The 56,954-nt window shown below is 66.8% G+C and carries 49 protein-coding genes and 2 riboswitches (1 of these 51 running past the window's edge); of the genes, 25 read left to right on the top strand and 24 right to left on the bottom strand.

Annotated elements, in window-relative coordinates; all coding sequences use genetic code 11:
* Window positions 1-136 precede the first annotated feature (136 nt).
* The gene (locus IQ458_RS15785; RefSeq protein ID WP_203323418.1) at window positions 137-982 is read right to left on the bottom strand and encodes an amidohydrolase family protein; all 846 of its coding nucleotides are present in this window, start codon (window positions 980-982) and stop codon (window positions 137-139) included.
* 289 nt (window positions 983-1,271) lie between these two features.
* On the opposite strand from IQ458_RS15785, the gene IQ458_RS15790 reads away from it, so the two are divergent.
* The gene (locus IQ458_RS15790; protein ID WP_203323419.1) at window positions 1,272-1,706 is read left to right on the top strand and encodes a GNAT family N-acetyltransferase; all 435 of its coding nucleotides are present in this window, start codon (window positions 1,272-1,274) and stop codon (window positions 1,704-1,706) included.
* A gap of 715 nt (window positions 1,707-2,421) precedes the next feature.
* On the opposite strand, the gene IQ458_RS15795 is transcribed toward IQ458_RS15790, so the two are convergent.
* From IQ458_RS15795 to IQ458_RS15810, 4 genes are all read right to left on the bottom strand, one after another.
* Entirely contained in the window at window positions 2,422-4,605 is a 2,184-nt protein-coding gene (locus IQ458_RS15795; protein ID WP_203323420.1) for a GNAT family N-acetyltransferase, read from the bottom strand.
* A gap of 133 nt (window positions 4,606-4,738) precedes the next feature.
* The gene (locus IQ458_RS15800) at window positions 4,739-5,602 is read right to left on the bottom strand and encodes a TSCPD domain-containing protein (RefSeq protein ID WP_203323421.1); all 864 of its coding nucleotides are present in this window, start codon (window positions 5,600-5,602) and stop codon (window positions 4,739-4,741) included.
* Window positions 5,603-5,720: 118 nt separating this feature from the next.
* Window positions 5,721-6,320, bottom strand: coding sequence for a hypothetical protein (locus tag IQ458_RS15805; RefSeq protein ID WP_203323422.1), 600 nt, complete (start codon window positions 6,318-6,320; stop codon window positions 5,721-5,723).
* A 443-nt stretch (window positions 6,321-6,763) separates the two neighbouring features.
* Window positions 6,764-8,917, bottom strand: a complete 2,154-nt coding sequence (locus IQ458_RS15810; protein WP_183644968.1) for an adenosylcobalamin-dependent ribonucleoside-diphosphate reductase — start codon at window positions 8,915-8,917, stop codon at window positions 6,764-6,766.
* A gap of 534 nt (window positions 8,918-9,451) precedes the next feature.
* Between IQ458_RS15810 and IQ458_RS15815 the strand changes: the two genes are divergently transcribed.
* The 7 genes from IQ458_RS15815 (at window position 9,452) to IQ458_RS15845 (ending at window position 16,746) form a co-directional block, all read left to right on the top strand.
* A complete protein-coding gene (locus tag IQ458_RS15815; protein ID WP_192199234.1) occupies window positions 9,452-10,909 on the top strand; it encodes a Do family serine endopeptidase in 1,458 nt (485 codons plus the stop codon).
* Window positions 10,910-11,147: 238 nt separating this feature from the next.
* The gene (locus tag IQ458_RS15820) at window positions 11,148-11,513 is read left to right on the top strand and encodes a hypothetical protein (protein ID WP_141454151.1); all 366 of its coding nucleotides are present in this window, start codon (window positions 11,148-11,150) and stop codon (window positions 11,511-11,513) included.
* A gap of 9 nt (window positions 11,514-11,522) precedes the next feature.
* A complete protein-coding gene (locus IQ458_RS15825; protein WP_203323423.1) occupies window positions 11,523-11,999 on the top strand; it encodes a phage holin family protein in 477 nt (158 codons plus the stop codon).
* Complete coding sequence (locus IQ458_RS15830) at window positions 11,996-12,433, top strand: protein sip-5 (RefSeq protein WP_203323424.1); 438 nt, start codon at window positions 11,996-11,998, stop codon at window positions 12,431-12,433. Before IQ458_RS15825 ends, IQ458_RS15830 begins: the two co-directional genes overlap by 4 nt.
* 928 nt (window positions 12,434-13,361) lie before the next feature.
* A complete protein-coding gene (locus IQ458_RS15835; RefSeq protein ID WP_183644960.1) occupies window positions 13,362-14,462 on the top strand; it encodes an AI-2E family transporter in 1,101 nt (366 codons plus the stop codon).
* 182 nt (window positions 14,463-14,644) lie between these two features.
* Window positions 14,645-15,382 (top strand): HAD family hydrolase, encoded by a 738-nt coding sequence (locus IQ458_RS15840; protein WP_183644957.1) that lies wholly within the window; start codon window positions 14,645-14,647, stop codon window positions 15,380-15,382.
* Entirely contained in the window at window positions 15,379-16,746 is a 1,368-nt protein-coding gene (locus tag IQ458_RS15845; protein WP_203323425.1) for a leucyl aminopeptidase family protein, read from the top strand. The genes IQ458_RS15840 and IQ458_RS15845 overlap by 4 nt, the downstream gene beginning before the upstream one ends.
* Here the strand turns inward: IQ458_RS15845 and IQ458_RS15850 are convergent.
* From IQ458_RS15850 to IQ458_RS15870, 5 genes are all read right to left on the bottom strand, one after another.
* Entirely contained in the window at window positions 16,737-18,443 is a 1,707-nt protein-coding gene (locus tag IQ458_RS15850; RefSeq protein WP_328805202.1) for a sensor domain-containing diguanylate cyclase, read from the bottom strand. The two genes, IQ458_RS15845 and IQ458_RS15850, sit on opposite strands and share 10 nt — an antisense overlap.
* A 243-nt stretch (window positions 18,444-18,686) precedes the next feature.
* Complete coding sequence (locus IQ458_RS15855) at window positions 18,687-19,289, bottom strand: response regulator transcription factor (protein ID WP_183644951.1); 603 nt, start codon at window positions 19,287-19,289, stop codon at window positions 18,687-18,689.
* A gap of 47 nt (window positions 19,290-19,336) precedes the next feature.
* Complete coding sequence (locus tag IQ458_RS15860; RefSeq protein WP_203323445.1) at window positions 19,337-20,512, bottom strand: sensor histidine kinase; 1,176 nt, start codon at window positions 20,510-20,512, stop codon at window positions 19,337-19,339.
* A gap of 33 nt (window positions 20,513-20,545) precedes the next feature.
* Complete coding sequence (locus IQ458_RS15865; protein WP_203323426.1) at window positions 20,546-21,313, bottom strand: ABC transporter permease; 768 nt, start codon at window positions 21,311-21,313, stop codon at window positions 20,546-20,548.
* Window positions 21,313-22,230, bottom strand: coding sequence for an ABC transporter ATP-binding protein (locus IQ458_RS15870; protein ID WP_203323427.1), 918 nt, complete (start codon window positions 22,228-22,230; stop codon window positions 21,313-21,315). Before IQ458_RS15870 ends, IQ458_RS15865 begins: the two co-directional genes overlap by 1 nt.
* 246 nt (window positions 22,231-22,476) lie before the next feature.
* Between IQ458_RS15870 and IQ458_RS15875 the strand changes: the two genes are divergently transcribed.
* The 4 genes from IQ458_RS15875 to IQ458_RS15890 all read left to right on the top strand — a co-directional run bounded on the left by IQ458_RS15875 (window position 22,477) and on the right by IQ458_RS15890 (window position 27,145).
* Entirely contained in the window at window positions 22,477-23,724 is a 1,248-nt protein-coding gene (locus IQ458_RS15875) for an efflux RND transporter periplasmic adaptor subunit (protein ID WP_183644942.1), read from the top strand.
* A gap of 240 nt (window positions 23,725-23,964) precedes the next feature.
* Window positions 23,965-24,657: an ABC transporter ATP-binding protein gene (locus IQ458_RS15880; RefSeq protein ID WP_183644939.1), complete on the top strand. Its 693-nt coding sequence runs from the start codon at window positions 23,965-23,967 to the stop codon at window positions 24,655-24,657.
* A gap of 12 nt (window positions 24,658-24,669) precedes the next feature.
* On the top strand, window positions 24,670-25,827 hold the full coding sequence (locus IQ458_RS15885; protein ID WP_183644936.1) for an ABC transporter permease: 1,158 nt from the start codon (window positions 24,670-24,672) through the stop codon (window positions 25,825-25,827).
* Between the two features lie 10 nt (window positions 25,828-25,837).
* Complete coding sequence (locus tag IQ458_RS15890; protein WP_141454165.1) at window positions 25,838-27,145, top strand: ABC transporter permease; 1,308 nt, start codon at window positions 25,838-25,840, stop codon at window positions 27,143-27,145.
* Window positions 27,146-27,196: 51 nt separating this feature from the next.
* Here IQ458_RS15890 and IQ458_RS15895 read toward each other — a convergent pair whose 3' ends face one another.
* Complete coding sequence (locus IQ458_RS15895) at window positions 27,197-27,835, bottom strand: nucleotidyltransferase family protein (RefSeq protein WP_203323428.1); 639 nt, start codon at window positions 27,833-27,835, stop codon at window positions 27,197-27,199.
* Window positions 27,832-28,797: an XdhC family protein gene (locus tag IQ458_RS15900; RefSeq protein WP_203323429.1), complete on the bottom strand. Its 966-nt coding sequence runs from the start codon at window positions 28,795-28,797 to the stop codon at window positions 27,832-27,834. Before IQ458_RS15900 ends, IQ458_RS15895 begins: the two co-directional genes overlap by 4 nt.
* 90 nt (window positions 28,798-28,887) lie before the next feature.
* Between IQ458_RS15900 and IQ458_RS15905 the strand changes: the two genes are divergently transcribed.
* The 4 genes from IQ458_RS15905 to IQ458_RS15920 all read left to right on the top strand — a co-directional run bounded on the left by IQ458_RS15905 (window position 28,888) and on the right by IQ458_RS15920 (window position 33,476).
* On the top strand, window positions 28,888-29,343 hold the full coding sequence (locus tag IQ458_RS15905) for a (2Fe-2S)-binding protein (RefSeq protein ID WP_183644927.1): 456 nt from the start codon (window positions 28,888-28,890) through the stop codon (window positions 29,341-29,343).
* 56 nt (window positions 29,344-29,399) lie between these two features.
* Window positions 29,400-31,604 (top strand): xanthine dehydrogenase family protein molybdopterin-binding subunit, encoded by a 2,205-nt coding sequence (locus IQ458_RS15910; RefSeq protein WP_328805203.1) that lies wholly within the window; start codon window positions 29,400-29,402, stop codon window positions 31,602-31,604.
* A gap of 10 nt (window positions 31,605-31,614) precedes the next feature.
* Entirely contained in the window at window positions 31,615-32,193 is a 579-nt protein-coding gene (locus IQ458_RS15915; protein WP_203323431.1) for a hypothetical protein, read from the top strand.
* A gap of 203 nt (window positions 32,194-32,396) precedes the next feature.
* Window positions 32,397-33,476, top strand: coding sequence for an alpha/beta hydrolase family protein (locus tag IQ458_RS15920; RefSeq protein ID WP_203323446.1), 1,080 nt, complete (start codon window positions 32,397-32,399; stop codon window positions 33,474-33,476).
* A gap of 24 nt (window positions 33,477-33,500) precedes the next feature.
* On the opposite strand, the gene rarD is transcribed toward IQ458_RS15920, so the two are convergent.
* The 5 genes from rarD to IQ458_RS15945 form a co-directional block, all read right to left on the bottom strand.
* Entirely contained in the window at window positions 33,501-34,418 is a 918-nt protein-coding gene (rarD, locus tag IQ458_RS15925; RefSeq protein WP_203323432.1) for an EamA family transporter RarD, read from the bottom strand.
* A complete protein-coding gene (yedA, locus tag IQ458_RS15930) occupies window positions 34,415-35,317 on the bottom strand; it encodes a drug/metabolite exporter YedA (protein WP_183644921.1) in 903 nt (300 codons plus the stop codon). Before yedA ends, rarD begins: the two co-directional genes overlap by 4 nt.
* A 267-nt stretch (window positions 35,318-35,584) precedes the next feature.
* Window positions 35,585-37,783, bottom strand: coding sequence for a carboxy terminal-processing peptidase (locus IQ458_RS15935; protein WP_203323433.1), 2,199 nt, complete (start codon window positions 37,781-37,783; stop codon window positions 35,585-35,587).
* Between the two features lie 193 nt (window positions 37,784-37,976).
* Complete coding sequence (gene lipA, locus IQ458_RS15940; protein ID WP_203323434.1) at window positions 37,977-39,011, bottom strand: lipoyl synthase; 1,035 nt, start codon at window positions 39,009-39,011, stop codon at window positions 37,977-37,979.
* A 407-nt stretch (window positions 39,012-39,418) separates the two neighbouring features.
* Window positions 39,419-41,614 (bottom strand): AsmA family protein, encoded by a 2,196-nt coding sequence (locus tag IQ458_RS15945; protein WP_203323435.1) that lies wholly within the window; start codon window positions 41,612-41,614, stop codon window positions 39,419-39,421.
* 128 nt (window positions 41,615-41,742) lie between these two features.
* Here IQ458_RS15945 and scpC point away from each other — a divergent pair, with 128 nt between their 5' ends.
* Entirely contained in the window at window positions 41,743-43,257 is a 1,515-nt protein-coding gene (scpC, locus tag IQ458_RS15950) for a succinyl-CoA:acetate CoA-transferase ScpC (RefSeq protein ID WP_203323436.1), read from the top strand.
* 609 nt (window positions 43,258-43,866) lie between these two features.
* Here the strand turns inward: scpC and IQ458_RS15955 are convergent.
* Window positions 43,867-44,388 carry a GNAT family N-acetyltransferase gene (locus IQ458_RS15955; protein ID WP_203323437.1) on the bottom strand — a complete coding sequence of 174 codons (522 nt, stop codon included), beginning with the start codon at window positions 44,386-44,388 and terminating at the stop codon, window positions 43,867-43,869.
* 55 nt (window positions 44,389-44,443) lie between these two features.
* Window positions 44,444-44,535, top strand: a riboswitch (glycine riboswitch).
* Window positions 44,536-44,545: 10 nt separating this feature from the next.
* Window positions 44,546-44,637, top strand: a riboswitch (glycine riboswitch).
* Window positions 44,638-44,747: 110 nt separating this feature from the next.
* Between IQ458_RS15955 and IQ458_RS15960 the strand changes: the two genes are divergently transcribed.
* Window positions 44,748-45,365: a trimeric intracellular cation channel family protein gene (locus IQ458_RS15960; protein ID WP_183644903.1), complete on the top strand. Its 618-nt coding sequence runs from the start codon at window positions 44,748-44,750 to the stop codon at window positions 45,363-45,365.
* Window positions 45,366-45,500: 135 nt separating this feature from the next.
* Here IQ458_RS15960 and IQ458_RS15965 read toward each other — a convergent pair whose 3' ends face one another.
* The 3 genes from IQ458_RS15965 to groES form a co-directional block, all read right to left on the bottom strand.
* Window positions 45,501-46,574 carry a 3-deoxy-7-phosphoheptulonate synthase gene (locus IQ458_RS15965; protein ID WP_203323438.1) on the bottom strand — a complete coding sequence of 358 codons (1,074 nt, stop codon included), beginning with the start codon at window positions 46,572-46,574 and terminating at the stop codon, window positions 45,501-45,503.
* A 435-nt stretch (window positions 46,575-47,009) separates the two neighbouring features.
* Window positions 47,010-48,650, bottom strand: a complete 1,641-nt coding sequence (groL, locus tag IQ458_RS15970) for a chaperonin GroEL (protein ID WP_183641000.1) — start codon at window positions 48,648-48,650, stop codon at window positions 47,010-47,012.
* A gap of 140 nt (window positions 48,651-48,790) precedes the next feature.
* Window positions 48,791-49,081 carry a co-chaperone GroES gene (groES, locus tag IQ458_RS15975; RefSeq protein WP_183640997.1) on the bottom strand — a complete coding sequence of 97 codons (291 nt, stop codon included), beginning with the start codon at window positions 49,079-49,081 and terminating at the stop codon, window positions 48,791-48,793.
* Window positions 49,082-49,275: 194 nt separating this feature from the next.
* On the opposite strand from groES, the gene IQ458_RS15980 reads away from it, so the two are divergent.
* The 5 genes from IQ458_RS15980 to IQ458_RS16000 are packed head-to-tail and all read left to right on the top strand — an operon-like array spanning window position 49,276 to window position 53,187.
* Window positions 49,276-49,500 carry an AbrB/MazE/SpoVT family DNA-binding domain-containing protein gene (locus tag IQ458_RS15980; RefSeq protein ID WP_141454182.1) on the top strand — a complete coding sequence of 75 codons (225 nt, stop codon included), beginning with the start codon at window positions 49,276-49,278 and terminating at the stop codon, window positions 49,498-49,500.
* Window positions 49,501-49,502: 2 nt separating this feature from the next.
* Complete coding sequence (locus IQ458_RS15985) at window positions 49,503-49,901, top strand: type II toxin-antitoxin system death-on-curing family toxin (RefSeq protein ID WP_183640993.1); 399 nt, start codon at window positions 49,503-49,505, stop codon at window positions 49,899-49,901.
* 32 nt (window positions 49,902-49,933) lie between these two features.
* Window positions 49,934-50,266, top strand: coding sequence for a divalent-cation tolerance protein CutA (gene cutA, locus IQ458_RS15990; RefSeq protein WP_183640990.1), 333 nt, complete (start codon window positions 49,934-49,936; stop codon window positions 50,264-50,266).
* A gap of 3 nt (window positions 50,267-50,269) precedes the next feature.
* Window positions 50,270-52,594, top strand: coding sequence for a protein-disulfide reductase DsbD family protein (locus IQ458_RS15995; protein WP_203323439.1), 2,325 nt, complete (start codon window positions 50,270-50,272; stop codon window positions 52,592-52,594).
* Window positions 52,591-53,187 carry a TlpA family protein disulfide reductase gene (locus IQ458_RS16000; RefSeq protein WP_203323440.1) on the top strand — a complete coding sequence of 199 codons (597 nt, stop codon included), beginning with the start codon at window positions 52,591-52,593 and terminating at the stop codon, window positions 53,185-53,187. The genes IQ458_RS15995 and IQ458_RS16000 overlap by 4 nt, the downstream gene beginning before the upstream one ends.
* Before the next feature lie 358 nt (window positions 53,188-53,545).
* On the opposite strand, the gene IQ458_RS16005 is transcribed toward IQ458_RS16000, so the two are convergent.
* From IQ458_RS16005 to IQ458_RS16015, 3 genes are all read right to left on the bottom strand, one after another.
* Window positions 53,546-54,580, bottom strand: a complete 1,035-nt coding sequence (locus IQ458_RS16005; RefSeq protein ID WP_203323447.1) for a DUF5694 domain-containing protein — start codon at window positions 54,578-54,580, stop codon at window positions 53,546-53,548.
* Between the two features lie 178 nt (window positions 54,581-54,758).
* Window positions 54,759-55,064, bottom strand: coding sequence for an XAC0095 family protein (locus IQ458_RS16010; RefSeq protein WP_203323441.1), 306 nt, complete (start codon window positions 55,062-55,064; stop codon window positions 54,759-54,761).
* A 269-nt stretch (window positions 55,065-55,333) separates the two neighbouring features.
* Window positions 55,334-56,014, bottom strand: a complete 681-nt coding sequence (locus IQ458_RS16015; RefSeq protein WP_203323442.1) for a phytanoyl-CoA dioxygenase family protein — start codon at window positions 56,012-56,014, stop codon at window positions 55,334-55,336.
* Between the two features lie 422 nt (window positions 56,015-56,436).
* Here IQ458_RS16015 and IQ458_RS16020 point away from each other — a divergent pair, with 422 nt between their 5' ends.
* The gene (locus IQ458_RS16020; RefSeq protein ID WP_141454201.1) at window positions 56,437-56,616 is read left to right on the top strand and encodes a hypothetical protein; all 180 of its coding nucleotides are present in this window, start codon (window positions 56,437-56,439) and stop codon (window positions 56,614-56,616) included.
* 303 nt (window positions 56,617-56,919) lie between these two features.
* A protein-coding gene (gene aroQ, locus IQ458_RS16025) for a type II 3-dehydroquinate dehydratase (RefSeq protein ID WP_192199156.1) crosses the window boundary here: on the top strand, window positions 56,920-56,954 show its 5' portion. Its footprint extends 406 nt past the window's final position; only the first 35 of its 441 coding nucleotides appear in the window; it begins with the start codon at window positions 56,920-56,922; the stop codon falls past the right edge of the window.

A 56,954-nucleotide genomic window follows, 5' to 3' on the forward strand; every position in this document is an offset into this window, starting at 1 on the left:
GGTGTCTACGGAATCGGGGGCGTACCAGTCCCGAATACAGTTCTTCGCGCAATTTCTCATCCCGCAGGACTATGATCGCTAGTACTAGAGCAGACCTCCTGCATTGGCCACCACGCACTCGCTCGGCGTGGACTATTCAATCAACGTTGTCAAGCAGGGCATTTGCATTCTGATAGCGCACCTTGGCCAGCTCCTGCTCGTCCAGGCCCAAACGGTTGAGCGCGTCGGCGTTCTGCTCAAGCGAGAACTGCGGATAGTCGGACCCCAGCAGAATATGGTCGATGCCGACATTGCGCATGGTCCAGACGAACTCCTGCTCCACCGGCGAATCCGCCACCAGCGCCACGATGGCCGAGACATCGAAATAGATGTTGTCGCCCAGCAGGCCCTCGGCGGTGCGCGCCGCCTTGAGGGTATTCCAGAAGCGGAAGTTCATCCCGCCCATGTGCGCGAAGATGATCTTCGTCCCCGGCGCGTGCAGCGCCAGATTGAACATCTTCTCGCTGTCGCCCGGCAGGATGTTGGCGTTGTCGATCAGCACGATGACGCCGAGTTCGCCGGCACGCTGGACCAGGGCCAGCACCCGCGGGTCATCGGCCTCGAACTTCTGGGTGTGCGGATGAATCTTGAGGATGCGCGCGCCCCGCTTGGCCACCCGCGCCAGCTCGTCCAGCGCCGCCCGGCCATCATAGGGGTGCACGGTCACCACCGCCGTCATCCGGGGATGCCTGGCCGCCAGGGCCAGGATGCCGTCATTGCCGGCGCGGATGGCCGCCGTGTCCCCGGCCAGCGCCTGGTTGGGGCCGCCAAACCACATCCCGGCGAAATCGGCCGGCCCCAGCTTCTGCGCTTCCAACTGCGCCTCGTAGGCCTGGAGCGACTTCTCTCCCTCCCACAGGTGGACGTGCGAATCAAACAGCGTGGATTGCGCGGCGGCGGCCGGCGCGAGGGCGGCCAGGACCAGCGCCAGGACGGCGCGCATGCGGTATGCCCGTGCGGCGACGGCGGGTTGAGCAGAATGACAGCGGGTGCCTCTGAAGCTCATTGCGCTTCTCCAGGGTGTTTAACGCGGACAGCCTTTCATACGAGCGACGCCCGACAGCAGATCGCCGATGGTATGGCTGCATACGGCCGGGCTGAATAGGTCATAGGTTGGGAGCCAATCTGCCCATGGCCGGAACGACTAGCGGCCCGGTTGGCACTGATTGACGGCCTGCCGGTGCCTGCCCAGAATCGCGGCATCCCAGTCGTGTATCGCCAACACCACGTCGATGACCCTTCATATCGAGCATGCCGTTTCGGACGAGCAGATAGCCGCGACGTTCGACGTCATGCGCCAACTGCGGCCCCAGATCGAAAGAGCCAGCTATGTTTCCCTCATCCGCAATCTGATGGCCAGCGACAACCTCAAGTTGCTGGCGCTCACGGATGACAACGTGGTGCGGGCCGTGGCCAGCTACCGCATCATGAACATGATCTATTGCGGTCGCCTGCTCTATATCGACGACCTGGTAACGGACGAGCGCGTCCGCTCCAAAGGCTACGGATCAAGAATCCTCGCCAGACTACGCGCCGAGGCCGAAGCCCTGGACTGCTCCGAGATTCAACTGATCTCCCGAACCATCCGCGAACAGGCCCATCGCTTTTATTTCCGCGAAGGGTTTGGGATCGAGTGTTTTCAGTTTCGGATGCGGTTGAAGGAGTAGGTGGATTGAGATTGGGCCGGGGAGCCTAATCAGGCCCTGGCTCATCCAGGCTTCCACTTGGATGAAACCCTCTGCCTGCCGATTTCCTTGTAGGTCCTGAGCGACTGCTTCGCCTGCATGGCTGAGGACGTCAGCGGCATGCTGTCCGCCCCGGGCTATCACTAGGCAAGCACGAAACAGACGCCGCGAACGACGCGTAACAAAAACGCGATCAGCCGATCGCCGGCGTTCCATTTTTTGCGCTATCGTAATATAAAAATATACTCACTTTCCAATCAATAGGTCCTGCTATACAGACAACGTAACTGCATCATGCAGTGGGTGCTCCGACCCAAGCCGTGCAAAAAATTGCGGCGGCTGAAATCCGCCATCCAATTGCCTTAGGCTCTCGAGAGACAACGTGCTACGCAGACGCGTCGAATCCTCAAGAACTAATGCAACACCTCGTTCGGCACCACAAAAATAATCAAAAAATTCAGCCTTCGACAGTCCAGAAACCTTCCCGTAGTGTCGCCATAGTGACGCTGGTGAGGACGAATGGATCCTCCCTATCTTTGCGCGACCAACAATAGAACCTACTGGAACCTTCACATAAATCCATACAGTTGCACCGGCAGAGACATTCATACTTCTCCGCCTCAACTCAACAAGCTTTTGTCCGGAAAAAATGTTTTCTGCATGTCGAGACTCCAGCGAAATCAGGATGTGTTCGCTATTAGCCACAACCAAATCCCTCTGCCAGAATCGCCCGCATCTGCTCGTCCGTCAGCCTGCTCGTCGTGATCAATTTGTTCGGATCTCCACAGCCGATCCGCTTCAGAAAATGCAATCCAACTGGGTTCGGTAAGACAAAAATATTGTCAAACACCGTGACTGTCTTCATCTGAGATTTCCCAATATCGTTCAAACTTGCCTTGCTCAGCACCGATTGCTTGAGATCAAATACATCGATTGCGTCGCACGCCTTGAGATGGGCTTCTCGAACTCTAGCCAGCGCAACAACCTGCCTTCGCCCGCCGTCCCGACTGGATTCATAAAAGAACATCAAGCTCCCGCGCTTGAAGTGCTTCAACGTATTAGGGTCGCTTAAGTATAGTCTGTCAGCATAGGATGATGCAGACGCTTGTGGCAGCAATGTTCCCTGAGCAGAATGCCCAAGCAAAGGCTCAGCATAGCTCCGCCTTACTGGACTGATGACCGCTGGGCGACCTGGCAAGCAGAAGAGGGCTGGTGTCAACAACGATTCCAGCCGGTCCAAAGTGACGTGGACACGGTTTCCGTCTGGCGTATGAATGACCAGATGCTTATCCGGCCCTTCATAAATAGGGGACGTATCTGGCAGCCTAGGACCGCCTTTAGCAGCAAGATCTAACTGAGCCTGCTTCCAAGTTGTCGGAACCACTATCTTGCCAAGTATTGATTTTATTAGAAAGCTGGCTTGCGGAGAACCAACAAATCCTAGTACCACTCCGACTTCTCGGAGATACGACTGACGCTGAGGTAGCTCAACCTTTATCTGGCACGCGCCATTCTTCGCCAATTTCTCTGTTAGATGAAGCAGCAAAATTCGAGCGGCTTCTAGTGCCTGCGGATCCGACTCATCAACTGCGGCTCTCGCCGTTGCCCTACCATCATTCGCTGTCAGCGCAGACCATGTCACGTATCCAACACATTGACTATTGCTGAAAACAGCAAAGCGGAATGCACTACGGCCTTGCCCACCTACTGGTAGCCAGCCGGATGCAATTGCCGACCCAGAAAGCCCTAATTTCTTAAGAAGAACCCGAATAGAATCTTCTGTGTCTGGCGATACGGACAAGAGCCGAAGCGTACTCTTTTCGCTTGTTTCGAAAGTTTCGTCGCTATAATTTGACGCTTCGTCTATTTCAAATGCTTGCGACGAAACAACTTGAATTCCGAAGCGCCTCTCTATTTTAGGAGAAGCCTGAAGCAAAGCCTCGTCGTTTGTCACAAGGCCTGACAAGTCGTGCTGTATAGCCGTGATGATATGACGGAGATCGGAGCGTTCGTTCGCGTTTAATGCCCTCTCTTTGGCTGCTTTAGGAAAAACAATTTCGGCCAACTCGCGCAAGACGGGATCTGATTCATCTATCTTTTTAAGCGGAAGGCACGAGAAGGTCTCGGTATAGGCCTCCATTGGATCTGTGTTCCTCTCTCCAAGATTCCGTTTTAGCTCGTCACGAACTTCACTACTGATTGCAAGCCGGCAGAAATTCAGTCTTTCTGATTGAAACAACGCCACGACGCTATTTCGTCTCAATCGGCGTGGTTGAACATCGAACAGCACGTTCATATCCAGCAAGTACATCGGCTGCTCGTTTGCCAGCGGCAACTGAATTCCAAGTGGATTGTGTTCATCCAGGCCGCTCGTAGGGAAGAGCTGTGGCGAATCAAGCTCATGACATCTAACAAGAATTTGTCTGTTTCTCGTTACACCACCTTTAACCGATCGCTGTATATAGAACCGCTGCTTTTGCCAAAACCCATTCGCCGCGACAAGATCTTCCGCGACCCTTGCATAGATGGAAATGAAAGAGCTCTGAGTTAGTGACGCACGAAGATGATCAAGCAATAAAGACGCCGCCCCCAATCGCCTGTATGGCCTTAGCGTAAACATCTGTCGAACGTTCGCGCGCGGGAAATTTCTATCAAAAAGCAGATGTCCCGCGTACTGCACGCCATCTTTCGATTTTTCAACGAGCACGTACAGGCCGTCACGTCGAGCAAACTGCTCGAACACACTCTTGGGCGTAAACCCGAGTTCATTTCTATGAGCGTCGGAGGCGTTACTCACCTCATCAAGCCATCGCTCAGTAGTCTGAAATCCTTCCAAAATTTCGAAGGACGGATCTCGTACATATTGCTTGCTTCGCGTCATGATCCTTCACGCCATTACTGTGTCCCCAGCCGAATGCTAACACCTGGAACTAATGGCGCGCCCAATGTGAGTGGCGCCCAGGACATAAGCCCTGAGTTCTCACACTCAATGACGCGGTACTCGGAGTACTACGTCACCCGCACTTCGAATACCCACAGTTCAAGCACGTCGCGCAGCCGTCCATGATGACGAGCGCCTTGGTGCTGCACTTGTGGCAGAGGGTGGCGGAGGGCGGGAAGCTGGCGCCGTCGCCGGTGACGGCGATGTCTTCGGAGGCGCCTGGGGTGTTGGTGGTGCTTGAAGGGCCTGCGCCAGGAGCGCCCCCTTCTGCCCTTCGGGCATCTTCCCCCGCTTGGGCGGGGGAAGGGATGGGCGGGGGGGTTATTTCAGAGTTTTTTTTTGCGCGGTCTTCGTACTGCTTGCGCTTTTCGGCCAGGATGGCGCGCTGGTGGTCGCTCATTTCCGGGTCGTGGATGAGGCCGATCGACTTCATGTGCTCTTCGACGATGGCGCCCAGTTCGGCGACCAGGGACGGCATGTAGACGCCGCCGGCCTTGAAGTAGCCGCCGCGCGGGTCGAACACGGCCTTCATTTCATCGACCAGGAAGGTGACGTCGCCGCCCTTGCGGAACACGGCGGACATGATTCGGGTGAGCGCGACGATCCACTGGAAATGCTCCATCGACTTGCTGTTGATGAAGATTTCGAAGGGACGGCGCAGTTCGTGCTCGGTGCCGGCGTTGAGCACGATGTCGTTGATGGTCACGTACATGGCGTGTTCCACCAGCGGCGACTTGATCTTGTAGGTGCTGCCGACCAGCACTTCCGGGCGCTCGATGCGCTCGTGCATGTGGATGATGTCGGCCTTGGGCAGTTCGGCTTCGGCCTTGGCGCGGGTGATCGACTCGGCCTGCACCGGGGGCGCCGCTTCGCGCGCCTTGTCTTCCGGGGTGAGGACGCTGTAACCCTTGATTTTCTTGTCGATCTTGACGGCCATGGCGGGAAATCCTGTTGTGTCGTTGTGCGAGGTGATGAGGGGACCGCCTTCCGGGCGGTGGTGCCCTTAAAGCCTGTCCCCTCTCCCGGTCAGGGAGAGGGGAAGGCGGTGTTGCGGGTTACTTCCTGGCCGCCTTTTTGGCGGCTTTCTTCACGGTCTTTCTCGGGGCTGCTTTGCGGACGGCTTTCTTGGCCGCCTTCTTGGGTGCTGCTTTCTTCGGTGCTGCCTTCTTGGCCGTGGCTTTCTTCACGGCTTTCTTCACCGCCTTGCGGGCGGTCGTCGCCTTCTTGGCGACCTTGCGCTTGGCCGTGGCCACGTCACGCTTCACCGTGCCCTTGGCCTTGGCGACATCCTTCTTGGCGGTGCGGCGCGCGGCCGACACCTTCTTGGCCGCCTTCTTCTTGGCGCCGGTGGCCTTGCGCTTGAGCGCGGCGGCTTCCTTCTTGGCGTTGGCGCTGGCGGCGGCCAGTTTCTTCTTGGCCTTGTCGACGGTCTTCTTCACCGCCTTGCTGGCCTTGCTGGTGCGCTTGGCGACGGCCTTCTTGGCCTTGGCGAGGTCGGCCTTGACGGTCTTTTCCGCCTTCTTGGCGGCCTTCTTCGCCTTGGCGACGGTGGCGCTGGCGGAGGAGGCGACCGCGCCGCCGATTTCCATCGCCTTTTCCTTCACAGTCTCGGCGGCGTCGGAGAGCGTCGCCGTGACACCATTACCGTTGCTCATGTGCCCTCCTGTGGGCGTTCTGTCGGATTACGTCACCGATGCTATACCCAGCTTCGCGGTTTTGCAGCGGGGCTGGGGGTTGTGGGTTTTTGCCTTGCTGGCGGATGGTTGAAAGCAAGAGCAACTCGCTGCGCTCGCCCCCCTCACCTGCCCTTCGGGCATCCTCTCCCGCACGCGGGAGAGGAGACTTTCGGGTTGTTTCCTGGGCAAGAGCAACTCGCTGCGCTCGCCCCCCTCACCTGCCCTTCGGGCATCCTCTCCCGCAAGCGGGAGAGGGGACTTTCGGGTTGTTTCCTGGGCAAGAGCAGCTCGCTGCGCTCGCCCCCCTCACCTGCCCTTCGGGCATCCTCTCCCGCACGCGGGAGAGGAAGCTTCGTTCGGTTTTCTACTTGGGCGTCGCTCTTTCGGGTTTGGTGCGGCTGCTTGGCAGCGCGCGCCGGCCATCAGAACTTGCCGTAGTAGCCTTCCTTGAGCGCGTCGAACAGGTTGGCGGCGGTGTGCATTTCGCCGTCGTATTCGATCTGCTCGTTGCCCTTGACCTCCACCACGCTGCCGTCGTCCAGTTCGAAGCGGTAGGTGGTGTTTTCCAGGTCCGCTTCCTTGACCAGCACGCCCTGGAAGGCGGCGGGGTTGAAGCGGAACGTGGTGCAGCCCTTCAGGCCCTGCTGGTGGGCGTAGCGGTAGATGTCCTTGAACTCCTCGTAGGGGTAGTCCGTGGGGACGTTGGCGGTCTTGGAGATGGAGCTGTCCACCCACTTCTGCGCCGCGGCCTGCACGTCCACGTGTTCCTTGGGCGAGATGTCGTCGGCGGCGATGAAGTACTCCGGCAGCTTGGCGTCGGCTTCGTCGCTGAACGGCATGGCCTTAGGGTTGACCAGTTCGCGGTAGGCCAGCAGCTCGTAGGAGTAGACGTCCACCTTTTCCTTGGACTTCTTGCCTTCACGGATCACGTTGCGGCTGTAGTGGTGCGCGAACGAGGGCTCGATGCCGTTGGAGGCGTTGTTGGCCAGCGACAGGCTGATGGTACCGGTGGGGGCGATGGAGCTGTGGTGGGTGAAGCGGCTGCCCACCTCGGCCATTTCATCGACCAGATCCGGCGCGACCGAGGCCACGCGCTGCATGTAGCGGCTGTACTTGGCGTGCAGGACCTTGCCGGGGATTTCCTGGCCGACCTTCCAGCCGTCCTTCGCCATTTCCGGACGCTTGCGCAGCATCTCGGCGGTGACAGTGAACAGCTCTTCCATGATCGGGGCGGCGCCCTTTTCCTTCGCCAGCGCCAGGCCCATTTCCCAGCCGGCCACGGCCATTTCGCGGGCGATGGACTCGGTGAACTCGCACGATTCCGGGCTGCCGTACTTGTGCTTGAGCATGGTCAGGGTGGAGCCCAGGCCCAGGAAGCCCATGCCGTGGCGGCGCTTGCGCAGGATTTCGGCGCGTTGCTGTTCCAGCGGCAGGCCGTTCACTTCCACCACGTTGTCGAGCATGCGGGTGAACACGCGCACGACCTCCTTGTATTCCTCCCAGTCGAAACGGGCCTGGTCGGTGAAGGGGTCGCGCACGAACTTGGTCAGGTTGACCGAGCCCAGCAGGCAGGCGCCATAGGGCGGCAGCGGCTGCTCGCCGCACGGGTTGGTGGCGCGGATGGTCTCGCACCACCAGTTGTTGTTCATCTCGTTGACGCGGTCGATCAGGATGAAACCCGGCTCGGCGTAGTCGTACGTCGAGACCATGATCATGTCCCACAGGTGGCGGGCGCGGATGTGGCCGTAGATCTTGCAGGCGACCAGGCCGTCGTCGCGGACCACGTAGTTCTTGTGGGTCGGCCAGTCGCGCCAGACCACCTGGTTGGCGTCTTCCAGGTCCAGGTCGCCCTTTTCCTTGATGTTGACCGGGAACACCAGCGGCCAGTCGCCGTCGTTGTTGACCGCGTCCATGAAGCCGTCGGTGATCAGCAGCGACAGGTTGAACTGGCGCAGGCGGCCGTCTTCGCGCTTGGCGCGGATGAAGTCCTTCACGTCCGGGTGGGAGACGTCGAAGGTGCCCATCTGGGCGCCGCGACGGCCGCCGGCCGAGGACACGGTGAAGCACATCTTGTCGTAGATATCCATGAAGGACATCGGGCCGGAGGTGTAGGCGCCGGCGCCGGCCACGAACGCGCCGCGCGGGCGCAGGGTGGAGAACTCGTAGCCGATGCCGCAGCCGGCCTTCAGGGTCAGGCCGGCTTCGTGGACCTTGTCCAGGATGCCGTCCATCGAGTCCTCGATGGTGCCGGAGACGGTGCAGTTGATGGTGCTGGTGGCCGGCTTGTGCTGCTGGGCGCCGGCGTTGGAGGTGATGCGGCCGGCGGGGATGGCCCCGCGGCGCAGCGCCCACACGAAACGCTCGTACCAGTAGGCGCGCTTCTCGTTGGTGGTTTCGGCATCGGCCAGGGCACGGGCCACGCGCTGGTAGGTACCGTCGATGTCGGCGTCCAGGGCTTCGCCCTGCTTGGTCTTCAACCGGTACTTCTTGTCCCAGATGTCCTGGGACGCCGGCTGCATGGGGATCTCGGTCCCGGTTGCCGCTGTCTTGACCGCCTCGAGGCGCACCGTGCTCATGTTGTGTCGTTCTCCTTGGTTCCTGAACCGGGTTCTTTTCTAGTTGTGTGTTACCGCAGCGTGCCCGGACGACGGGGACGACCGGCCCGCGCGCAGCGCTCCATCATGCGCGGCGCAGGTTGCCGGAGTGTGTTGGCGGGATTGCGGGAAACGTGCTCACGTAGGCTCACGCTAGTTTTCTCACACCCTTCCGTCGCTTTGGCGCCCCTCCCCGGGGAGCCTTCCTTTGTCAAGCAAAAACACCAGTGCTTGGGCCGCTTTCGCACCGGACCGCTATATGTAGTGGCGGCACGAGGTAGCCAAGCTACCCCCGGCCGGGGGGTCTGTCAATCGGCTTATGGTGCTTTTTTTCATGACAATCCGGGGTGATCCGGTGAAACCGCGGACAGTCCTGGCGTGGAACTTCATTGCGGGTTTAGTGGTCGATGCGCACACTCGTTCAGGAACGGCGGACGCCCCTTGCAAGCCTCGCCGGGCGCCGCCATCCGAAGTCCCAGACCCTCACGACCTGCCGCGATACGACCGATGCGACCGATCCGACCGCTCCCCACCCTGCTGGCCCTGACCGCCGCCGCCGCCTTCGGCGGATTCGCCGCCACGGCCATCCACGAAACCTTCCAGCAGCCCGCGCAGGCGATGCCCGCGGCCGCCATTCCCGTCGCCGCCACGCTGCCGGCCGCCGTCGGCGGCCAGCCGGTGCCGTCGCTGGCGCCGATGCTCAAGCAGGTCACCCCGGCGGTGGTCAGCGTGTACAGCCGCCAGACCGTGCGGGTGGCCAGCCCGTTGGGGCCGTTCGCCGACGACCCGTTCTTCCGCCGCATCTTCGGCATCCCGGACATGCCGCGCGAGCGCGTGGAGCGCGCGCTGGGCTCGGGCGTGATCATCGATGCCCAGCAGGGCCTGATCCTGACCAACCACCACGTCATCGAGAATTCCGACGGCGTGTCGGTGACCCTCAGCGACGGCCGCACCATGGAAGCGGAGTTCCTGGGTTCGGACCCGGACACCGACGTGGCGGTCATCCGCATCCCGGCCACCAACCTGACCGCCATCCCGATGGCCAACAGCGACCAGTTGCAGGTCGGCGACTTCGTGGTGGCGATGGGCAATCCCTACGGCCTGGGCCAGACGGTGACCTCGGGCATCGTCTCGGCGGTGGGTCGCAGCGGCATCCCGATGGCGGGCTTCCAGAACTTCATCCAGACCGACGCCTCCATCAACCCGGGCAACTCGGGCGGTCCGCTGGTCAACCTGCAGGGCCAGCTGGTGGGCATCAACACCGCCAGCTTCAACCCGCGCGGCAGCATGGCCGGCAACATCGGCCTGGGCTTCGCGATTCCGATCAACCTGGCCCGCAACATCAAGGACCAGCTGATCGCCAACAACGGCGTGGTCAAGCGCGGCACGCTGGGGGTGGAAACCCAGAACGTGGACGAGCGCCTGGCCAAGGGCCTGGGCCTGGAGAACCCGCGCGGCGCGCTGGTGACCCGGGTGTATCCGGGCTCGGCCGCCGCCGCCGCCGGCCTGCAGTCCGGCGACGTGGTGCTGGCCGCCAACGGCCAGCGCATCGACAACGCGCCGTCGCTGCACAACTTCGAGGGTCTGCAGGACGTCGGCAGCCGGATCAGCCTGGACGTGCGCCGCGACGGCAAGCCGTTGCAGCTGACGGCGACGTTGAAGGAAGGCCTGCGTTCGCTGGATGGTTCGACGGTGGATCCGCGCCTGACCGGTGCGACCTTCAAGGATCTGGACGAAGGCTCACGCCAGCAGCTGCGCAGCATGGGCGCGGTCGGAGGGTTGCAAGTGGCCAATGTCGCTCGCGGCAGCCGAGCCTGGAACAGCGGCCTGCGTCCGGGCGATCTGGTGGTGGGAGGCAGCAGTGGCGATTTCGCCGATCTGGCCAGCTTCCGCGCCAGCTTCGATCGCAAGCCGCAGCAACTGGTGTTGCAGATTCTGCGTGGTCGCAGCTCCGGCAATCTGCTGATGCAGTAGGCGAAGCAGGAGCAAGAGCAAATCCCCCCTGCCCCCCTTTTTCAAAGGGGGGGATCCTTCGGTGTTTTTCACTTGAACCCCGATGCTGCTTCTGCCTCCCCCTTTGGAAAAGGGGGATTGAGGGGGATTTGCTTCTGATCCTGGGATGTGCGCAAAGCCCCCAACCGGCCACATAACAGCCCATTCATGCCCACCTGCTATAGAGTGGAGCGGCAATCCCTCACTGCTGGAGACGACGATGAGCAATCCCACCGCTACCGATGCGATGAAGAGCAATCTGGGCGAGGCTGGTTCGCACCTGAAGTCGGCCGCATCCGCCGCCGGCGAGGCGATCAAGGGCGCCGCCGGCGCGGCCGGCGACGAGCTGAAGCTGGGCAAGGCCAACGTGAAGTCCGAGCTGGCCGACAGCGCGCTGGCCGGCATCGCCGCCGCCGAAGTGGGTGGCGCCGCCGCCCGCGAACAGGTGGATGCGTTGATGGACAAGGGCCGCGATCTGATCGACAGCGCCGCCGACCTGATCCGCGAACGTCCGCTGGCTTCGTTCGGGGTGGCCTTCGCCGCCGGCTGGATCATCGCCAAGCTGGCACGCAGCGGCGACAAGTAAGCCCCACGCGTGAGCGTTCCGCCGGAATCTTCCGACACCGAAGCACCCCGAGCCGCCAAGCCCGGGCTGGACGACAGCCTGCGCGAGGTCGGCGCGGCCGGCAAGGCGGCGCTGGCGTCGGCCGGTGACACCGGTCGCGCGCTGCGCCGGCTGGTGTCGGCGGATCTGGCGCTGGCGCGCAGCGCGTTCGGCCGGGCGCTGGCCTGGGCCGGCGTGGCGATCATCTTCGGCGCCTCGGCCTGGCTGTTGTGCGCCGGTGCGTTGATCGCGTTGCTGCAGCGGCTGGGCTGGACCTGGCTGCAATCGCTGTCGGTGACCGCGCTGGTCAGCATCGGCGTGACCGTGCTGGCGGCGTGGAAGGTGGGGCAATATTTCGATCACACCGGGCTGCACGCCACCCGCCGCCAGTTGCAGCGGCTGGGCCTGTTCGACGAGCACGACGACGATGCCGAGGATGGCGACGACGGCCAGGGAGCGGCGCGATGAATTTCGAACGCCTGCAACGCCGCGTGGATCGCGCCGAGCAATTGGTCGAGGGCCGCGCGCTGCAGACCCGGACGCACTGGCAGACCCTGAGCCAGGTCTGGCGCGACAGCTGGACGCCCGGACGCATCATGATTGCCGGACTGGTCAGTGGTTTCCTGGCCGGCCGCGCCGAACCGCTGCGCTCGATGAACGGCGCGCGCTGGTTGCAGATGGTGGGTTCGCTGAGCAGCCTGTTCGCCACCGTGCAGGCGGCCACCGCCGCCGATCAGGCCAGCGAGGCCGCCGGCACCGCGCAGGCGGTGCAGGAAGAACAGGCGGGCTCGCAGGCTTACCCGCCGGAAGAGCCGCTGGTGGATGAAGCCTTCGACGAGGAAGAGATGCCCCTCCGCCAGCCCATGCCAGCGGAAGCGGCGACCGAGATATCCGAGCGCTAGGCTCGCGAAATCCGTCCAGTCGTTGTCCCCCACGCCCTGATGTTGCTCTTGCCTCCCCCTTCGAAGAAGGGGGACCGAGGGGGATTGGCTCTTCCGCGTAAAAGCAAATCCCCCGGTCGCCTGCGGCGCCCACCCCCTTCTTCGAAGGGGGTAGTTCGCAACCACTTCTCGCGAGCCGCGGGGTTCTTCTTGTGGCTCTGCTTTGCCTCCCCCTTTGAAAAAGGGGGACTGAGGGGGATTGGCTCTTCCGCGTAAAGCAAATCCCCCGGTCGCCTGCGGCGCCCACCCCCTTCGTCGAAGGGGGTAGTTCACAATCACTTCTCGCGAGCGCGCGGGGTTCTTCTTGTGGCTCTGCTTTGCCTCCCCCTTTGAAAAAGGGGGAACGAGGGGGATTGGCTCTTCCGCGTAAAGCAAATCCCCCGGTCGCCTGCGGCGCCCACCCCCTTCGTCGAAGGGGGTAGTTCACAATCACTTCTCGCGAGCGCGCGGGGTTCTTCTTGTGGCTCTGCTTTGCCTCCCCCTTTGAAAAAGGGGGAACGAGGGGGATTGGCTCTTCCGCGTAAAGCAAATCCCCCGGTCGCCTGCGGCGCCCACCCCCTTCGTCGAAGGGGGTAGTTCACAATCACTTCTCGCGAGCGCGCGGGGTTCTTCTTGTGGCTCTGCTTTGCCTCCCCCTTTGAAAAAGGGGGAACGAGGGGGATTGGCTCTTCCGCGTAAAGCAAATCCCCCGGTCGCCTGCGGCGCCCACCCCCTTCTTCGAAGGGGGTATGGCTTGTGTCGCCCGGCACCCGTCGATTCGGCGTGAACGAAACCCGCTTCCCCTTCACGCCATGACGATGACGCCTGCCGGAACCCGTCCGGCCACCGCGCCGGCCGTGCGGAACCGGCCTGGAGCGGCATAATCGGACTCCATTTCCGGAGTGCCCCGATGGCCCTTTCGCCCGCTGGCGACACCCCCGCTGCCGCCGCCGAATCCACGCCGCTGCCGCCGCGCCCGCGTGCGCCGATCGCGCTGGTGGTGCTGGCGACGCTGGCGGTCGGGTTCACCCTGTGGGCGGCGCAGGACGTGGTGCTGCCGGTGCTGCTGGCCGCGTTCTTCGCGCTGGTCGGCAATCCGATCATCCGCACGCTGCGGCGCCTGCGCCTGCCGCGCTTCCTGGCCGCGCTGATCGTGCTGCTGGGCGGACTGGCCGCCGCCGGGGCGCTGGGCACGCAGTTGTGGCAGCCGGCTTCGGTGTGGTTCCGCGAGGCGCCGAGCGAACTGCGCCAGCTGGCGCCGAAGCTGCGCGAGTGGACCAAGCCGGTGCAGGAGGCCAACCGCGCGGCGGAGAACTTCGCCCGCGCCGCCGGCGGCGAGACCGGCAAGCGCCCGCAGATCGTGCGCACCGCGCAGGACGATCCCTACCGCATGCTGACCACCACGCCCCGCTTGCTGGCCTCGATCCTGGCGGTGGTGTTGTTGACGTTCTTCTTCATGGTCTACGGCGAGAACCTGCAGCGGCAAGCCATCGCGCTGCTGTCCAGTCGGCAGCAGAAGAAGTTCACCGTGGACATCCTGCACTCCATCGAGCGCGAGGTCTCGCGCTACGTGCTGACCATCAGCGTGATCAACACGGTGGTGGGCCTGATCTTCGCCACCGCGCTGTACCTGCTGAAGATGCCACTGAGCGAGGCGATGCTCTGGGGCACGCTGGTGGCGCTGCTCAACTTCGCGCCGTATGTCGGCCCGCTGATCGGGGTGATCATGATGCTGCTGGTCGGCTTCATCACCTTCGACGATCCGCTGCACACGCTGCTGCCGGCCGGCATCTACCTGGTGCTGCATACGCTGGAAGGCCAGATCATCACGCCGATCATTCTGGGCCGGCGGATGGCGCTGTCGCCGCTGGTGCTGATCCTGGCGTTGATGCTGTTCGGCTGGGCGTGGGGCATCATCGGCCTGCTGCTGGCGGTGCCGCTGCTCGTCTGCGTGAAACTGGTGCTGGCGCGGGTGGAAGGCATGGAAGGCTGGGCCCGCCTGCTGGAGTAACCGCCCCGCCCCCTCCAACCTGTGGGAGCGACGTGAGTCGCGAGCTTTTGGCACGGAACCGGCCATACCCCGTCTGTGGCTTTCCTGGCGATGGTCGGGTATCGCGACTCACGTCGCTCCCACAAGAAGGGAGTGGGTAAGCGTTTTCGGCGGCTGGAAGCGCGGCGGGGTAAAATCGCCCCGTGAGCTTCCCCGTCCGCGCCATCACCCTCGACCTCGACGACACCCTCTGGCCGTTCGCGCCCATCGGCGCGCGGATTGAACGGGTGCTGCACGAGTGGCTGATCGAACACAGTCCGCGTACCGCCGAACTGTTTCCGGTCGAACGCATGCGCGCGCTGCGTGAGCAGGTGTTCACCGCCCATCCGGAACTGATCCACGACCTCAGCGCGTTGCGCCGCCTGACCCTGCAGCGCGCGCTGCACGAGAGCGGAGCGGATCCGGCGTTGCTGGAACCGGCCTACGAAGTGTTCTACGCGGCCCGCAACCAGGTCGAATGCTACCCCGACGCCATCGACGCGCTGCTGCGCATCGCCGCGCGGGTGCCGGTGGCGGCGGTCACCAACGGCAACGCCGATCTGGAGCGAATCGGGCTGGCCCGGCATTTCGTGTTCCAGCTGGGCGCGCGCGAGCACGGTTCGGCCAAGCCGGAACCGGGCATCTTCCTGGCCGCCTGCGATCGCCTGGGCGTGCCGCCCGCGCAGGTGCTGCACGTGGGCGACCACATCGATCTGGACGTGGTCGGCGCGGCGCGCGCCGGCCTGCGCACCTGCTGGCTCAACCGGATCGACCACGTCGATCACCTGGCCGGCTGGCCGCATCCGGATCCGTTGCCGGACCTGGAATTCGCCACCCTCACCGCACTGGCCGACTGGCTGGATGCCCATCCCGATTTCGCCACGGAGCATGCCCGCGCATGAACCTTTCCCCCGGCTACACCCAGGATTCCCCCCAGGCCCGACCCCTGCACGTCGTCGCGCGCGGCGGCTGGGAAAGCTGGCGCGATGCGCAGCCCGCCGCCGTGCGCGCGTGGCTGGAGGCGCAGAACTACAGCGCCGCGCCGGGCACGTTGGCGCTGCTGCCGGATGCCGAGGGGCTGGCCGGCGCGGTGATGGGCGTGGGCGACCCGCTGGACCCCTACAGCTACGCGCACGCGCCGTTCGCGCTGCCCGCGGGCGACTGGCGGATCGCGCATGACCTGGATGCCGACGCGCACGCGGCGCTGCAACTGGGCTGGGGCCTGGGCAGCTACCGCTTCAGCCGCTACAAGACGCCCTCGCGCGTGCCGGCGCGGCTGGTGCTGGGCGAACCCGACGCCGAAGCGCAGGATCTGCTGACCGCCAGCCTGCGCGTGCGCGACTGGGTCAACACGCCGACCGAGGACATGGGTCCGGACGAGCTGGAAGCGGCCGCGCGCGCGATCGCCGAGGCGCATGGCGCGGACATCGACGTCATCGCCGGCGATCAGCTGCTGGCGCAGAACTTCCCCGCCATCCACGCGGTCGGCCGCGCATCGCATCGCGCGCCGCGCCTGATCGCGCTGCAATGGGGCGACCCGGCGCATCCGCACGTGGCGCTGGTCGGCAAGGGCGTGTGCTTCGACACCGGCGGGCTGGACATCAAGCCGGCCGACGGCATGCGCAACATGAAGAAGGACATGGGCGGCGCGGCGCACGCGCTGGCGCTGGCCGGGCTGGTGATGGCGCGGGGGCTGCCGGTGCGCCTGACGCTGCTGCTGCCGGCGGTGGAAAACAGCATCGGTCCGAACGCGTTCCGCCCCGGCGAGATCATCGCCACCCGCAAGGGCATCAGCGTGGAAATCGACAACACCGACGCCGAAGGGCGGGTGATCCTGTGCGACGCGCTGACCTACGCCGGCGAGCAGTCGCCGGAGATCGTGCTGGATTTCGCCACCCTCACCGGCGCGGCGCGGATCGCGCTGGGTCCGGATCTGCCGGCGCTGTTCGCCAATGACGACGCGCTGGCCAACGACTGGATCGCCGCCGGCGATCGCATGCGCGATCCGGTCTGGCGGATGCCGCTCTGGCGTCCCTACCTGCGCTACCTGACCAGCAACGTGGCGGATCTGGCCAACGCCGGTTCGCGCATGGCCGGCGCGGTCACGGCCGCGCTGTACCTGGAACGCTTCCTGCCGGCCACCCAGAAGTGGGCGCACCTGGACGTGTACGCGTGGAACGACAGCGATCGTCCCGGCCGCCCCGCCGGCGGCGAGGCGCTTGCCCTGCGCAGTGCCTACGCGCTGCTGAAGGCGCGTTACGCCTGATGGACCACGTGGCCGCCTGATTCGGCGGCCGCTTCCACCCGATCCCGGCCATCGCGCTTGGCGCGGTAAAGCGCTTCGTCGGCGTGGCGGATCAGGCTTTCGCCCTGGCGCCCGTGCAGCGGGAAGCTGGCCACGCCGATCGACACGGTGACCGCCGGCAGCTCCTGGCCCATGTGGCGGATGCGCATCGCGCCCACCGCCGCGCGGATGCTCTCGGCGCGCTCGCGCGCGGTGTCCAGATCGGTTTCCGGCAGGATCAGGGTGAACTCCTCGCCACCATAGCGGCAGGCAATGTCCTCGCTGCGCGCCAGCTTTTGCAGCAACTGGCCGAACCCGGACAGCAGGGTGTCGCCGCCGACATGGCCGTGCAGGTCGTTGAAGGCCTTGAAGTGATCCAGATCCATCATCATCACGCTCAGCGGCAGGCCGCGCCGTTCGCAGCGCGCCAGTTCGCGCGCCAGCGATTCCTCCAGGTAGCGGCGGTTGAACAGGCCGGTCAGCGGTTCGCGGATGGATTGCAGGCGCAGGCGTTCCTGCAGGTCCAGGTTGGACAGCGCCATCGACAACTGCTCGGCGGCGGTCTCGATCAGATCCTGGCGGGCCAGGAACCCGTCGTCGGGGCTGGACAAGTACAGCAGGCCCAGCTGGGTGCCCTGGGCGATCAGCGGAATGCAGGCGGTGGTCGGCGAGGCGTGCAGCGCCGGCGACATGACGTGGGTGCAGCCCAGCATCTCGGCATGCGCGCGATGCACGTGCGGCTGGCCGCGGCGCAGCGCCCAGCAGGCTTTCAGCGGGAACATGGCGTCGCTGTGCAGCGCGTGCTCGCCCCAGTGCGCGGCTTCCTCGGCGTAGTCCTGCGAGGCGCGAATCCGGTACAGCGTCCCGCCGACGTGCGGCAGAAGGCGGGCGAAATGCTGGGTGGCCAGCCGGATCGCCTCCTCGGTACGCACGCAGCTCTGCAGCATGCCGCTGTAGCGACTGAGTTCATTGAGGTCGGCGCTGTGGGTCTCCAGCTTGTCGATGGTCACCATCAGTTGCCGGCGGGCATCGCTGCTGGCTTCCTCCGCGCGGGCCCGGCGGCGGATCTCGCCCACCAGCAGCCAATAGACCAGTCCGGTCACCGCCAGCCCCAGCGGAATGCCGAGCAGCGCCAGGCCACGCAACAGGTTGGCACTGTCCTGGCTGGATCTGGCGCGCTGGGCCAGCAGTTCGCGCTCGGCGGCGATCAGCGTTTCGGCCTGATCGCGGATGCTGACGCTCGCCTGCCGCACTTCATGGTTGATGGAACGTTGTGCCGCCGCCAGGCCGCCGAGCCGGAAGTTGCCCACGGTGGCTTCCATCTGCGAGAGCCGGCGCAGGATTTCGATCCGCCACGCGACCACCCGCCGGGTCTGTTCGGGGTTGTCGCGGACCAGCAGTTGCAGGCGCTCGATCGCATCGGGCAACTGGTCGCGGCTGCGCCCGTAGTCGGCCAGGTAGTTGACGTTGCCGGTGAGCAGATAGCCACGCTGGGCGGACTCGCTGTCATGCACCGCCGCTTCGATGGCGCCGATGAGCGCGATGACCTCGTTGGTGTGGGTCACCCGGTTGGCGTCGGAAATGAAGCGTTGCGCCCCGTAGAACACGCCCGCACCGATGGCCACGAAGATCAGCGCGGCGGCGAAAAGACCGAGTCGGTTGGCTTGGCGGGGTCTCACGGGAATGCGTCAGTGCCGGGTCGGGACCGGCCCCAGCCTAAGCACAGGCACCGGACACGACAATCCCGCAGGCACCGTTATGGAACCAGCGACACATCATGACGCGCGTCACGCGGACCGCATCGAAAGCGCGCGGGCGGCTTCCGTTGCGCTTTGCGAGGTTTCGCCGCGCCCGCTGACGGCGGGTTGTCGGCGCGTGAGAACGTACGCTGACGAATGTGGAAGCCGCGATTACAGCGGCGACTACAGCAGGCCGCGCTGGCGCGCCAGCCGATAGGCCTCGATGCGGTTGCTCACGCCGAGCTTGCCAATGGCCTCGGACAGGTAGTTGCGCACGGTGCCCTGCGAAAGATTGAGCTGGCGCGCGATGTCGCCGGCCGACAGGCCCTCGCCGGCCAGCCGCAGCACCTGGCGCTCGCGATCGTTGAGCGGGTCGGCTTCGTTCCAGGCTTCCAGCGCCAGCTGCGGATCGATCGCGCGGCCGCCGGCATGGACCTTGCGCAGCGCGGCGGCCAGCTGGTCGGCCGGCGCGTCCTTGAGCAGATAACCCGACACGCCCGCGTCCAGCGCGCGGCGCAGATAGCCGGCGCGGGCGAAGGTGGTGACGATCACCACCCGGGTAGGCCACGCGTGGCGATGGATGCGCTGGGCCAGTTCCAACCCGGTCAGGCCGGGCATTTCGATGTCGGTGACCAGCAGGTCCGGACGCAGCCGCTGCAATTCGCGCCACGCCGATTCGCCGTCGGCGGCGGTGCCGACGACTTCGATGTCCGCTTCCAGGTTGAGCAGCGCGGTCAACGCGCCGCGCACCATCGCCTGATCCTCGGCCAGCAACACCCGGATCATGCGCGCGGGGATTGCGCCGGATGCGGGGCGTGCGGCATGGGGCGTCCTCAGGTCTGCGCGGGCAGCAAGGATGCCGCGCCGGAGGCCTGTGGCGCCAGCGGGCCTGCCGGCAGACTGGCTTCCAGCACGGTGCCGCGGCCGGGGCGTGCATCGACGCGCAGGCTGCCGCCAAGTGCTTCCAGCCGCTCGCGCATGCCGCTCAGTCCGTTGCCGGGCACGATGGCGCCGCCGCGCCCGTTGTCCTCGATGCGCAGCCGCAAGCGTCCATCTGCCACTTCCAGCTCCACCCGCGCGGCGCTGGCGCGGGCGTGCCGTTGCAGGTTGGTCACCGCCTCGCGCACGGTCAGCGCGAGCACGGTTTCCTGTTCCGGCGACAACGGCGGAATCCCGGCCGGACAGGTCAGCGTCACGCCGTCGGATTCCAGCAGCAGCCGTGCCGAGGTCAGTTCGGCGGCCAGGCCCGCCGCGCGGATGCCGGTGACCGCGCTGCGCACCTGCGCCAACGCGTCGCGGGCGACCCGGCTGACCTCGTCGATCTCGCGCCGCGCGCCCGCCGGATCCCGATCCAGCAGCTTGCCGGCCAGATCCGACTTGAGCGCCACCAGCGACAACGTGTGGCCGAGCAGATCATGCAGGTCGCGGCCGATGCGCTCGCGCTCGGCCATCGCGGCCAGCCGGCGCACCTCTTCGTGGCTGAGCATCAGCGCCGCGTCGGCCTGCGCCTTGCGCGCGAAGCTGATGTTCATCAGTCCCACCGCGAACCCGACCATGAGCGTGCTGGCCAGGTAGATCAGCGGCCAGCCCAGCGCCATCCATTCCACCGAATACGCGGCCAGCAGCACCAGCATCCAGGCAATCGCGGAACGGGTGGGGCCGGCGAACGCCATGAAGGCGCAGGCGTAGATCATGTAGCTCTGCGCACCGGGATTGAACGGCGTGAGCGCATAGCCCAGCACCGCCATGCCCAGCGCGTTGAACAGCATGTACCGGCGATCGCGGTAATAAGCGCCATGGAACAGCAGCAGGAACACCGCATAGCTGGCCAGGGTGGGCCACAGCCAGTTGGGGAACGACGCCGGGTTGGACATCGGGGTGACGAAGATCCAGATCGACCAGATCAGCATCAGTAACGGAAACCAGCGCCCGGTGCCGCGCCCGCGCAGCTCGCTGCGCCGCTCGTGCAGGTTCGCCAGCGAGTTCTCGGATACGGGCGGGAAGTACATGAACACGCGGATTCTCCGGAACGGAACCGAACCTCAGGCTGGACGCGCCAGCCGCCGCCAGGCCAGCAGGCCGAACACGACGGTGACGAGCGCCAGCACGGCCAGATGCAGGATCAGCGGCTGGCCCGCATCCTTGCCCACCACCCGCAGCGCGATCTGGGCCAGATGATACGCCGGCCACAACTGCGCCAGTTGCGACAGCACCGCCGGCAGCATGCTCAGCGGCAACCACAGGCCGGACAGGAATGCCATCGGCAGGTACACCAGGTTGATCACCGCCGGCGCGCCCTCGCCACCGACCAGACAGCCCAGCCACAGGCCGAGCGCGGCGAACGGCAATACGCCCAGCACGTTGACCAGCCACAGCGCCGCCCATTGCCACGGCGACAGCGAAACGCCGGCCAGGCCCGCGGCGATCAGCGCCAGCAGCATGGACACCACGGCGGCGAAGATCATCGCCATGGCGGTCTTGGCCAGCAGATAGGCCGCCGGCGGCATCGGCAGCGCGCGCTTGAGCGCCAGCAGGCCGCGCTCGCGATCCAGGGCCACGCTCACGCCGAAACCGAACAGGGCCACGCCCATCACCCCGAACACGCCATAGGTCGCCAGGAAGTAGCGCGCCGCCACGTCACCGCCCTGCCGCGCGCCCAGCAGCACGCCGAACAGCAGGTAGAACAACGCGGGAAACAGCAGGGTCGGCAGGGAGAACGAAGGCGTGCGCAGCAGGCGCAGGAATTCGTAGCGGGCTTCCAGCAGGTAGGCGCGCAGCGGCGCGCGCGCAGGAGCGATCGTGGTGTCCATCAGGCGGCCTCCTGTTCGCGGGCCTGCCGGGTGAGGCTGATGAAGGCCTCGGCCAGGCCGGCGCGGGCCACTTCCAGTTCGGTCAGCGCGGCGTCCTCGGCCAGCAGCCGGCGCACCACCGGTTCGGCCAGATCGGCGACGATCTCCAGGCGCTCGCCGTCATGCCGGGCGCTGCGCACCTGCGGCCAGCCGGCCACGACCTCCGCCGGCAACGCGGTGAGGCAGCGGATGCGCCGCTGCGCGACCCGCGCGCGCACCTCGGCTACGCTGCCTTCGGCGATCACGCGTCCGCCGTCGATCAACGCGACGCGATCGGCCAGCGCCTCGGCTTCCTCCAGGTAATGCGTGGTCAGCAGCACCGCGCAGCCGTCGGCGACCAGTTCGCGGATCGCTTTCCACAGGGTCTGGCGCGCGTCGATGTCCAGGCCGGTGGTGGGTTCGTCCAGGAACAGCAGTTGCGGACGACCGCAGATCGCCAGCGCGAACTGCACGCGCCGCTGCTGGCCGCCCGATAGCTGGCCGTAGCGGCGTTCGAGCAGGCCATCCAGTCCGGCCATCGCCACGCAATCGGCGACGCTGCGCGGGGCCGGATAGTAGCTGCGGGTCAGATCCAGCAGTTCGCGCACCTTGAGCGTGTCCGGAATGCCGGCGCTCTGCAGCATCACCCCGATGCGCCTGCGCACCGCCATCGCGCCAGGCGCCTGGCCGAACAGGCGGGCCTCGCCGCCATCGGGCGGTTGCAGGCCCAGCAGGATCGCGATGGCCGTGCTCTTGCCGGCGCCGTTGGGACCCAGCAGCGCCAGCAGGCGTCCGGGCGCCAGCGCCAGATCCAGTCCGGCCAGGGCGGTGATCGGTCCATAGCGCTTGTGCACGGCGCGCAACCGGGCCGGTTCGTACTGCGATGCCTGCGTATCCATGTGGGGCGCGCTCCCGAGGTGTCGGTGATGCGACCAATCTAGGTCGCCGCCGGCGGACCCGGCAGTGGCGGTCTTCATGCGTGGTGGATGACAGCTGTCACTTGGTCGTCCGGCCCTGGCCGGGCATCCTGTGCCCTCCCCGCTCCGGGCGCGGAGCCGCCGGGGCCGGCAACAAGTGACTTCCGGCAACTGGGCCGGGTTACCCTAGCTGGTCACACTTTCCGCGTTCGCCCGTCTGGATAAGCGATGAACTCTTCCGCCGACCTGTTGAAGGAACTCCGCATCGATCGCAAGGCCGCGCCGCCGGAACCGCCGTCGCGCCGTGGACTGTGGATTGGACTGGGCGTGGCCGCCGTGCTGGTGCTGCTGGCGGTGGGCGGCTGGTTCGTGTTCGGGCGCGACAAAGGCGTGCCGGTGCGGACCGCGCCGGTCATCGCGATCGGCAGCAGCGGGGCTTCGGCCTCGGTGCTGGATGCGACCGGCTACGTGGTCGCGCGGCGGATGGCGACGGTGTCGGCCAAGGTCACCGGCAAGGTCCAGGAAGTGCTGATCGAGGAAGGCATGCAGGTCGAGGCCGGCCAGGTGCTGGCGCGGCTGGAACCGATTGACGCCGACGCCGAACGCGCGCTGGCCGAAAGCCAGTTGCAGGCCGCGCGCAGCCAGAGCACCGGCGTGCAGGCGCGGCTGAAGGAAGCCGAGGCCAACGTGCGCCGGCTGTCGCAGCTGACCCAGCAGCAACTGGTCGCGCGCTCGCAATACGACCAGGCCGTGGCCGAACGCGACGCCCTGCGCGCCGAGGCGCTGACCTCGCAGCGCAACCAGCGCGCCGCCGCCGATCGCCTGCGCATCGCCGACATCGGCAAGGACAACACCGTGGTACGCGCGCCGTTCTCCGGCGTGGTGATCGCCAAGGCCGCCCAGCCCGGCGAAATCGTGTCGCCGCTGTCGGCCGGCGGCGGCTTCACCCGCACCGGCATCGGCACCATCGTCGACATGGATTCGCTGGAAGTGGAAGTGGACGTGGGCGAGGCCTTCATCGGCCGGGTGCAGCCGAAGATGCCGGTGGAAGCCACCCTCAACGCCTACCCCGACTGGAAGATTCCGGCTGAGGTCATCGCCATCATTCCCACCGCCGATCGCGGCAAGGCCACGGTCAAGGTGCGCATCGCGCTGAAGCAGAAGGATCCGCGCATCGTCCCGGACATGGGCGTGCGGGTGAGCTTCCTGGAAGCGGCCAAGCCGGCCGAGGAGAAGAAGCCGCAGGGCGTGCGCGCCCCGTCGGCGGCCATCGTCGAGCGCGACGGCCAGCCGGTGGCGTTCGCCCTGACCGAGCAGAACACGGTCGAACAGCGCCTGCTGAAGGTCGGCCAGCCGATGGGCGACGATCGCCAGGTGCTGTCGGGCCTGGGCGCGGGCGACACGGTGGTGCTCAGCCCGCCGGATGAATTGCAGGACGGCAGCAAGGTCACGCTGGCCGAGGACGAAGCGCAGTAACGGTTCCGGTTCCATCGCGCGCGTCGCGGACGTTGCGACGCGTGCCCGGCAGGCTCCACCGGCTGCCGATTCATGACCGCCGCCACCCGTCGGTAGCGCGGCCCGCAGGACGCCCGGGAAACCATGCCCGGGCGCGCACCAAAGTGGTTGGCTGCAACGCAAGACAACGCAATGCCGTGCGCACGGGCGACGATCACGTCGCCGGCGCGCGCCTCCGAACACCACAGAAGGGAAAACACGATGTCTTCACTGGTCACCATTCGCAACCTCGTCAAAACCTACCAGCGCGGTCCGGAAAAGGTGCAGGTGCTGCACGGACTGAACCTGGATATTCCCAAGGGGGATTTCGTCGCCCTGATGGGACCGTCCGGCTCGGGCAAGACGACCCTGCTCAACCTCATCGGCGGCCTGGACACCCCGACCTCGGGCGAAATCGAGATCGAGGGCCAGCGCATCGACAGCATGAGCGCCGCCCAGCTCTCCACCTGGCGCAGCCACCATGTCGGCTTCGTGTTCCAGTTCTACAACCTGATGCCGATGCTGACCGCGCAGAAGAACGTGGAGCTGCCGCTGCTGCTGACCAAGCTCGGCGCCGCCCAGCGCAAGCGCAACGCGGAAATCGCCCTGCAGCTGGTCGGCCTGGCCGAACGCGGCGCGCACCGTCCCAACGAGCTCTCCGGCGGCCAGCAGCAGCGCGTGGCGATCGCCCGAGCGATCGTCTCGGATCCGACCTTCCTGATCTGCGACGAACCGACCGGCGATCTGGATCGCCACTCGGCCGAGGAAATCCTGGACCTGCTGCGCCTGCTCAACCGCGAGCATGGCAAGACCATCATCATGGTCACCCACGATCCGAAGGCGGCCGAGTACGCGACCCACACCATCCACCTGGACAAGGGCGAGCTGGTCGACGCCCCTGCGCTGGCCCACTGACGGGAGGCGGCGATGAAATATCTGTCCCTGGTCTGGGCGCAGTTGTTCCGCAGCAAGACGCGGACGCTGCTGACCCTGTTGTCCGTGGTCGCGGCCTTCCTGCTGTTCGGCCTGCTGGATTCGGTGCGGGTGGCGTTCAACTCCGGCGGCAGCGTCGATGGCGCCAACCGCCTGGTGGTCGCCTCGCGCCTGTCGATCACCCAGTCGCTGCCGATCAACCTGCTGCCGCAGATCGAATCGGTGCCCGGCGTGCGCAAGGCCACCTACGCCATGTGGTTCGGCGGCATCTACCGCGATCCCAAGGATTTCTTCCCCAACTTCTCGGTGGCGCCCAACTTCTTCGACGTCTACACCGAGTACACGGTGCCGCCGGATCAGCTCAAGGCGTTCCAGGACACCCGCAACGCCGCCATCGTCGGCGAGTCGCTGGCCAAGAAGCACGGCTGGAAGATTGGCGACACCATTCCGCTGAAGGCCACCATCTTCCCGCGTGGCGGCAGCAACGACTGGCCGCTGGAACTGAAGGCCATCTTCCGGGTGAAGGATCGCAAGAACGTCGGCGCCGAGAACCAGTTGATGATGAACTGGAAATACTTCGACGAATCCAACGACTACATCAAGAGCCAGGTCAGCTGGTACACGGTGCAACTGGCCAACACCAACCAGGCCAACCAGGTGGCGCGCGCCATCGACGCACTGTCGGCCAACTCGGACCACGAGACCAAGAGCCAGACCGAGTCGGCGTTCCAGCAGGCCTTCGCCAAGCAGTTCGCCGACATCGGCCTGATCGTCACCTCGATCATGGGCGCGGTGTTCTTCACCCTGCTGTTGCTGACCGGCAACACCATGGCCCAGGCGGTGCGCGAGCGGGTGCCGGAACTGGCGGTGCTGAAGACCCTGGGCTTCAAGGACGGCACGGTGCTGACCCTGGTGATGATCGAGTCGGTGCTGCTGATCGTGCTCGGCGGCCTGATCGGCATGGGCTTGGCGGCGGTGATCATGCCGGGCCTGACCGCGGCCAGCCAGGGCGCCATCTCGCTGCCGAACGTTCCCACCCAGACCTGGCTGGTCGGGCTGGGCCTGATGGTGGTCATCGGCATCGTCGTCGGCCTGCTGCCGGCGCTGCGCGCCAAGCGCCTGAAGATCGTCGATGCACTGGCCGGACGCTGAGGAGAACGACATGCCCAACTGGATTGCAAACATCATCTCCGTCGTCGGCCTGGCCGTCTTCCTGGTGGTCTGGATCAACCTGCCGTGGTTCCTGGTACTGGGCCTGGCCGTGCTGCTGGCGCTGTGGCTGCTGCTGACCCGCGGCGGCCGGCTGGCGCTGGCCGCCGCGCGCATCGGCATCAGCAGCCTGCCGCAACGCTGGGGCGCGTCCTCGGTGATCGTGGTCGGCATCGCCGGCGTGGTCGGCGTGCTGGTCGCCATGCTGGCGATGGGCGAAGGCTTCAAGGCCACCCTCAACAGCACCGGCGACGACACCACCGCGATCGTGCTGCGCGGCGGTTCGCAGGCGGAAACCAATTCGGTCATCACCCGCGAACAGGCGCCGCTGCTGTCCAGCCTGCCCGGCGTCGCCAAGGGACCGAACGGCAAGCCACTGATGTCGGCCGAACTGTCGCAGGTGGTCAACCTGCCCAGCATGGCCGACGGCACCGACGCCAACGCGCAGTTCCGCGGCGTGGGCGAGGAGGCCTGGCTGGTCCGCGACAAGATCAAGCTGGTCGAGGGCCGCAAGTTCGGTGCCGGCCTGCGCGAGATCGTCGTCGGCCAGGGCGCGGCCACCCAGTTCCGCGGCCTGAAGGTCGGCAGCAAGCTCAATCTCGGCAACCAGGAATGGACCGTGGTGGGCCGGTTCGCTTCCGGCGACGCGCACGACTCGGAACTGTGGGGCGATGCGCAGACCCTGTCGTCCACCTACAACCGCAGCGCCTACCAGTCGATCACGGTCAAGACCGACGGCAAGGCCGGCTTCGACCAGTTCAAGGCCGCGGTCGAGGGCGATCCGCGCCTGAAACTGGACGTGGAAACCACCCGCGCGTACTACAGCAAGCAGTCCGGGCAACTGGCCACGATCATCAAATGGCTGGGCATCGTGATCGGCACCATCATGGCAATCGGCGCGGTGTTCGGCGCGCTCAACACGATGTACTCGGCGGTGGCCGGGCGCGCGCGCGAAATCGCCACCATGCGCGCGATCGGTTTCCGCGGCCTGCCGGTGGTCACCGCGGTGATGCTGGAGACGATGCTGCTGGCGCTGCTGGGCGGCGTGCTGGGCGGCGTGATCGCCTGGGCCATCTTCAACGGCTACAGCGTCTCGACCCTGGGCAGCAACTTCAGCCAGGTGGTGTTCCAGTTCAAGGTCACGCCCGAGCTGTTGTGGAACGGCCTGAAGTGGGCGCTCGGCATCGGCCTGGTCGGCGGCCTGTTCCCGGCGCTGCGCGCGGCGCGCCTGCCGATCACCACCGCGTTGCGCGCGTTGTGATCGCATCGGCGTGAACAGGAAAACGGCCGGCGCCTGCCGGCCGTTTTCGTTTCAGGGGGAAGGATCCGGCATCGCGTCCGGAACCGGATCGATCCAGCCACGTCGACGCGCTTCGCGCAGATCGTCGGGCGTGTCTATGTCGCAGGTCAGGTCCGGTACGTCGAGCAGGGCGATGTGCTCGTCTGCACGCGCCGCAAGCAGTCCGCGCAGGCCGCGATCGCCTCGCAGTGAGCTTGCCTGCGCCAACAGATCCGCCGGCACCCATGCCGGGACGCCGCGGCCCTCGCCGTGGCGGGTCGCCGCACAGCCACGGGCGATGAAGCCTTCGCGCAGCGCGGCCAGGTGCGCCGCTTCCAGCGCCGGTTGATCGCAGGCCAGCAGCAGGCAGGCGGATGACGAATCCGCGCGTGTGGACGCCAGCGTCGCCGCGGCCAGACGCAGGCTGCTCGCCAGTCCTTCTTCCCATTCGGGATTGAACAGGATGTCCGCCGGCAGATCGCGCACCGCCGCGCTCACCGCTTCCGCATGGCCGCCAACGATTACAAGCAGCCGGCGCGGCGCGGTTTCCATCGCCAGCCTGACACCACGACGGACCAGCGTCTCGCCTTCGCGGGTGAGCAGTTGCTTGGGCTGGCCGAGCCGGCGGCTGCCGCCGGCCGCCAGCACCACCGCGTCGTGCGCCGAGGTCATGCCGGCTCGCCGGCCAGCACCGCCTGCAACTGCGCGGCGATGCTGAGCGCGATCGCCTCCGGTCCCTGCCCGCCCAGGCGCAGGCCGATCGGCGAGCGCAGGCGATGGCGCAGGCGTTCGCGGGTCGGCGCCGGCAGCACCTTGAACAGATCGTCGCGGCGGCGCCCCGGTCCGAGCAGGCCGATGAAGGGCAGCTCGGTTTCGGCCAGCGCCGCCAGCGCCTCGCGATCCAGTTCGAAGTGGTGGTGCATCACCAGCGCGGCCGCATGGCCGTCGGCACGCGCGGCCGCGTCGGTGGGCGACACGTCCCAGGCCAGATCCGCCAGCGCGGCGTGCGGCTGCCAGCGCGGGCGGCGTTCGGCCAGGGTCACCCGCCAGCCCAGTTCGCGCAGCCAGGGCACCAGCAGCGGCGTCTCCGGGCCGGCACCGCAGATCAGCACCTTCGGCGCGGGCCGGATCGCCAGCCCGTAAGCCGGCCGTTGCGGCGTCTCGGCGCCAGCGGTTACCGGCAATCTCCAGTGCGCCTGGCGCGCGCCGATGCCGGCACGCACTTCGCCGCTGGCATCGAAGGACCAATGCAGTGTTTCGCCGCCCCGCTGCCAGTCTTCCAGCAACGCCGCCAAGCCTGCCAGCCGGGCCAGCGGCAGCAGCGCCAGGTGCAGGCGTCCGCGGCAGCCGACCGCGGATCCGGACAGCAGGTCCTCGTCGTCGCGGGTGTCGATGTCCATCCAGTCCAGCGCGCCCGCGTCGGCCGCGGCCAGCGCGCGGCGCTGGATGTCCGGCTCCAGGCAGCCGCCGCTCAACCAGCCGGTCTGGCCGTCGCGCGCACTGAACAGGGCCATCGCCCCGGCGTGCACGTAGGTCGATCCCTCGGTGTCCACCACCACCGCCAGGCCCGCGCCGGCATCGCCGGTCGCCACGGCCCGCAGGGCGGCTTCCAACACCTTGCGCTGGCTGGACATGGGCCTCCGAAAAAAGTCGCCGGATGTCTTGGCAATGTCGCATCCGCGGGCGTAATGTGCCAACTCCCCAGCCGACGCCAGGGATCGAGCATGAAACTGCACGTGAATGGTTCCGAGCACGAGGTCGCGGCGCCGCCCGACATGCCGCTGCTCTGGGTCCTGCGGGACCTGATGAAACTCACCGGCACCAAGTTCGGTTGCGGCATCGCCCAGTGCGGCGCCTGCACCGTGCACATCGACGGCGTCCCCTTGCGCGCCTGCGTCACCCCGGTCTCCGCGGTGGCCGGCAAGAAAATCACCACCATCGAAGGCCTGTCATCCGATGGACGCCATCCGGTGCAGCAGGCGTGGGCCGAACTGGACGTGGTGCAGTGCGGCTACTGCCAGTCCGGCCAGATCATGACCGCCGCCGCGCTGCTGGCGGTGGTGCCCAGCCCCACTGATCAGGACATCGACCAGGCGCTGGCGGGCAATCTCTGCCGCTGCGGCACCTACCCGCGCATCCGCGCGGCGGTGCACCGCGCCGCGCAGTTGGGCAAGGCCTGATTCCTCTTCCCCCCGCGCCGGACCACAAGGGCCCGGCATCCGATCGGAGAATGTTCGTGGACGCCAAGCCTGCGGATTCCGTCGCTTCCTCTTCCCGCCGCCAGTTCCTCAAGGCCGGCGCCGTCCTCGGCGGCGGCCTGGTCATCGGCTTCATCGTGCCGGCCGCCGGCCGCTTCGCGCTGGCGCAGAACGCCGCCGCCGCGCCGGTCTCGGTCGCGCCGTTCGCGCCCAACGCCTTCCTGCGCATCGCCGCCGACGACAGCATCACCGTGCTGCTGTCGCACTCGGAAATGGGCCAGGGCATCTGGACCACGCTGCCGATGCTGATCGCCGAGGAGCTGGATGCGGACTGGACGAAGATGAAGGTCGAGCACGCACCAGCCGCACCGGCCTACGCGCATACCGCCTTCGGCATGCAGATGACCGGCGGCTCGACCAGCACCTGGTCCGAGTTCGATCGCTACCGGATGGCCGGCGCCACCGCGCGCGCATTGCTGCTGCAGGCCGCGGCCACGCGACTGGGCGTGCCGGTGGCCGAACTGAAAACCGAGAACGGTGTGGTGGTGCATGGCGACCAGCGCCTGCGCTACGGCGAACTGGCCGACGCGGCCGGGCAGCTGAAGGCGCCGGATCCGAAGACGCTCACCCTCAAGGATCCCAAGGATTGGAAGCTGATCGGCAAGGGCGCCAAGCGCCTGGACACGCCGGAGAAGATCACCGGTCGCGCGATCTTCGGCATGGACGTGCAGTTCGACGGCCTGCTCACCGCGGTGGTCGCGCGCGCGCCGGTGTTCGGCGGCACGGTGAAATCGTTCGACGCGACCGCCGCCAAGGCGGTGCCCGGGGTCCGCAACGTGGTGCAGGTGCCCAGCGGCGTGGCGGTGATCGCCGATCACTACTGGGCCGCCTTGCAGGGCCGCAACGCGCTGAAGGTGGAATGGGATCGCGGCCCGCACGCGGATCTGGACAGCGCGCGGCTGCGCGAACAGTTCGCCACGCAGGCGCGCACGGCCGGTGCGGTGGCGGTGCAGGCCGGCGATGCGGCCGCGGCGATGGCGCAGGCGGCCAAGTTGGTGGAAGTCGAGTACAGCGTGCCCTACCTGGCGCACGCACCGATGGAACCGCTCAACTGCACGGTGAAGATCGCCCCCGAAGGTTGCGACATCTGGACCGGCACCCAGTTCCAGACCGTCGACCAGCAGGTCGCCGCGCGCATCACCGGGCTGAAGCCGGAACAGATCCGCATCCACACCACCTTCCTCGGCGGCGGCTTCGGCCGGCGCGCGACGCCGGTGTCGGACTTCGTGTCCGAGGCGGTGGAAGTGGCCAAGGCCGCCAAGGCGCCGGTCAAGACGGTGTGGCCGCGCGAGGACGACGTGCGTGGCGGCTACTACCGCCCGGCCTATGTGCAGCGCGCCAAGGTGGGCCTGGCCGCGGACGGCACGCCGGTGGCCTGGCAGCAGGTGATGGTCGGCCAGTCGATCACCGCCGGCACGCCGTTCGAGCCGTTCACGGTGAAGAACGGCATCGACGCGACCTCCGTGGAAGGCGTGGCCGATTCGCCGTACGTGCTGGGCACGCCCGCGCACCGGGTGGATCTGCATTCGCCCAAGACCGGCATACCGGTGCTGTGGTGGCGCTCCGTGGGGCACAGCTACAACGGCTTCGTGATGGAAAGCCTGGTCGATGAACTGGCGCACGCAGCGGGGCAGGATCCGCTGGAATACCGCCGGCGCCTGCTCAAGGATCATCCGCGCCACCTGGCCGCGCTGAACCTGGCGGCGGAGAAATTCGGCTGGAGCAAACCGGCGGCGAAGGGACGCGGCCACGGCATCGCCGTGCACGAATCGTTCGGCAGCTACGTCGCGCACGCGGCTGAGGTCTCGGTCGACAACGGCGTGATCAAGGTCCATCGCGTGGTCTGCGCGATCGACTGTGGCCTGGCGGTGAATCCGGACAACGTCAAGGCGCAGCTGGAAAGCGGGCTGGCGTTCGGCCTGGGCGCCGCGCTGCACGGGCGCATCACCTTCAAGAATGGCGAGGTGGAGCAATCCAACTACCACGACTATCCGGTGCTGCGTCTGCCCGAGATGCCGGTGGTGGAAGTGCACATCGTGCCGAGCACGGACAAGATGGGCGGCGTGGGCGAACCCGGTACGCCGCCGATCGCGCCGGCAGTGGCCAACGCGGTGTTCGCGCTCACCGGCCAGCGCCTGCGTGATCTTCCCTTCACCCTGGCCCCCGCGGCCAAGCCCGCCTGAGGATCCGACGATGCGCGCCGCCGCCCTCTTCTTCATCGCCTTGCTGTCGTTGCTGCTGGCCGCCTGCGGCCCGCGCATCAGCGCCGAACAGAAGGCGCAGGCACTGCAAGCCTTCGCCACCGTCGAGCAGGTGTTCCAGCATCCACGTTGCAGCAACTGCCACATTCCCGGCGATCAGCCTTTGCAGTTCGACAGCCAGACCCCGCACATGATGAACGTGGTGCGCGGTCCCGAAGGCAAGGGCGCGCCCGGCCAGCCCTGCTCCACCTGCCACGGCGAAGCCAATCCGCCGGCCGGCTACAGCGCGCACGCGCCGCCGGGCGCACCGCACTGGCAACTGCCGCCGCCGGATCACAAGATGGCCTGGATCGGCCTGCCGGCCCACGAGCTGTGCGCGATGATCCAGGACCGCAAACTCAATGGCGATCGCGACATGCCCGCGCTGATCAAGCACGTCGCCGAGGACAAGCTGGTGCTGTGGGGCTGGAACCCCGGCGGCAACCGTGCCCCGGTGCCAGTCCCGCACGACAAGTTCGTCGCCGCCTTCAAGACCTGGGCCGACGCCGGCGCCCCCTGCCCCTCCCCGTAGAGCCGAGCTCGCTCGGCGGCTCTTCGCACCCATCCACCCGCCGCGCCCTCGCGGCGCGGTGCGCCCTTTCCGCGCCAACCGCCCACCCGCCAGGCAAATCCCGGCTTAACCGTCATCTTTCTGTCATCGTTCTGCGATAGCGGCGACGGCTCCCGCGCCGGTAAGGTGCGCGACCGCTGTCCCTCCCCCCGATGATCGCCATGCTGCTGCGCCTGATCGCGCTGGCCTGCGTCTGCCTGTCGCTGGTCGGCTTCACCACTGCCCATCTGCCCGCCCTGTCGCTGAGCGAACGCCTGGCCGCGCCCGGCGGCGTGTCGCCGCTGCTGCCGCGCGATCGCATCGAGGCGATGTTCGCGCGCCTGCCGCATCGCGAGGGCTTCGTGCCGGTGAATGGCGTGCCGCTGTACTGGCGCGCGCTGGATCCGGGCGACTACGGCCTGCGCTACCGCTATGCCGGCGGCACCGCCGCCAACCGCATGGATTTCCAGCTCGACTTCGACGCGGCGGCCAGGCCGTCCGCGCAGAAGCCGCGCGGCACCGTCGTGCTGCTGCACGGCTGGATGATGGACGGCGGCTCGCTGCTGCCGTGGGCGCTGGAACTGGCCCAGGCCGGCTACCGCACCATCAGCGTGGACCTGCGCAACCACGGCCGTTCCGGCGTCGCGCCGTCCGGCTACGGCACCCGTGAGGGCGAAGACGTCGTGGCGATGCTGCGCGCGCTGCGCGAGCGCGGCGAGGTCACCGGTCCGCTGCACGTGATGGGCGTGTCCTACGGCGCGGCCACCGCCATCTTCACCGCGCGCGATCTCGGCGTGCAGGCCGGCGGCGTGGTGGCGATGGAATCCTTCGACAACGCCGGCAGCGCGATCCGCGACATGGTGCCGCACATGCTCACCCGCCCGGCGTCGAACTGGCGCGATCGCCTGGCCCTGCCACTGGCGCGCTGGCGCTACAGCGGCGACAGCCTGAACGTCGCCATCGCCCAGGCCGACCGCAAGCTCGGCCTGGAACTGGACAAGGTGGACGTTGGCGCGGCACTGGCGCAGGCGCCGGCCTGCGTGCTGCTGATCCATGGCGACGCCGACCGGCACATTCCGGTCGCGCATGGTCGCCTGCTCGCGGCGGCGTCCAAGCGCGCCCGCTACCTGGAAATTCCCGGCGAGGATCACCTGAGCCTGCCGATGCGGCTGGATCGGCTGGCGCCGACGGTGATCGACTGGTTCGAGCGCACGCCAACGGCGACGCCGGCCTGCCCGCAACCGCTGGCGCCGGGCCGCGCCTGAGCGCGGCGCATCACTCCGAGCGCGCTACTCGGTGACCGTGACCGCCACCGGCGGCCGCTGGCGCGAACGCCACAGCCCGTCGCCGGCGAAAATCAGCAGGCCGGTCCAGATCGCGGCAAAGCCCAGCGCCTGCGCCGCGCCGAACGGCTCGCGGAACACGAACACGCCGATCAGGAACTGGATGCTCGGCGCGATGTACTGCAGCAGCCCCACCACCGTCAGCGGAATCCGGCGCACGCCGTAGGCGAAGCCGATCAGCGGAATGGCGGTGACCACGCCGCCGAAGATCAACAGCAGATCGATCTGCCAGCCCCAGCCCTGCAGGAAGCCGCCACCGTGGCCGTTCTCGCCCCAGGCCACGAACGCCAGCGCCGGCAGGAACAGGTACAGGCTTTCCACGCCCAGCCCGGCCACCGCGTCGACCGCCACCAGCTTGCGCACCAGCCCGTACATGCCGAACGACAGCGCCAGTCCCAGCGCGATCCACGGCGGCGAACCGGCCTGCCAGGTCAACCAGGCCACGCCGATCAGCGCGAAGCCCACCGCGATCCATTGCAGGCGGCTCAGCCGCTCGCGCAGCACCAGCACGCCCAGCAGCACGTTGAGCAGCGGGTTGATGAAGTAACCCAGGCTGGTCTCGACCACGTGGCCGGCGTTGACCGCCCAGATGTACAGGCCCCAGTTGAACGCGATCAGCAGGCTGCTCAGTCCCAGCGCGGCCAACGCACGCGGCTGGGCGCGAATCGCGCGCAGCCAGCCCAGGCCGTTCTTCAGCACCAGCCAGCCGATCACCAGCAACGCGCTCCAGACAATCCGGTGGGCGATGATCTGGAACGAGGGCACCACCTTGAGCAGGTGCCAGTACAGCGGTACCACGCCCCACAGGACGAAGGTCAGGCTGGTGATGACCAGCCCCTTGCGATCGATACCGTGCTGGCTCACGAGCGCTTCGCCTTCGCCAGGGTGATCACCACCACGCCCAGCAGGATCAACGCCATCGCGCCCAGGTCATGGGCGCTGAAACTCTCATGGGCGATCCACGCGCCCAGCGCCACGGCGATCACCGGGTTGATGTAGGCGTAGCTGCCGGCCACCGCCGGACGCACGTTGTGCAGCAGCCAGACATAGGCGCTGAAGGCGACGATGGAACCGAACAGCGCCAGGTAGCCCACCGCCAGCGTGCCCTGCAACGTCGGCCACTGGGTGAAACGCTCGCCGATCGCCGCGCCCACCACCAGCATGATCACGCCGCCGCACACCATCTGCGCGGCTGCCGACATGAACGGCGACGGCAGATCGCGGCCGCGGCTCCACACCGAACCGTAGGCCCAGGCGATCGGCGCGATCAGCAGCATGATCAGGCCCTTGGGACTGGCGGTCAGCGCGCTGCCGGAGTTGAGCCAGACCACGCCCAGGAAACCAATCACGATGCCCGCCCATTCGGCGCGGCTGGGATGCTGTCCGCGCATGGCGCCGAACAGGCCCATCCATAGCGGCATCGAGGCCACCGCGACCGCGGCCAGACCGGAGGACACGGTCTGCTCGGCCACGCACACGAAGCCGTTGCCGAACAGCAGCAGCGCCAGCGCCATGAAGGCCACGTTCTTCCATTGCGCGCGGGTCGGCGCGGCATAACCGCGCCAGCGCAGCACCGCGTACATCAGCGTGCCGGCGACGATGAAGCGGCCCCCGGCCATCAACAGCGGCGGATAGCCGCCTTCCAGGGCCAGGCGGATACCGAGATAGGTGGAGCCCCAGACGACATAGACCAGGGCCAGGGCGACGACGACGGCGACGCCACCGCGCGCGGGCGCGGCGGTGCTGGAAGCGGAGGAGTTCATGGGGGAGGCGCCAAGCGTATTGACGCTTATTCTAGGCCAGCCCCGACGGCCACGGCGCGGCCCCACCGTTGAAAGCTTTCACGGTCCGCCTTTCATCTGGCTCAAGTCTCCCGCCCCATCCTTGTAGGAGCAACGTAAGTCGCGACCGTAAACCCCTTCCCCGGCGTCCCGGAAAACAACCCAACACCCCACCCCGCCGCGAGAACCCCAAAAAAAAGCGCGACCCGAAGGCCGCGCTTTTCTCATCTCTACAAACCACGCCCGGCTTCAATCCGCCCAGCGCCCCGGTCCCGTCGATTCCGGCAGCACCTGCGCCGACAGCTTGCGGTCCTGGTTCAACACGCCGATGGCGTCACCCAGGATCGCCGCCGATTCGCGCAGCAGCGGATCCGGACGCTTGTCGACCAGCTTCTCGCGGGCGGCGTCCTTGACGATGTCGCGCTCGCTCGCGCCCAGGCCGTCGTCGGCCAGATCGTCGGCCAGCGGATCCAGCGCCAGTCCCAGCGCCTTGCGTTCGGCTTGGCGGGTCTTGCGCAGGGTGTCCTGCTTGTCGCGTTCGGCGCGGCGCTCGGCCTCGTTGAGCGAGACGTACTTCTTGGCCGCCTCGGCGCGGAACGTCGCCACATCCTCGGTCCACCACTGGAATTCCTTGTCCTTGGCCACGCGCGAGGCGTGCAGGGCTTCCAGCTTCGGCAGCAGCGGCGCGAAGTTGCCGTACTGGGTGTGCGGTACCGCGGCAATGCGGGTCCACGGCAGCGCGTTGTCGTAGGTGCTCTCGCCGTATTCGCTGGCGTCCACGCTCACCGGGAACGCCAGATCCGGCACCACGCCCTTGTGCTGGGTGCTGCCGCCGGCCACGCGGAAGAACTGTGCGATGGTCAGCTTGACCTGGCCGAAGCGCGCGGTCTCGTTGGCCGGCCAGCGATCCAGATCCACCATGTTCTGCACGGTACCCTTGCCGAAGCTGGTCTCGCCGATCACCAGGCCACGGCCGTAGTCCTGGATGGCGCCGGCGAAGATCTCCGAAGCCGAAGCCGAACCGCGGTTGATCAGCACCGCCAGCGGACCGTCCCAGGCCACGCCCGGCTTGCGATCGCTGTTGACGGTGACGCGACCGCCGGACTCGCGCACCTGCACCACCGGGCCCTTGTCGATGAACAGGCCGGTCAGCTCGACGGCCTCGTCCAGCGAACCGCCGCCGTTGTTGCGCAGGTCCATGACCACGCCGTCGACGTCCTGGGTCTTGAACTGGGCCAGCAGCTTGGCGATGTCGCGGGTGGCCGAGGTGAAGTCGTTGGGATTGCGGCGACGCCCCTCGAAGTCCTGGTAGAACGCCGGGAGCTTGATCACGCCGATGCGCCGCTGCGGCTCGCCGTTGGCGGCCGGCAGGGTGATGGTCTCGGCCTTGGCCGCCTGCTCCTCCAGCTTGACCTTCTGGCGGGTGATGGTGACCTGCGCGTGCTTGCCGTCGATGCCGGATTCGACCGGGATGTATTCGATCCGGACCTGGGTGTCCTTCTTGCCGCGGATCTGCGCGACGACATCATCGATGCGCCAGCCGATCACGTCGGTCATCGCGCCGGACTTGCCCTGGCCGACCGCGACGATGCGATCGCCGACCTTGAGCTTGCCGCTCAGATCCGCCGGGCCGCCGGGCACGATCTCGCGGATCGCCACCAGATCGTCCTGCCGCTGCAGCACCGCGCCGATGCCTTCCAGCGACAGCGACATCGACTGGTTGAAGTTCTCGGCGGTGCGCGGGGTGAAGTAATCGGTATGCGGGTCGATCGCGCCGGTGTAGCTGTTGAGGAAGGCCTGGAACACGTCCTCGCTCTTGAACTCGTCGACGGTGCGCTGCAGGTTGGCGTAGCGCTTGTCCAGGGTCTTGCGGATGTCCTCGGGCTTCTTGCCGGCCAGCTTCAGGCGCAGCCAGTCGTTCATCACCGACTTCTTCCACAGCGCATCCAGTTCCTCGGTGCTGGCCGCCCACGGGGCGTCCTTGCGGTCGTACTCCCAGCGCTGGTCGCCGCTGAAGTCGAAGTCCTGCTTGAGCAGCGAGCGCGCGTAGGCCACGCGCTGCTGCACGCGCTGGCGGTAGATGGTGAAGACGTCGTAGGCCGGATCCAGTTCGCCGCTGCGGACCGCCTCGCCCATCTGCGCCTTGAGCGGCGCGAACTTGGCCACGTCGGCGGCGGTGAAGAACTGCTTGCCGCCGTCCAGCGCTTCCAGGTAGCGCTTGAAGATGTCCGCCGACAACGTTTCATCCAGCGCGCGCGGGCGGTAGGCGTAGCGGCTGTCGGACAGCAGGCCGTAGACCAGCTTGGAGGTGGTGGCCTGATCCGCGGTGGGCGCGGTCGGCAGCGCGACGCGGTTGTCGCCATCGCCATCGCCACGCGCCAGCAGCGCCAGCGGCGACGCCAGCGCCAGGGACAGCAGGAAGACGGCGGGGACTTTCTTCACTTTCATCGGGTACTCGCGGCCCGGAGGCCTTGCAGGAGAACGGCGGGGACATCTGACAGCCAGACAGTGCCCAAAGTTGCGGCGCTTGTCATCCCTGTCTTTCGGCAGGCGGATGGGCCTGCCGAAAGAGACCCTAACCCCGGGCCCGTAGAGAAAAGTGAACCTGTTTCGGCTGGCCGTCCGTCGGCCAACCCGCGGTTCAGCCGGCAGCGGCGTTGCGGACGCTGGCCGCGGCCTCGGCGGCCTGGCGATCGGCGTGGTAGGACGAACGCACCAGCGGGCCGGAGGCGACGTGGCTGAAACCCAGCTCGTTGCCGTAGAGCTCCAGCTCCTTGAACTCTTCCGGCGTCCAGTAGCGCATCACCGGGTGATGGTGCGCGGTGGGCTGCAGGTACTGGCCGATGGTGACCATCTCCACGTCGTGCGCGCGCAGGTCGCGCAGGGTCGCCTTCACCTGCTCCATGGTCTCGCCCAGGCCCAGCATGATGCCGGACTTGGTCGGCAGCTCCGGATGCTGCTGCTTGAACTTCTGCAGCAGGGTCAGCGACCACTGGTAGTCGGCGCCGGGGCGCACGTTGGGGTACAGGTCCGGCACCGTCTCGATGTTGTGGTTGAACACGTCCGGCGGATTCACCGCCAGGATTTCCAGCGCCCGGTCCATGCGGCCCTTGCCGCGGAAGTCCGGGGTCAGGATCTCGATGCGGGTGCCCGGCGAATGCTCGCGGATGGCCGCGATGCAGTCGACGAAATGCTGGGCGCCGCCGTCGCGCAGGTCATCGCGATCCACGCTGGTGACGACGACATACTTCAGGCCCATGTCGGCCACGGTATGCGCCAGGCTGAGCGGCTCGGACGCATCCGGCGGCTTGGGCCGGCCGTGGGCGACGTCGCAGAAGGAACAGCGGCGGGTGCAGACCTCGCCCAGGATCATGAAAGTCGCGGTGCCGTGGCCGAAGCACTCGTGGATGTTCGGGCAACTGGCCTCCTCGCACACCGTGACCAGCCGGTTCTCGCGCAGCTTGGCCTTCAGCCGCGCCACCGAACCGTCGCTGGGAATGCGCACGCGGATCCACGACGGCTTGCGCAGCACCGGCGCGTCGGCGAACTGCACCGGCGAACGGGAAATCTTGTCGCCGCCCAGCTGCTTGACGCCCGTTTCCAGCGGGGCGGAGGCGGTGGCGGCGGCGGTGGAAACGACCTGGAGGGGAATCTGGCGCGGGGAGGACTCGTTCATGGCGTGAATTCTACGCCTCCCCCACCCCACCAACAGCCGCGATTGCCAACCCGACCGGAATCCAGCATTGCAACGACGCCGCGCCCTTGCGAATCCCGGATCCCAAATCCCGAATCCCGGACAATAAAAAAGCCCGCAATGGCTAGGCCAGTTGCGGGCTTGCTCCCTCCCCCACGTCGGGATGCGGGGCCATCGTGAAGGAGCGGTTGCGGGGCTTGCACGCTGCACTGCAAAACAAAACCGGGCAGTACATTTGAGCCGGGAACGGGGTTTTTCCGAAAAGCCTTGTTCTGCTTGGATGTTACCGATGCCAGACCAATTTTCGGGCCGATCCTGTAACCGGTTTCACGATTCACACGGCTGAAACCTGAATAGGGGCCAAACCGTTCAACTGCGCAAAACGGTCCTCAACGCATCAGATCCGGCTGCCCCTGGTACCACTCCCGCGCCTTCACCAGGTGCCAGCGGCGGGCATTGTCCTGCAATTCCAGCCCCGCGCTGAGCACGCCCCAGCGCGCGTAGAGCTGGCCGCTGCGACGCGGGCCCTGCAGGCGCAGCCGGGCCTGCAGGTCGAAACGGTCGTTGTTCGCCTTCACCCGGTCCAGCACCAGCACGTCGTCGCGCCACTGCACGCGGCCATCGGCCTGCGCCTGGCCGGCGTCGACCAGCCGGTAGACCCATTTGGGGTAGTCCTTCTTGCGCGAGAACAGCGCCAGCAGGAAACCCACGTCCTTCATCTGCACCGCCGCGCTGCCTCCGGCGCTGAGCGGGCGATCCACGTCCAGGCGCGCGCGATCCAGCCGCAGCTTCGCCCACCAGCCGCTGCGCGCATCGCCGCCGGGTTCGCGGAAACCGAGGTTGCGGAACTGCACGGTACTGCCGTCGGCGACGAACGCGCGCCGTCGCAGATCCGCGCGGCGCAGGGCCAGGCCGATGTCCACGTCGCCACGCAGATCGATTCCGGCCAGATGCATGCGCGCGCCGCGCCCGGTGATGCGCAGGCGGCCGTGGCCGACATCGCCGGCGGTATCCAGCGACAGATCGCCGCTGAGGAAACCGGCGCCGCCGTCGAAGCGCATGTGCCGGCGCGGCAGGTACGGGTTGTAGACGCGCAGGTCCGGCACGTTGGCGTTGTCGAACACCACCCGCCCGCGCATCGCGTTGCGCAGGTCCTGCAAGGGGCCATCGGCGTTGAGGAACAGGCGCAGGTTGCGACCCTGCACATAGGGACGCTGCGGTGCGCGCACCGAGGCGACATGGAATTGCTCCATCACTGCCTGCAGCCGCGGCACCAGTTCGCCCTTGGGACCGGCGTCCAGGCGGATATCGGCGTGGGCGCGGCCGCGGATGCGGTTGCCCATCACATCGGCCACCGCGTCCACCTCCGGCACGCCGATGCGGCTGCCGGCGGCCAGTTGCCCGTTCACCACCTGCACGTCGGCATCCACGTCCCCCGCGCCTTCCAGTTGCAGCCATGGCGTCCGCGGAAACAGGCTGGTGATCCAGTGCAGCGAGGAGAACCGCCAGCGCCCGACCACGTGCCCGGACGCGCGCGGCAGCAGCGAGGGGAAATCTCCCAGCGGAAGCTCGCGCCCGCGCAGGCGCAGATCCGCGTCCACCGACATCCGGCCCTGGGCGAGCGGCGGCGCCTTCACCTTCAGCGCGATGTCCTGGCGATCCACCGCCAGCGCGATGCCCAGCGCGTCGGTGCGGGAGACGCCGGATGCGTCGCTGCCGCCGATCGGCATGCTCCATTGCAGGCGGCTGCCCGGCGTGAGCGCGCCCCTGGAGAAACCGAGCTCGATATTGGCCTGGCCGCGCCCGGGCACGAGCGCGAGGGTGACGCCGCCCGGCACCGGAGTGACGTCGATGGCGCTGGTGATGCCGCGCAGCTTCAGCCGCGCGTCGGTCTTGAGCAACTTGCGCAGGCCCGGCGCCTCCTCGCGGCGGTGCCTGGCGATCGCGAAGGTGGCTTCCAGCTCCGCCTCGCGCAGCACCTCCTCGCCATCACGGGCCAGGCGCGCCTTGCGGAACGCCGCGCGCGAGGGCAGCAATTCCATTGGCCCGCCGCGAAGTTGCTTGACGAAACCGACCTGTGCGCTGCCTTCACCGTCCAGGCGCAGGCCGTCGAACTCGCCGCGGGTCAGGCTGTCACTGGTGATGCGATCGAAGCGCAACACCCAGCCGCCATCGCGCGGCGGCGGCACCGGCAGCTCGCGTTCGGCGCGATGGACGCCGCCGCTCACGCCGTCGGCCTGTACCCACGGCACGTGCAGTTCCCGTCGCAGCAGCGGCCACAACGCAATCTCGCCCTGCACCGCGCTGGCCTGCGCCTGCCAGGCGATGCGCCGCACCTGGCCCTGCAGTTTCACCTCGCGCAGGCTGACCCGTCCGGGCCACCAGCTGTGACCGCCGGCCCAATGCATCTGGAATTTCTCCGGCTTGCGGTTGAGCGTGCGCTCGCCCAAAGCGGTGTTGATCCACAGATTGGCCGCGGCCAGGTACAGCGCGTACAGCGCCAGCAGGGCCAAGGCCGCGCGCAGCAGCCAGCGGCGTGTGCTGCTCCAGCGGGGGGCGAGCCCGGAAATCGACGTCCTGTTCATGCGCACAGCATGCCCGAACCACGGGACACGAAACATCGCATGCGGTGTATTCCCCGATCGTCTTGGCCCCCGGGCCGGGTCCGCGGGCGATAATGCGCGCTTTCCGCTTTCTGGTTCCGCTCCCCCGCATGTCCAGCGACCGTATCCGCCATCCGCGCCTGCGCGCGCTCGCCGTTTCCGCCGAAGAAGCCGCCGCGCACATCCAGCCCGGCGAGACCGTGGCCATGAGCGGATTCACCGGCTCGGGCTATCCGAAGGAAGTGCCGCTGGCACTGGCGGCGCGGATCGACCGTTGCCACGCGCAGGGCCAGGGCTTCCAGATCCGCCTGCTCACCGGCGCGTCCACCGCGCCGGAACTGGACGGCGCGCTGGCCAAGGTCGACGGCATCGCCCTGCGTTTGCCGTTCCAGAGCGATCCGGACACCCGCCAGCGCATCAACGCCGGCACCCTGGAATACCTCGACACCCACCTGAGCCACGTCGCCCAGCACACCTGGTTCGGCTTCTACGGCGAGGTCGATACCGCGGTGGTGGAAGTGTCGGCCATCCGCGAGGACGGTGCGCTGGTGCCGTCCACCTCGGTGGGCAACAACAAGACCTGGCTGGATCTGGCGCGCAAGGTGATCGTCGAGGTCAACGACTGGCAGCCCGAAGGCCTGGACGGCATGCACGACATCTACTACGGCACCGCGCTGCCGCCGCACCGCAAGCCGATTCCGCTGATCCATCCGGACGATCGCATCGGCGACACCGCGCTGCGCTGCGACCCGGACAAGATTGTCGCGGTGGTGCGCACCCACGGCCCGGATCGCAACAGACCGTTCAATCCGGCCGATGCGACCAGCGAACGGATCGCCGCGCACCTGATCGAATTCCTGCAGCACGAAGTGAAAAAGGGCCGGCTGCCGCCCAACCTGCTGCCACTGCAATCGGGCGTGGGCAACATCCCCAACGCGGTGCTGGCCGGCCTGAGCGCCAGCGGCTTCCGCGACCTGACCGCGTTCACCGAGGTCATCCAGGACGGCATGCTGGACATGCTGCGCGACGGCGTGCTGCGCAGCGCCTCGTGCACCGGCTTCGCGCTGAGCCCGGAAGCCAACGAGGTGTTCAAGCAGAACATCGGTTTCTACCGCGAGCGCATCGTCATGCGCACGCAGGAAATCTCCAACCATCCGGAACTGGTGCGCCGGCTCGGCTGCATCTGCATGAACGGGATGGTGGAAGCGGACCTGTACGGCAACGTCAATTCGACCCACATCATGGGCTCGCGCATCCAGAACGGCATCGGCGGCTCCGGCGACTTCGCCCGCAACGGCTACCTTTCGATCTTCCTCAGCCCCAGCACCGCCAAGGGCGGCAGCATCTCCTCGCTGGTGCCGATGGTCAGCCACGTGGACCACACCGAACACGACGTCTCGATCATCGTCACCGAACAGGGCCTGGCGGATCTGCGCGGCCTCTCGCCCAAGCAGCGCGCGCGCGTGCTGATCGCGCAGTGCGCGCATCCGGACTACCGCGACGCGCTGACCGACTATTTCGAACGCGCCCTGCATGCCAGCTATGGCCGCCACACCCCGCACCTGTTGCCCGAGGCACTGTCGTGGCACCAGCGGTGGCTGGATACGGGCAGCATGAAGGCCTGAAAGAGCAAGCGCTTTTCAACAGCTGCATGGCTGATCAATCCCCCTCCGTCCCCCTTCTCCGAAGGGGGAGGTAAAAGCAGAAGTCGCAGCATCGATAGCCCCCTTTGCAAAAGGGGGCGGGCGGCCGCGTAGCGGGCGACGGGGGATTTGCTGTTGGCGCCAAGAGCAAATCCCCCTCAATCCCCCTTCTTCGAAGGGGGAGGCATAAGCAAAGGCGCCACATCGATAGCCCCCTTTGCAAAAGGGGGCGGGCACCTGCGCAGCAGGTGACGGGGGATTTGCTTTTGGTGCCAAGAACAAATCCCCCTCAATCCCCCTTCTTCGAAGGGGGAGGCAAAAGCAGATGTCTCAACATCGATAGCCCCCTTTAACAAAGGGGGCGGGCGGACGCGCAGCGGGCGACGGGGGATTTGCTGTTGGCGCCAAGAACAAATCCCCCTCAGTCCCCCTTCTTCGAAGGGGGAGGCAAAAGCAGAAGCCGCAGCATCGATAGCCCCCTTTAACAAAGGGGGCGGGCGGCCGCGTAGCGGGCGACGGGGGATTTGCTCTTGGCGCCAAAAGCAAATCCCCCTCAATCCCCCTTCTCCGAAGGGGGAGGCAAAGCCAATGTCAGTCCCGCGCGGTTTCCGTCGCCTCGAACGCCACGCTGTACGCCACCGCCCCCTGCGGCCGGCTGCCATCCAGGGTCAACGCCATGAAGTATTCGGCCGGTGCGCCCTCGTAACGCAGCTCGGCCTCGTTCGCGAAACCGAAACGCGCGTAATACCCGGGATCGCCCAGCACCACGCAGCCGCCCGCGCCGGCCTGGCGCAACCGGGCCAGGCCGGCTTCGATCAGCGCGGCGCCGATACCGGCGCCCTGGCAGTCCGGCGCCACCGCCACCGGCCCCAGCCCGTACCAGCCGGCCGCGCCGTCGCCGATGGCCACCGGCGAAAACGCGACGTGGCCGATCACCCGCCCATCCTGTTCCGCCAGCAGCGACAGGGTCAGCTCGTCGCGCGCGCGCAACGCGTCGACGATCGCCGCCTCGGTGCCGCTGCTGTGTTCGGCAACGGCGAAGGCCTTCGTGATCAGGGCACGGATGGCGGGCGTGTCGGCGGGGGTTTCGGAGCGCAGCGCGTAGGCGATCATGGGGACAGGCAGGCCAGTGGAGCCGGTATTTTCACATCGGTCTCTGCTAAAGTGCGCGCCGGATGCAGGAGAGCGGAGCCGCACGCTCCCGCCGAAGGCGCAGGCTCCCATAATCGCTCAGGCTCGGTTGCTGGACGCAACCATCCACTGCATCCACCCACGCCGATCTGGAGAGAGGTCTTCGATGACCCGCCGAAGGGGCAAGCGGCCCACGCCGCCGAACTCTCAGGCAAAAGGACAGCGGGAGCGGCACCGGATTCCGGTCGTGAATTGAGCGTTCCGTCCCACGCGCCTCCGCGCGCGGAAGGCGTGCGCGCAATTCCCGCCGGTTCCGGCCACCTCCCGCCGGAACCTTCCCCATGCTGCTCTCCCTGATCTACCTCGTCGCCATCACCGCCGAAGCCATGACCGGCGCGCTGTCCGCCGGTCGCCGGCGGATGGACCTGTTCGGTGTCGTCATCATCGCCTCGGTCACCGCGCTCGGCGGCGGCTCGTTGCGCGACATCGTGCTCGGCCACTACCCGCTGGGCTGGGTGAAGCATCCGGAATACCTGGGCTACACCATCGGCGCGGCCATCGTCGCCACCTTCGTCGCCCGCTGGATGCATCATCTTCGCCAGGCGTTCCTGTGGCTGGATGCGCTGGGCCTGGTCGCCTTCACCCTGATCGGCTGCGCGATCGCGCGCGAGGCCGGGCACGCGCCGGCCATCGTGGTGATCGCCGGCATGCTCACCGGCACCTTCGGCGGCGTGCTGCGCGATGTGCTGTGCAACGAGATTCCGCTGGTATTCCAGAAGGAACTGTATGCCAGCGTCTCGCTGCTGACCGGCGCGGCGTATCTGCTCCTGCTGCACGCGGGCGTGAATGAGTCCACCGCCACCCTGGGCTGCCTGGGCGGTGGCTTCCTGCTGCGGCTGCTGGCGATCCGCTACAACTGGGACGTGCCGAAGTTCGTCTATCGCGGCGAAACGCACTGATCGCATCGGGCGATGCGCGCATCCCGCGATGGCGCTCCGCGCAGGAGCGGCCCCGGGATTGCGCCGACGATCCGGAGAGAGGGGAACGGATCGCCGTCGCGCCCGGGCCGCTCCTGCGGCCCTCCACGACGCGGACTAGGCGGCCTGCGACACGTTGCGCTCGCGGCGACGGCGCACGGCGGTGGCCAGGCGTTCCAGCACGGCCACCGACGCGTCCCAGCCGATGCAGCCGTCGGTGATGCTCTGCCCGTAGGCCAGCGGCTGGCCCGGCACCAGATCCTGGCGGCCGGCGACCAGATGGCTTTCGATCATCGCGCCGATGATGCGGGTCTCGCCAGCCTCGATCTGCGCGGCGATGTCCTCGATCACGCGCGGCTGGTTTTCCGGATCCTTCAGGCTGTTGGCGTGGCTGGCGTCGATCATCAGGCGCGGCGCCAGGCCCGCCTTCGCCAATACCTGGCTGGCCGCCTCTACGCTGTCGGCGTCGTAGTTCGGCGCCTTGCCACCGCGCAGGATCACGTGGCAATCCGGGTTGCCGGTGGTGGCGGCGATGGCCGAGCGGCCTTCCTTGGTGACGGCCAGGAAATGATGCGGATGCGAAGCCGCGTTGACCGCATCGGCGGCGATCTTCACGTTGCCGTCGGTGCCGTTCTTGAAGCCGACCGGACACGACAGGCCCGAGGCGAGTTCACGGTGGATCTGGCTCTCGGTGGTGCGCGCGCCGATCGCGCCCCAGGCGACCAGATCGGCGATGTACTGCGGCGAGGTGGTGTCCAGGTATTCGCAGCCGGCCGGCAGGCCCAGGCGGTTGATGTTGCGGAGCAGGCCGCGTGCCAGTCGCAGGCCCTCGTTGATGCGGAAGCTGCCGTCCAGGCCAGGGTCATTGATCAGGCCCTTCCAGCCGACCGTGGTGCGCGGTTTCTCGAAATACACGCGCATGACGATTTCCAGCTCTCCGCCCAGCGCATCGCGCAGCGGGCGCAGGCGCTGCGCGTATTCCATCGCGGCGATCGGGTCGTGGATGGAACATGGGCCGATCACCACCGCCAGGCGATCGTCGCGGCCATGCAGGATCGCGTGCAGCGCTTCGCGGCTGCGGCTGACGGTTTCGGACACGGCCTCGTCGCAGGGCAGTTCCGCGATGACCTCGGACGGAGGCGTGAGCGGTTCCAGCTTGCGGATGCGCAGATCGTCGGTGTGGGGCGCCATCGGGAAATCTCCAGTTCGTTGTCTGTGTGCGATGTCGCCAGCCCTGGAAGCAAAAAAGCCGCCAGGTTCGCTGGCGGCTTTCGGGAATGCGTCTGAATGTTTCTTCAGGGTGAGCGCAGTCCTTCCTCCGCCAGCGGCATCGGAAAGTAGTACCAAAAGTAAAAGCTGGCGCGGGCTGCGTTCATTGGGTTGCATTGATAGCACAGCTTTGCCGCAACGCAAAATGTTTCATTTGCAAGCACCCCGCCCTCCCTTGTGGGAGCGACGTCAGTCGCGAGCCTTCCGTTCATCATTCGGGAAGGGCACGGGCCCAGGGGGCAAAAGCTCGCGACTGACGTCGCTCCCACAGGAAAAGAAAAGGGGAGATCCGCCCCAAAGAAAAACCCCGCCTTGCGGCGGGGTTTTTCGTCTTGCGGGTTTGCCTGGAGGGCCGGATCAGAAATCCATGCCGCCCATGCCGCCCATGCCACCGCCCGGCGGCATCGCCGGCTCGTCCTTCTTCGGAGCCTCGGCCACCATCGCTTCGGTGGTGATCATCAGGCCCGCGATGGACGCGGCGTTCTGCAGCGCGGTGCGGGTGACCTTGGTCGGATCCAGGATGCCGAACTCGACCATGTCGCCGAACTCGCCGTTGGCGGCGTTGTAGCCGAAGTTGCCCGAACCGTCCTTGACCTTGTTGACGATCACGGAGGGCTCTTCGCCGGCGTTGGTGACGATTTCGCGCAGCGGGGCTTCCATCGCGCGCAGGGCGATCTGGATGCCGTGGGTCTGGTCTTCGTTGATGCCCTTCAGGCCTTCGATGGCGGCCTTGGCACGGATCAGGGCGACGCCGCCGCCCGGGACCACGCCTTCCTCGACGGCCGCACGGGTGGCGTGCAGGGCGTCTTCAACGCGCGCCTTCTTTTCCTTCATCTCGACTTCGGTGGCGGCACCGACCTTGATGACGGCCACGCCGCCGGCCAGCTTGGCCACGCGCTCCTGCAGCTTCTCGCGGTCGTAGTCCGAAGAGGTCTCTTCGATCTGCGCCTTGATCTGCTTGATGCGCGCTTCGATGGCGGAGGTATCGCCGGCGCCGTCGATGATGGTGCTGTTTTCCTTCGAGACCTGCACCTTCTTGGCGCGGCCCAGATCCTTGATGGTGGCCTTCTCCAGCGACAGGCCCACTTCCTCGGAGATCACGGTGCCGCCGGTCAGCACGGCCATGTCTTCCAGCATCGCCTTGCGACGGTCGCCGAAGCCCGGGGCCTTCACGGCCACGACCTTGACGATGCCGCGGATGGTGTTGACGACCAGGGTCGCCAGCGCTTCGCCTTCCACTTCCTCGGCGACGATCAGCAGCGGCTTGCCGGCCTTGGCCACGCCTTCCAGCACGGGCAGCAGGTCACGCACGTTGGAGATCTTCTTGTCGTGCAGCAGGATGAACGGGTCATCCAGGTCGGCGGTCATCGACTGCTGGTTGTTGACGAAGTACGGCGACAGGTAGCCGCGGTCGAACTGCATGCCTTCGACGACGTCCAGCTCGTTGTCCAGGCCCGAGCCTTCCTCGACGGTGATCACGCCTTCCTTGCCGACCTTCTTCATCGCGTCGGCGATGATGTTGCCGATCGATTCGTCGGAGTTGGCGGAGATGGTGCCGACCTGGGCGATGGCCTTGTCGTCGGCGGTGGGCTTGCTGATCTTCTTCAGCTCGGCCACGGCGGCGATCACGGCCTTGTCGATGCCGCGCTTCAGATCCATCGGGTTCATGCCGGCGGCGACCGCCTTGGAACCTTCGCGGATCAGCGCCTGCGCCAGCACGGTGGCGGTGGTGGTGCCGTCACCGGCATTGTCGGAGGTCTTGGAAGCGACTTCCTTGACCATCTGCGCGCCCATGTTCTCGAACTTGTCTGCCAGTTCGATTTCCTTGGCGACGGAAACGCCGTCCTTGGTGATGGTCGGGGCGCCGAAGCTCTTCTCGAGCACGACGTTGCGGCCCTTCGGGCCGAGGGTGGCCTTGACGGCGTTGGCGAGCACGTTGACGCCGCGCACCATGCGCGAACGAGCGTCTTCACCGAAACGGATGTCCTTTGCAGCCATGGGTATTAACTCCGGGATTCGATATTGGGGATTGGGGATTCGATGGGTTGGCGGGAGGCGGAATGGGTCGGGATGCGATCAGCGCAGAAGTCGCGCTTGTCCGAATCCCGAATCTCCAATGCCGAATCCCGCCTCGGCGATCAGCCGAGGATCGCGAAGATGTCGTCTTCCTTCACGACCAGGTAGTCGGTGCCGTCCAGCTTCACTTCGGTGCCGCTGTACTTGCCGAACAGGACCTTGTCGCCGACCTTCACCTTCGGGGCGCGCACGTTGCCGTTGTCCAGGACCTTGCCTTCGCCGACGGCGACGACTTCACCCTTGATCGGCTTCTCGGTGGCCGAGTCCGGAATCACGATGCCGCCCGCGGACAGCTTCTCTTCTTCCATACGCTTGATGACCACGCGGTCGTACAGCGGCTTGATATTGCTCATTTCAATCCTCTTTAAGTGATTGATTGGACAGGGAAAGGTTGGCGATGTTAGCACTCGGTACCCGAGAGTGCCAGCAACGCGGGCAAACAAACCCCGGCGAACCGGGATTGCGCTGAGATGGGGCCCGGGCCGGGCCTTTCAAGGGCCGGAACCGAAATTTGATCTTCGGCCGTATTACGTCTGTAATTACGTCCATGAAAACGCTCAAGCTCAACCGCATCGGCAATTCCGTCGGCCTGGTCCTGCCCCGGGACGTGCTGTCGCGGCTGAAAGTGGCCGAAGGCGACACCCTCTATCTGACCGAGGCGCCGGACGGTTACCGCCTGACTCCGTTCGATCCCGAGTTCGCGCGGCAGATGGATGCGGCCGAGCAGATCATGCGCGAGAACCGCGACGTCCTGCGCAAGCTGGCCGAGTAGCCATGCGCGAACCGGTCTGGTTGCTGGAGTCGGTGATGGAAGCCGCCCACCTGCAGCAGTTGGCCGAACACGGCGGCCCGTCCGGCGTCCGCGACCCGCACCTGCTGAGCAGCGCCCTGGCGCGTCCGCGGCAGGTATTCGCCTACGGCGACGGGGTGGATCTGGCGGCGCTGGTGGCGGCCTACGCCCACGGCATCGCGCGCAACCATCCCTTCGTCGACGGCAACAAGCGCACGGCGCTGATTGCCCTGTTGCTGTTCCTGCGGCTCAACGGCCAGGACCTCGTCGCTCCGCCGATGGATCGCTATCTGATGACGATGGCGCTGGCGGCCGGCGATTTGAACGAGACCCAACTGGCCGACTGGATCCGGTCCCGACTCCAACCTTTTCCGGCGCCCTGAACCGGCGCCCACGCTGCGATAATCGCCTGCCTATGTCCGTCCTGATCGCCTTCTGCACCTGCCCCGATGCCGACAGCGCCCGTCGCCTGGCCGGGACGCTGGTGGAAGAGCGGCTGGCGGCATGCGTGAACATCCTGCCCGGGATGACCTCGGTCTACCGCTGGCGGGACGCGGTGGAGACCACCGACGAGGTCCAGCTGATCATCAAGACCACCGCCGTACGCCTGCCGGCGCTGGCGGCCCGGCTGGCCGAGCTGCATCCCTACGAACTCCCCGAGCTGCTGGCGGTCCAAGCCGCCGCCGGCCTGCCCGCCTACCTGGCCTGGGTGACGGCGGAGACGAGCGAGCCCCGAGAGGAATCCTGACCGATGACGTGGTTGTCCCGCCTGCTGGCCCTGGGCCTGCTGCCCTTCGCCTGCTCCGCGCAGGCCCAGATCCGCCCGCAGGACCTGCCTCCGGTCGACGAAGTGTTCGTCCCCAGCGTGACCGCGCCCAGCCGCGACCGCATCGAGGTGCACTGGAAAATCGCCGATGGCTACTACCTGTACCGGCATCGCACCGGCGTCGAGGTGAGCGCCGGCGGTTTCACCGCCAAGCCGCTGCAACTGCCCAAGGGCAAGGCCTATCGCGACGAGTTCTTCGGCGACGTGGAAACCTATCGCGGCAGCCTGACCGCGGTGCTGCCCGGCCAGGCGGGCGCGGACGCCGATACGGTCACCCTCAAGATCAAGTACCAGGGCTGCGCCGACGCCGGCATCTGCTATCCGCCGCAGGTCCGCAACCTCACCGTGAACCTGCCCGGCGGCGCGCCCGCGGCGGCGGCGAACGATGCCGGCGGCTTCGTGCCGCTGGGTTCGCTGACCGGAGGCGGCTCGTCGCTGCTGGGTGGCGGCAAGGGCGCGGTCGATGCCGCGCCGCTGCCGCAGGATCGCGCCTTCGCGGTGGAAGCCATCGCCTTCGACGGCAACCAGTTGCTGCTGCGCTTCACCCCGGCGCGCGGCTACTACGTCTATCGCGACCGCACCTCGATGGCGCTGGAAGGCGCGTCCGGCATCGGCCTGCAGAAGCCGCGCTGGCCCAAGGGTCAGGCCTACCACGACGAACACTTCGGCGACGTCATCGTCTACTTCGATCAGGCCGAAGTGCCGGTGCCGCTGAAGCGCGATCACGCCAACGCCACCAAGGCCACCCTGCGGGTGACCTTCCAGGGCTGCCAGACCGGCGGCATCTGCTATCCGCCGATGACCCGCCGGATCGCGCTGTCGATTCCGGCCGGCAAGGTGACCCCGCCGGCCGAAGCCGCTGCCTCCGAAGCGCCGGCAGCGCTGCCCGCGGCGAATGGCGCGGCGGTTGCGGATACCGCCGGCACGGACGCATCCACTACCGAAACACCCGCCGCCTCCGACACGGCCGCTTCCGCCGGCGCTACCACCACCGAGGTGCCACGCACGCGGCCGCCAGAAGACGCGCTGCGTCGCGCCTCCGGCACGCCGACCAGCCTGTGGCTGGCGCTGCTGCTGGCGCTGGGCGGCGGCCTGATCCTCAACCTAATGCCGTGCGTGCTGCCGGTGCTGTCGCTGAAGGCGCTGTCGCTGGCCGGCGGCGATCGGCCGAAGGCGCGCGCGCTCTGGTACACCGCCGGCGTGCTGCTGAGTTTCCTGGCGGTGGGCGGCGCGGCCATCGCGCTGCGCGCGGCCGGTCAGGCGCTGGGCTGGGGCTTCCAGTTGCAGCAACCGCTGGTGATCGGCGTGCTGGTGTACGTGGTGTTCGCGGTCGGCCTGAGCCTGTCGGGCGTGTTCGCCGTGGGTTACGGCCTGGCCGGCGCCGGCGATGGGCTGGCCCGCCGACACGGTCCGGCCGGTGATTTCTTCACCGGCGTGCTCGCGGTGGTGGTGGCGAGCCCGTGCACCGCGCCGTTCATGGGCGCGGCGCTGGCGTTCGCGTTCGCCGCGCCGGTGCCGCTGGCGTTGCTGGTGTTCCTGATGCTGGGCGTCGGCCTGGCGCTGCCGTTCCTGCTGATCGGCTTCGTGCCGGCGCTGGCCAACCGCCTGCCGCGCCCGGGCGCGTGGATGGAAACGCTGAAGAAGGCGCTGGCCTTCCCGATGTACCTGACCGCGGTGTGGCTGCTGTGGGTGCTCGGCCGCCAGCGCGGCATCGACGCGGTCGCGCTGGTGCTGGTCGGGCTGGTGCTGCTGGCGGTCGCCGCGTGGTGGCTGCAACGCCTGCGCTGGCGCGCCGCGCCGGTGCAGCGCGTGCTGGCGGTGCTGGTGCTGGCTTCGGCCATCGTGCCGCTGGTGATGGCGCATCGCCTGCCGCCGCCGGAACGCGCCGCGCCCGCCGAGACGCAGCACAGCGTCGCCTTTTCGCCGGAGCGATTGGCCGCGCTGCGCGCCGAGGGCAAGGTGGTGTTCGTCGACATCACCGCCGACTGGTGCGTGACCTGCAAGGCCAACGAGAAGACCGTGCTGGATCGCGAACCCTTCCGCAAGGCGCTGGCCGACGCCAACGGCGTGCTGATGCGCGGCGACTGGACCAATGTCGATGCCACCATCACCGCCTACCTGGAACAGCACGGCGCGGTCGGCGTGCCGCTGTACGTGGTGTATCCGCGCGACGGCGGCGAAGGTGAAGTGCTGCCGACGGTGCTGACCCAGTCCATGATCGAGGACGCACTGGCGAGGGCCGCGCGATGAAGCTCACGACCGCGCACGTGCTGTGGGTGGCGGTGGCCGCCGGCGCGCTCGGCCTGCTGGCCAGCCACGCCTTCGACAGCGGCTGGCTGTGGCGCACCGAACCGGGACAGCAGGCGTTGCAGACCGTCGTCAACGCGACCGCGCCCAAGCCGCCGCCCGGCGTGACCCCCGCCAAGGTGGGCGATCCGATGCCGAAGATCGCCCTGCCCGGCCCCGACGGAAAGATGGTGGACCTGACGAGCTACCGCGGCCGTCCGCTGCTGATCAACGTATGGGCCAGCTGGTGCGGCCCGTGCGTCAAGGAAATGCCGGAACTGGACCGCTTCGCCCGCGAACAGGGCGCCGACGGCGTGCAGGTGATCGGCCTGGCGCTGGACACCGTGGAAGGCGTGAACGATTTCCTGGCCAAGGTGCCGGTGCAGTACCCGATCCTGCTGGACACGCCCGGCCCGGCCGACAGCAGCGTCTGGCTCGGCAACGCCAAGGGCGTACTCCCCTACACCGTGCTGGTGGGCGCGGACGGGCGCATCCTCAAACAGAAGATCGGGCCGTTCGTGGAAGGCGAGATCACCGGCTGGGCGAGCAAGCATTAGCTTTTTTGCCTCCCCCTTTGAAAAAGGGGGACTGAGGGGGATTTGCTTTTTCTTCCAGCACCGCGCAAATCCCCCGTCACCCGCTACGCGGGTGCCCGGCCCTTTTCCAAAGGGGGCTATCAAGACCACGCGAGCTTTTTGCCTCCCCCTTTGCAAAAGGGGGACTGAGGGGGATTTGCTCTTTCTTCCAGCACCGCGCAAATCCCCCGTCACCCGCTAGCGCGGGTGCCCGCCCCCTTTTTCAAAGGGGGCTATCAGGTCGCGCGAGCTTTTACCTCCCCCTTTGCAAAAGGGGGATTGAGGGGGATTTGCTTTTCTCTTCCAGCACTACGCAAATCCCCCACCACCCACTCACCCTCTACTCCAACACCGCCTGCACATCCACGATGCTCACCCCCGGCATCTGCCCCAGCCACTGATCGAACCAGGGTTTGTGCGACGCACCGACAATGTTCAGCACGCGCTGCCCCGGCCGATCACGCACCGTCTCCAGGATATTGGCGACCATGCGCAGGTTGCGGATTTCCCAGCCGTTGACCCATATCTGCGGATAGTGCTGCGGCGACTGCGCACGCAACGGGCCACGCAGATTGTTCTCGGCATAGATCCACGACACCTCGGGCTGGTTGATGTAGCGATACAGCGGCAGCAGGTCCGGCGCCTTGATCAGGCGGTCCTGCTCGGCGATGGCCTGCTCCAGCTTCGTGCGATCGGTCTTCCACGCCGCCATCACCGCTTCGCCGAAGGCCTGGGTATCCGCGATCTGATGGCTGTCGCCGGTGTGATCGTCGATGGGATGCACGCGCTCCAGTCCCAACGTGGCCGCCAGCCGCGCGCCGATCTGGAAGCTCTCGTTGTTGCGCGTTTCCAGCTCGCGCAACACCTGCACCAGCGTCTCGTCCAGACCGTCACCGACGCGGCGCTCGCCCGCCGGCAGCCGCAGCCATTGCACGTAGGCCGACGCCGGGTCGCTGGCGGCCAGGAACAGCGCGGCCAGATGCCGGCGCTGCGCGGGCGCCGGATTCGCCGGCCACGCGGCCAGCGCCTTGTTCACCCCGGCAATCGCGGCGGGAATATCCAGGCCCGTGGCCGCCTTGGCCTTGTCCGTGCTCCGGCAGTAGTCCTCGCCGTATACGGTGGGATGGCGCGCGGCCAGATCGCACTGCTCACCGCCAATCGCCTCGATGGTGATGACCTGCGGCTTGAACGCGGCCAGCTTGTCCAGCAGCGGCGCCAGCGCCTCCACCTTGAAATCCTTCTGCTCGCGCAGGTGGACCGACCCCAGCACCAGCATCTGCGTGCGCGGCCCGACCATGTCGTCATCGAGCGTGGTCAGGTTCTGGGCATGGGCCAGTAAAGGCGCACCGCCCACCAGACAAGCCATCAGCATCATCGTCTTGCGCATCCATCCGTCCTCGGTTGTATTCCCGGACAGTGCGATGCACGAAGAGGTGGCAGGGTTTAAATCCGGACCGAAGCGGATGATGTGCGAGGCGCGCGCATCACCGCTGGCTGCACACATGACGGCACGCGGGGAAAGCCCATCTTCCCCGGCATGCCGCACACCCACATCAGCGCATCGCGCGCTTGCGTTTCAGCAGCTTCCGCTTGGGGCCATCACCCGGCTGGGCCGGAGTGACCGAGATCCACTCGGACTGGTTCATGATGCGGTCGACCTGCCGCTCCATGTTCTCGAAGCTGGCGTACCAGCGGTGGATGGCCATGGTGGGTTCGTTGTGTTCGTCGCCACCGCAGGCGGCGCTGAGGCAGCCCATCAGGTTGAGCTGGCTGCGCAGTTGTTTCAGTTCGTAGATGGCCGCTTCGGAAAAGAAATAGCCGGTGCGGGGCAAAGCGGGCGTAGCAGACTCTGAACTCATTGGTAGTACTCCAAATTTCTTCGATGGCTTTACGTTACGAAGGAGTTTTGGAGCTCCGGTGACGAGTTTGCCTTCGCCATCGAACGCGTTCAATGCTTTGGCGTTCAATGTTATGCAGATGACGAGATATGCCATCCACCGTCATTCGGTGAGAAACAAACATCTCACGCAGACACTTCCCCGAGTGGATCCATTGCCATTCGCCACACGAACGCCATCCAGCGTCCGCTGTCATCGTTGTTGGGATAACTATGCGCTGTACGATTTCATCACTCGCCCATGAAGTAGCGCGTGGTCGCCATCATGCGTACCTGTGCCGTCGTGTTGACCGATGGCGTGTGCAGCGTGCGCAGGTCCATCAGGAACACGTCGCCGGCGCGCCCCGACATTTCCACGAGCCGGATGCCAAGACCGGCAAGGTCCCGCTCCAGATCCGTCGACGTCCTGAGCACTCGCCTCAACGCCGGCATCGCATCGGCGCCGAGCCGATGGGATCCGGCCAGCGCCAGCGTCGCTCCCCCGTGGGGGGTCACGTCATCGATGAGGAAGAACGCCTGGATGCCGGGGATCGGGCCGTCCGCATCCGCCCCCACATCCACGTGCCAGTTCAGGCCTTGCAGTGTCCAGGTCCCCTGCTTCACGGGCGACAGCAACAATTGCGTGTCCTGGACGCCGGACGGCGTGCGTCCACCGAGGTGCGCGACCCCCTGCCTCAGATCCGGTGTCGCCAGTGTTTCGTGCAGGCCCGGCAGCTTCACCAGCGCGGACAACCGGCCGATCTGCTGGAAGACCGGCAGGGCCCGCAGCGACGCTGATACGCCGCGTCCCGCGTGCACGCGCTTCAACTCGAGATCCAGTGCCCGCTTGAGCGCCGCCAGCCGGGTCCGCGGATGGAATCCCTCCAGGCGCAGGCAGCCCTGTGCCGCGAAGTGGTCCGGATCGAATTTCATTGCAAATCGAATGACCGTTTTGAGACTGGGCGACGAACTCCGCTCCAAGATCATCTCGTTCGATTTTGAGACAAGAGGCGCCGGGGGTGTGCCGGGACGAGCTTGTCTGGCCCGCCCTACTTTGAAATCTGAGTTATACAACCGTCTCTGTCCTTAGTTGTATAACTCGGACTATCCGTCATGACCGCGCTCTATCGCGAACTCCCGGCAGGCGCCCAGGCCGCCTGCGGCGAAGCCTATGAAGCGACCCACCATGCGGAACTGCACCGGAGCATGGCCCCCCTGTCGGGCTCCTTTCAGTCCAAGTCCATCAAGGGCAAGCGTGGTACTTCGCCTCGTTGGACGGCAGGGCCCGTCAGATTTACGTGAGGCCGGCGTCCGACCATGTCGAGTCGCTCAAAGACCTCGAATAAGCCGGCACCGTGATCGAATGCATGCTCGACCAGGGGTATGTGGATGCGCTGCAGGCATCGGTCGCGGACCTCCTTGAACGCGGCAGCGGCTGGCGCTCCCGGTTCGATACGGCGATCAAGCGCCTGTCCGCGCGCCACGCCGCCATCGCCGCGCGCTTCGTCGCGGACGTCAGCAGCCAAGCTCAATAGGCGCCCGCTGGCCCGAGGGGCCCAGACGCATCCACCCCGCCTTCTCCGGCGAACATGCCGTCAACGCACGGTTCTCCGCCACCACCTGAAACTCCAGGAAGTCCGCAGCCTGTTTGGCGTCACGGACCCACCGGCCTCCGGCCCCCTTGTCGCGGGCCTGCCCGCGCGAAACGTCCATCCACCAAGCCTTGCGCGCGTGGGGGCTCCGAAAATTCAAACATCCGTTTAAAACGCCAACAACTTCGGCGATCTGGACAGGATCGCCGGCTTCGCGCAGACTGCCGCCCTCCCGTCGGAGCGCCCATGGCTAAACTGCTGGTCCTGCATGGTCCCAACCT

This window comes from Pseudoxanthomonas beigongshangi (genome assembly GCF_016820515.1).
Classification (GTDB): domain Bacteria; phylum Pseudomonadota; class Gammaproteobacteria; order Xanthomonadales; family Xanthomonadaceae; genus Pseudoxanthomonas_A; species Pseudoxanthomonas_A beigongshangi.

Bases quoted from the DNA above. Each gene is read 5' to 3' on its own strand.
- IQ458_RS15785 (WP_203323418.1), bottom strand. From the start codon at position 982: ATGCGCGCCGTCCTGGCGCTGGTCCTGGCCGCCCTCGCGCCGGCCGCC.
- IQ458_RS15790 (WP_203323419.1), top strand. From the start codon at position 1,272: ATGACCCTTCATATCGAGCATGCCGTTTCGGACGAGCAGATAGCCGCG.
- IQ458_RS15795 (WP_203323420.1), bottom strand. From the start codon at position 4,605: ATGACGCGAAGCAAGCAATATGTACGAGATCCGTCCTTCGAAATTTTG.
- IQ458_RS15800 (WP_203323421.1), bottom strand. From the start codon at position 5,602: ATGGCCGTCAAGATCGACAAGAAAATCAAGGGTTACAGCGTCCTCACC.
- IQ458_RS15805 (WP_203323422.1), bottom strand. From the start codon at position 6,320: ATGAGCAACGGTAATGGTGTCACGGCGACGCTCTCCGACGCCGCCGAG.
- IQ458_RS15810 (WP_183644968.1), bottom strand. From the start codon at position 8,917: ATGAGCACGGTGCGCCTCGAGGCGGTCAAGACAGCGGCAACCGGGACC.
- IQ458_RS15820 (WP_141454151.1), top strand. From the start codon at position 11,148: ATGAGCAATCCCACCGCTACCGATGCGATGAAGAGCAATCTGGGCGAG.
- IQ458_RS15830 (WP_203323424.1), top strand. From the start codon at position 11,996: ATGAATTTCGAACGCCTGCAACGCCGCGTGGATCGCGCCGAGCAATTG.
- IQ458_RS15835 (WP_183644960.1), top strand. From the start codon at position 13,362: ATGGCCCTTTCGCCCGCTGGCGACACCCCCGCTGCCGCCGCCGAATCC.
- IQ458_RS15845 (WP_203323425.1), top strand. From the start codon at position 15,379: ATGAACCTTTCCCCCGGCTACACCCAGGATTCCCCCCAGGCCCGACCC.
- IQ458_RS15855 (WP_183644951.1), bottom strand. From the start codon at position 19,289: ATGATCCGGGTGTTGCTGGCCGAGGATCAGGCGATGGTGCGCGGCGCG.
- IQ458_RS15860 (WP_203323445.1), bottom strand. From the start codon at position 20,512: ATGTACTTCCCGCCCGTATCCGAGAACTCGCTGGCGAACCTGCACGAG.
- IQ458_RS15865 (WP_203323426.1), bottom strand. From the start codon at position 21,313: ATGGACACCACGATCGCTCCTGCGCGCGCGCCGCTGCGCGCCTACCTG.
- IQ458_RS15870 (WP_203323427.1), bottom strand. From the start codon at position 22,230: ATGGATACGCAGGCATCGCAGTACGAACCGGCCCGGTTGCGCGCCGTG.
- IQ458_RS15875 (WP_183644942.1), top strand. From the start codon at position 22,477: ATGAACTCTTCCGCCGACCTGTTGAAGGAACTCCGCATCGATCGCAAG.
- IQ458_RS15880 (WP_183644939.1), top strand. From the start codon at position 23,965: ATGTCTTCACTGGTCACCATTCGCAACCTCGTCAAAACCTACCAGCGC.
- IQ458_RS15885 (WP_183644936.1), top strand. From the start codon at position 24,670: ATGAAATATCTGTCCCTGGTCTGGGCGCAGTTGTTCCGCAGCAAGACG.
- IQ458_RS15890 (WP_141454165.1), top strand. From the start codon at position 25,838: ATGCCCAACTGGATTGCAAACATCATCTCCGTCGTCGGCCTGGCCGTC.
- IQ458_RS15895 (WP_203323428.1), bottom strand. From the start codon at position 27,835: ATGACCTCGGCGCACGACGCGGTGGTGCTGGCGGCCGGCGGCAGCCGC.
- IQ458_RS15900 (WP_203323429.1), bottom strand. From the start codon at position 28,797: ATGTCCAGCCAGCGCAAGGTGTTGGAAGCCGCCCTGCGGGCCGTGGCG.
- IQ458_RS15905 (WP_183644927.1), top strand. From the start codon at position 28,888: ATGAAACTGCACGTGAATGGTTCCGAGCACGAGGTCGCGGCGCCGCCC.
- IQ458_RS15915 (WP_203323431.1), top strand. From the start codon at position 31,615: ATGCGCGCCGCCGCCCTCTTCTTCATCGCCTTGCTGTCGTTGCTGCTG.
- yedA (WP_183644921.1), bottom strand. From the start codon at position 35,317: ATGAACTCCTCCGCTTCCAGCACCGCCGCGCCCGCGCGCGGTGGCGTC.
- IQ458_RS15935 (WP_203323433.1), bottom strand. From the start codon at position 37,783: ATGAAAGTGAAGAAAGTCCCCGCCGTCTTCCTGCTGTCCCTGGCGCTG.
- lipA (WP_203323434.1), bottom strand. From the start codon at position 39,011: ATGAACGAGTCCTCCCCGCGCCAGATTCCCCTCCAGGTCGTTTCCACC.
- IQ458_RS15945 (WP_203323435.1), bottom strand. From the start codon at position 41,614: ATGAACAGGACGTCGATTTCCGGGCTCGCCCCCCGCTGGAGCAGCACA.
- scpC (WP_203323436.1), top strand. From the start codon at position 41,743: ATGTCCAGCGACCGTATCCGCCATCCGCGCCTGCGCGCGCTCGCCGTT.
- IQ458_RS15955 (WP_203323437.1), bottom strand. From the start codon at position 44,388: ATGATCGCCTACGCGCTGCGCTCCGAAACCCCCGCCGACACGCCCGCC.
- IQ458_RS15960 (WP_183644903.1), top strand. From the start codon at position 44,748: ATGCTGCTCTCCCTGATCTACCTCGTCGCCATCACCGCCGAAGCCATG.
- IQ458_RS15965 (WP_203323438.1), bottom strand. From the start codon at position 46,574: ATGGCGCCCCACACCGACGATCTGCGCATCCGCAAGCTGGAACCGCTC.
- groL (WP_183641000.1), bottom strand. From the start codon at position 48,650: ATGGCTGCAAAGGACATCCGTTTCGGTGAAGACGCTCGTTCGCGCATG.
- groES (WP_183640997.1), bottom strand. From the start codon at position 49,081: ATGAGCAATATCAAGCCGCTGTACGACCGCGTGGTCATCAAGCGTATG.
- IQ458_RS15980 (WP_141454182.1), top strand. From the start codon at position 49,276: ATGAAAACGCTCAAGCTCAACCGCATCGGCAATTCCGTCGGCCTGGTC.
- IQ458_RS15985 (WP_183640993.1), top strand. From the start codon at position 49,503: ATGCGCGAACCGGTCTGGTTGCTGGAGTCGGTGATGGAAGCCGCCCAC.
- cutA (WP_183640990.1), top strand. From the start codon at position 49,934: ATGTCCGTCCTGATCGCCTTCTGCACCTGCCCCGATGCCGACAGCGCC.
- IQ458_RS15995 (WP_203323439.1), top strand. From the start codon at position 50,270: ATGACGTGGTTGTCCCGCCTGCTGGCCCTGGGCCTGCTGCCCTTCGCC.
- IQ458_RS16000 (WP_203323440.1), top strand. From the start codon at position 52,591: ATGAAGCTCACGACCGCGCACGTGCTGTGGGTGGCGGTGGCCGCCGGC.
- IQ458_RS16005 (WP_203323447.1), bottom strand. From the start codon at position 54,580: ATGATGCTGATGGCTTGTCTGGTGGGCGGTGCGCCTTTACTGGCCCAT.
- IQ458_RS16010 (WP_203323441.1), bottom strand. From the start codon at position 55,064: ATGAGTTCAGAGTCTGCTACGCCCGCTTTGCCCCGCACCGGCTATTTC.
- IQ458_RS16015 (WP_203323442.1), bottom strand. From the start codon at position 56,014: ATGAAATTCGATCCGGACCACTTCGCGGCACAGGGCTGCCTGCGCCTG.